We start from the raw sequence: 44,042 nt of genomic DNA, 5'->3' as shown, positions 1-44,042 counted from the left end.
GCTTATGCCCAACGTATGTTCATGAACCTATTTAATTCGTCGACGCTCTCTCTGTACGCATAGATGGGAATTTCTCCAAGCCCAATAGCTTTTGCAACAGCATAGCGATGATGCCCGCCTTGGAAAATGACTTCACTATTTTCAACAGGCTTTATGACTGGTGGCGTGATTGGTTTACCCTCAGATAAATATACAATCATTTTTGCCAACTTAGATTGACTGCCAACTTTCCAAAGTTCATCTCCATCTCTACGACTAAAATGGCACAAATATCTATCAAACTCTTTTAGAGGCATATGCCCTAAAACTAGTCCATTTGGGTAAAATTCATCAAATTCAGACTTACTTAAACCGTCAAAGCAATATCGCTGAGATTCAGGGCGATAATCCCAATTAATTGTTATTGTTGGCCATTCGTTCGGTTGTTTGCCGTAGAGCTTTTCCGATTTGGTATGCAATTCTTCACGTTCCGCCATCGAGCGCTTGTAATCTTCTGCACTCTCATACCCGAAGACTTGAGCTAATTCATCGTTCATTATTGAGACATTTCCTCTGATAAGCCTAACGCTAAATTAAGGTGTGAAGCACGCAACCACAACACTCAAATTGAACACCTTAATCACTAAATTTGACCCAAACCCAAATTGCCAAGCGTGCTGAATCACTCTTAAATGTTTGTTATGCGATGCCTCGAACCTTAAAATTTGAACGATAATAATCTGCGTCGATATGTAGTTTACTGTCAGGCAAAACCACCTTTAACTGCCCACATGTCCACGTTACTTTTCGTTTGTCACTATCAACTAAAGAGCTAATCAATGACATACCATTTGACTTACACTTATTACCGTTACCATCATAAAGACTACCGTTTCTAACATAGGCAAACCTCATGCTATCATCAGATCTAACTGCATAGAATATTGTGCCATGTGGAAAACGGATGTCCTCATTATATGACGCTCCGTAAGTGGTAGTAACCCAATCTGAGTCTAACTTCGGGTATGAGATATCCATAGTTCCTCCTTGTCGCATAACAGCTATATAGCACGCATGCGCGTTTTAGTCCTCGGAGTAGTATAAACGCGCACCGCTATCTGTTTGAATTAGCTGGATATAAAATAGTTTAGTCTTAATATTCCTTGCAGCTAAACGCGCATGCGCGGTTTCCAAACCTACTATCTACCCGCTGCATTTTTTAACTTTATGAAGTTGATGCTATTTTCTAAAATGTTACAGAAATAACGCGCAAACTTAGCTACAAATTCCCAGCATTTTTCCTGGAACGGCAATAATACTGTATAGAAAATCAGTTCTGAGGCGCTTACCATGAGCGCTTCAAGCCCTGCAACCAAGCGCCTTAAAACTAAGTGCCTTAAAACCAAGGACCCTAAAACCCAAGCTCTACAAAAAGCGTTAAGTAAAGCCATAGCTACCGCACGGGCGCGACATCATGCTGTTCGTCCCTGAATACCGTTACAAACGGAAAAGTATCGTTGTCGCAGAGCTTTCGCTTAAGAAAAAGCTAAAGCTAAGCATTTGAATTGGTTATACAATACCCAGCACTTAATTTGAAAACAATTAGCCAAAGGTCAAGTTTTTAGCAAAGGTTATAAAACCCTGATTTTGTGGGGGTTGACAACATAATTCGCCATGAAAACAACTGTGCCCGGCAAATCATATGAGCAATATTCCAATTGATTGCCTCGCTTAAATTGCCGGTTTCAGTGCTTGATGGCCGGGGGAACTATTTAGGAGCCTTGGTGTGGCCGGGGGACTTGCTTAATGGCGGGGGGCAGTTGTTATCGCCGGTCAATATGGCGAAATCCGCTTGGGTTTGTGTGCTCGTTGAAAACGGCTACCGGGATAGGCATGAACGGGAACTGGCATGGGGAGGGCGATTAAAGCTGCTGCCAGAGCAGCTTTTCTATGTTAACCTTGCGTTGTTTAAGGAGTTTATTGTCGTTTTGCCTCTGGCAAATAGTAAAATTTCAACTTGTATTCAGGGATGAAAAATGCAAATACGTTTGGCTACTGAAATGGATTTGGAACAGCTGGTCCTGCTGTTTGACGAGTATCGGCAGGAACTGGGGCAGGGCTCGGATCTGAGTCGTTGCCGTGAATTTTTACGGGCCCGCTTACTGGAAAACGATTCGATGATCTTCATCGCCACCGAGGGTGATTATCCGGTGGCCTTCACTCAGGTCTTTCCTTCATTCTCCTCCTTGTTGCTAAAGCCTTTATGGTATCTGGATGATCTTTTCGTATTGCCCGATTACCGTGGTCAGGGCATTGCCAAAGAGCTGACTTGCCGAGCCCGAACTTTGGCGCAGGATGCCAAGGTGCTGGCGGTCAAGCGTGAATTTGGCGAGCTGTCTCAACAAGTCGAGACAGATGGCACAGAGCAAGGTCTGTATCACGCACTACTTTAATCTGCTGCCCCCTGTTTGCTACCATTAGCGGGTTTTAATTTCAGGGGATTTCAGATTGAAAACAGCAGTACAACAGACACCTGTGCTCGACAAGAGCGCCGTTACCAACCTCTTGGCGCTGGCTATTATGCTTACCGGCTATGGCATGCACTCTGATGTGTTATTCAACATCGGCCTGTTTGCCGTATCCGGCGCCATTACCAACTGGCTGGCGGTGCATATGTTGTTTGAAAAAGTACCGGGTCTCTATGGTTCAGGGGTGATCCCGGCTCGTTTCGAACAGTTCAAGCAAGCTATCAGCGAGTTGATGATGGAGCAGTTCTTCTCTGAGGCCAACATAGACCGTTTCCTGTCGACCCGCTCCGACAAACAGAGCCTGGATCTGTCCGGCGTTATCGGCAAGGTGGACTTGGCTCCAGCCTTCGATGCCTTGGTGGCCACGGTTGCCCAATCTTCATTGGGTGGTATGTTATCCATGTTTGGCGGTGAAGAAGCGCTCACCCCACTCAAGCAACCCTTTATCGAAAAGATGCAGCAATCTCTGGCAGATATTGCCAAGAGCGATGATTTTTACGAGCTGCTCAAGGGCGAACTGGAACAGCCCGGGGTGATGGCAGATATGCGTAGCCAAATTCAGGATATTGTCGAGCAGCGGCTGGCCGAGTTAACGCCGCAGTTGGTCAAGGAGATGGTGCAGCAGATGATCAAGACCCACCTTGGCTGGTTGGTTGTCTGGGGCGGTGTCTTTGGCGGTCTGATAGGGCTGGCCAGTGTAACGCTGCAGCGCTTGCTATAACTATGACAAGCCTGCTTGAGCGATAGCCCCGGTCCAAGTTTCAGCCGCCCAAAGTATTAAGTACTTAAGTATCACAGCAATCAAGTCGCCCAAGCGGCGGGAGGAAAGCCATGGCGTTACATCATAGGATTAATTATCTTGAACTTCCCGCCCGGGAGCTGGAAGCCACCAAGGCGTTTTTTCAGGCGGTGTTTGGTTGGGGCTTTGTTGACTATGGCCCGGACTACAGCTGCTTTACCCAGGCCGGGATCGATGGCGGTTTTTTTCGCTCATCACTGAGCTTTGATACCCTCAACGGCAGCCCCTTGTTGGTGATTTACTCAAATGATCTGAACGCCAGCCTGGAGGCCGTCAAGACTCATGGCGGTGAGATCTGCAAAGATATTTTCAGTTTTCCCGGTGGCCGGCGCTTTCATTTTCGTTGCCCGAGCCAAAATGAGTATGCCGTCTGGTCTGAATAAACCCAGATGCTTCTGCCTTTAACAAGGAAGGATTATGCCTCACTGTATTATTGAGTATTCGGCGCCCCTGGCGCAGCAGTTGTCGATTGCCAAGCTGGTTCAGGCGGTGCACCAAGGTGCCATCGACTCAGGCTTGTTCACACCATCTGCCATCAAGAGTAGGGCGCATGCCTGTGAACATTTCTTGGTTGGGGAGGACAGCGCTCAAAGCTTTATCCATGTTCGTTTGGCCATTATGCCGGGACGCACCGATGAGCAAAAGCAAGCCCTGACCCAAAGCGTATTTGCCGCACTGGAGCCAATAGCGGCCAAAGTTGACAGTGTATCGCTTGAGGTTACTGAGCTGCATCAGCCAAGCTACCTTAAACGCGGCAGCTAGGAAGCCAATATGTCCGGGCAACCAAAGCGCAGTAACAGGGTGGACTCTCCCTGTATTCGTCACTGCTGCCTGGACCTGCAGGATGTTTGCCTGGGATGTTTCAGGACGCTGGAAGAAATTCTTGCCTGGCATCAGGCAACTGACAGCGAGCGGCAGGCTATTCTCGAGCGCTGCCGGCAACGGCAAGTTGAGCGTGACCAAGCAACGGCCGGGCTTAGAGTGATGAGAACAAGGCGCAAGTGAACAAGCTCAAAGCAAATAAAGCGGCTCAGAAGCGAATTTAAGTTTTGATGCCCGCTAATGAATAAAGGCGCCATTCGGCGCCTTTGTTGTTTTTACTTAATCTCAATAAGATGCGGTGTGCACAGAGCGCACCGCTCGGCCGGAAGGATCTATGATGCCTGACAGGCTCTCATCCCAGGCCAACGCTTCCGGGGTAGAGCAGGCAACCGATTTACCACCCGGTACAGTCAGTGCTGCCGACTCCAGCGGGAAGTGCTCTTCAAAGAAACAGCGATAGAAGTAGGCCTCCTTGGTTTCCGGCGTGTTGTGCGGGAAGCGGAAACGGGCGTTGGCCAGCTCTTTATCCTCCACCTGGGCGGCGGCATGTTCTTTCAGGCCGTCAATCCAGGAGTAACCCACACCGTCACTGAACTGCTCTTTCTGGCGCCAGGCGACTTCGGCCGGGAGCTTATGCTCGAAGGCTTCACGCAGGATATGCTTTTCAATCCGGCCATCTCGCGACATCTTGGCTTCCGGGTTCAGGCGCATGGCCACGTCCATAAACTCCTTGTCGAGGAAAGGTACCCGGGCTTCCAGGCCCCAGGCTGCCATGGCCTTGTTGGCCCGCAGGCAGTCGTACAGGTGCAGCTTGTCGAGTTTACGCACCAGTTCCTCATGGAAGGCGCGGGCGTTTGGTGCCTTGTGGAAATAGAGGTAACCGCCGAACAGTTCATCGGCTCCTTCGCCCGAGAGCACCATCTTGATCCCCATAGCCTTGATCTTGCGCGCCATCAAATACATGGGGGTTGCAGCGCGTATGGTGGTGACATCATAGGTTTCCAGGTGATAAATCACCTCCTTGATGGCATCCAGGCCTTCTTGGAAGGTGAAGTGCAGCTCATGGTGTATGGTGCCTATGGCATCGGCGACCTTTTGTGCCGCCGCCAGATCCGGCGCCCCTTTCAGGCCCACGGCAAAGGAGTGCAGCTGTGGCCACCAGGCATCGGAGGCATCGTTGTCTTCAATACGGCGTTTGGCAAAAGTTTGGGTTATGGCGGAAATCACCGAGGAGTCCAGCCCGCCAGATAGCAAAACGCCATAGGGCACATCTGACATCAACTGGCGCTTTACCGCGGCTTCCAACGCTTCGCGCAGCTCTTCGCTAGAGGCGCTGTTTTGGGCTACCGCTTCATAGTCGCGCCAGTCACGCTGATAGTATTGCACCGGCGCGTCATCTTCACTGAAGAGGTAATGCCCGGGGCTGAATACTTCCACAGTTTTACATACGGGAACCAGTGCCTTCATCTCAGAGGCGACATAGAAGTTGCCACTGGTATCGCGGCCGGTGTAAAGCGGGATGATCCCCATGTGATCCCGGCCTACGAGGTAGCAGTCCTTGGCCTTGTCGTAGAGGACGAAGGCAAAAATACCGTTGAGCTTATCGAGAAAGTCGCAGCCATATTCCTGATACAACGCCAGGATCACTTCGCAATCCGAGTTGGTCTGGTAGCTGTACTTGTCGCCGAGCTCGGCCTTGAGTTCTTTGTGGTTGTAGATTTCACCGTTGACTGCCAATACCAACTGGCCATCTTCAGATAACAGCGGCTGGGCGCCGTGTTCGATATCGACAATGGCCAGCCGCTCATGGGCGAGAATCGCTCTTGGAGTGGTATGAATACCCGACCAGTCCGGTCCGCGGTGGCGCATCAGTTTGGACATCTCCAGCGCAGTGCTTCTCAGAGCGGCGGCGTCAGACTGGATATCGAGAATGGCAAAAATTGAACACATGGTAAGACTCCAAACTTGGTGTTTCTTCAGCAATGGCTTCACTTTGCCTGTAGAATTCTCAAAAGCCAAGCGTTATTTTTGAATATAAATCATAAAAATGGCTGAATTTGCAAATTATGATGCGCTTTGTGACCTGTTTTTTTGAGGGTTAAACAATTTAATCGCCTAATTGGTGAAAGATCTGCATTTTAGCTCGCTGTAACAGCGTGCAAATTGGCACTTTCCCAAAGCCGCTGCTTTTATCGGCGATTGATTTATCTGCCCGGAAAACAACGCAAAAAGGCGCCGGAGGCGCCTTTGGGGATGGGGAAATGTGTCTGGTTAAATCGCCGGAGCAACGCCGGTTTCCGGCCGCAGGCTATAAAACTCTGTGCCCTTGAAATAACCCGGGCGGTCGGCAGAATCCGCCAAGCCTTTAGCGGCCTTGTAGTACACGGCGAGATCTTCCAGCGCACCGGAGAGATCCCAGTTGGCATGATACTCATCACAGAGGTTGTGATAGCAGCCTTTCATCTGCTGCTTCATTGCTGCTTTGTAGTCAGCGGTGGCCTGATCCACAGGTTCGCTGCCGCCACCGGCAAATACCGCAGGTACGCCATACTGGGCAAAACTGAAGTGATCCGAGCGGAAGAAACCGCCGGACTCGGGGTGTTTCTCTGCTGTGGCATAGCGGCCCTGAGTCTTGAGCGCGGCTTCCAGATAACGCTCCAGCTCAGACTTGCCTTTGCCCACTATGGTGAAGTCTTTAGTGCGGCCATAGATATTGGTGCTGTCGAGATTAATCACCCCTATGGTGTTTTCCAAAGGGTACGCCGGTTGGGCGGCATAGAAACGTGATCCCAGCAGACCTTGCTCTTCGCCTGTGGTGGCGATAAAAGTCAGCGAACGCTTGAGGCGCTTGCCAGCCTTGGCGTCGGCGGCAAACTCACGGGCGATGGCCAGCATGCCGGCGATGCCGGAGGCGTTGTCCATGGCGCCATTGAATACCCTGTCGCCTTCGGCCGAACTGCTCATGCCCAAATGATCCCAGTGGCCGGTAAACAGAATATGCTCATTGGCGCGGCTGCTGCCCGGCAGAGTGGCAACCACATTGTAGCTGTCGCCATACTCGGCCTTGTTATCGAAACCTATGCTGGCGGTTTGCCCCAGCGTCAGTTGCAGTGGACCGTGGGCTGCGCGGCTGATGGCGCTGTCCAGTTCAAGCCCGGCCTTGGCAAACACTTTTTTGGCGGCATCCAGGGTTATCCAGCCTTCTACTGCCACTCGCTCGTTGCCGGAATCCGAGGCCAGATCCTGTTGTGGGCCGGTCCAGCTGTTTTCCACCACAGACCAGGGATAAGCGGCAGGAGCCGTGTCGTGAATGATAATGGCGCCCAATGCGCCCTGACGGCTGGCTTCTTCATACTTGTAGGTCCAGCGGCCGTAATAGGTCATTGCCTTACCGTTGAATTTACCGAGATCCGGGCGGGCAAAGCCCGGGTCATTCACCAGAATAAGGGCGATTTTGCCCTTCATGTCCAGGCCCTGGTAGTCGTTCCAGTCGTACTCGGGGGCGTTGATACCGTAACCGACAAACACCAGCGGCGCGTTGGTGATATCGACGCGTTTAACATCATGGCGACTGCCGAGCACCAGATCTTGGGGATATTGAAAATCGATACCGGCCAGCTGTATTGCCTGGGTTTCACTGGCGGTATAGCTCACCATGGGCACTTTTTGCAAAAAGCTGCCGTTGGAACCGGGCTCAAGCCCCATATCGGCAAAGGCCTGGCTGAGATAGTCCAGAGTCAGCTGCTCGCCGCGGGTTGTCGGCGCCCGGCCTTCAAATTCATCCGAGGCCAGGGTTTGGATGTCCTGGCGAAACTCTTGTTCATTGAAGCTGACAACGCGGATGGGGTCGTCGGCAGTATTGTTTTGGCTGCAGGCACTCAAGAGTGCCAGGGTACACAGGGGGATCATCAAGCGCATAACGGATCCTGTTGTTGCTTTTATTGTCAGGTATGGAGTGGCAAAGGCTTTGCCCTTGCCCGTGCGCTATCATGGACGAAAAAACGCCCCCGATACAAGCGGAGGCGGTAAAAGGAATGTTACCAATGGTTTCAGATCACATCTATGTCGGCGGCGCAGGCAAAGACATGGTTGGGTCGGAAGGGCTCTTTCTCTATGTCTTCCAGCTTGCTGACCCCACTGGTGACCAGTATGGTTTCCAGTCCGGCCTGAAAACCGGCCAGAATATCGGTACGCATGTTATCGCCGATAATCACGGTATTTTCTGAATGACCATCTATATGGTTCAGGGCCGAGCGGATGATCCAACTGCTGGGTTTACCCACGTAGAAGGGCTTGCGACCGCTTATTCTCTCAATAGGCGCACAGAGAGCGCCACAGGCGGGACTATAAGCCGGGCCATGGGTATCCGGGTTGGTGGCAATAAAACGGGCGCCGGCGGCAACAAAGCGGGCGGCCTTGTGGATCATGTCCCAATTGTAGGAGCGGGTTTCGCCGACGATAACAAAGTCGGGGTTGATATCGGTAATGGTAAAGCCGGCCTTGTAAAGCTCGTGGGTGAGGGCACCTTCACCTATGACAAACGCCTTGCTGCCTTCCTGGTGCTTGAGAAAGTCGGCGGTCGCCATGGCCGAGGTATAGAAGCACTCTTCGGGAATATGCAGCCCGGCGGCGCCGAGGCGGTTTTGCAGATCTTTGCCCGTTTGTACCGGATAGTTGGTCAAGATAACCAAGGGGTTTCCCTGTTCCAGTACCCGGGCGATAAACTTGTCACTGCCGGGGATTAACTTGTTGTCGTGCATCAGCACGCCGTCTATATCGCAGATAATATTCTTCATGCGCGTCTCGTTCTGTCCTGATAACTGCCCCTATCTAACGCCATTGGTCATAAAATTACAATTGGCCGCTGTAAAAAGCCGGTAACGGAGCGTCATATCCGGGTAAATTAAGGGAAGAAGCAAGCTTGCGCCACAGCCGTAATAGCCATTGTTGTAATGAAAAAAGGAGCCGTATGGCTCCTTTTTGCTGAATTAATCAATCTAAGTTTACTCAGAGATCAGTCCGGGGCGTAGCCGTTGGGGCCAATGGCTTCATCGTCGAGCCAGGCCTTACCGTCAACCATCTTCAGCCGACCCTGGCAGAACCAGCGCACCACTATCGGGTAGATGGCGTGTTCCTGCTCGTGCACCCTGGCCGCCAGAGTTTCCACTGTGTCATCGGCAAACACAGGTACCTTGGCCTGCAAAATCACCGGGCCACTGTCCAGTGCCGGGATAACGAAATGAACACTGGCGCCATGTTCGCTGTCACCGGCTTCGATGGCGCGCTTGTGGGTATCCAATCCAGGATACTTGGGCAGCAGTGACGGGTGGATATTGAGCATCTTGCCCTGGTAACGGCTGACCAGCTCATCACTGAGAATACGCATAAAGCCGGCCAATACGATGAGGTCGGGCTGATATCTGTCGATAGCCGCCTGCAGTCTGGCATCGTATTGGGCGCGGGACTCTTCTTTGCGGGCGATGACGCAACTGGTGTCTATTTCGGCATGATGGGCCCGGATCAGACCATAGGCATCGGCCTTGTTGCTGATCACCCCGACCACGCGCCCTGGCATCTTGCTATCACAGCTGTCGATAACAGCCTGCAAATTACTGCCATTGCCCGAAATCATTACCAATATGCGACAACTCTCCTGCATTAAAGGATCTCCACTTGCTCTTCTTGTTGATTACGATTGGCGATAGTGCCTATCTGCCAGGCGTTTTCACCTTTGGCCTTGAGTAGCTCAATGGCGGCGGCGGCTTCGGCCTGAGGCAGGGCAACTATCATACCGACACCACAGTTAAAGGTGCGGTACATTTCATGTTCTGTGATATTACCGGCTTGCTTGAGCCAGTTGAATACGCTGGGCCACTGCCAGGACTCGCCCTGGATAACGGCCTTGGCGCCTTCTGGCAGTACCCTTGGAATGTTTTCCCAGAAACCGCCGCCTGTGATGTGTACCATGGCGTGAACCGGGTGTTTTTCCAGCAGTTCCAGCAAAGGTTTGACATAGATGCGGGTCGGTTCCAGCAGGTGATCGATAAGCGGCTTGCCGTCCAGATCTTGCTGTGGGTCGGCCTGGCTGACTTCCAGGACTTTACGGATCAGTGAGTAACCGTTGGAATGAGGACCACTGGAGCCCAGGGCTATCAGTGCATCACCGGCCTGTACCTTGCTGCCGTCGATGATGGCTTCTTTCTCCACCACACCGACACAAAAACCGGCCAGATCATAGTCAGCGCCTTCGTACATGCCGGGCATTTCGGCAGTTTCACCACCGATCAGGGCACAACCGGATTGGAAGCAGCCTTCGCCGATACCTGTGACCACATCGGTCGCCACATTGACGTCCAGCTTGCCGGTAGCATAGTAGTCGAGGAAAAACAGCGGCTCGGCGCCTTGTACCAGCAGGTCGTTGACACACATGGCCACCAGGTCGATACCGACAGTGTCATGCTTTTTGAAGTCAATGGCCAGGCGCAGCTTGGTGCCCACGCCATCGGTACCGGAAACCAGCACAGGGTGCTTGTATTTGGTTGGCAGTTCACACAGGGCGCCAAAACCACCCAGGTTGCCCATGACTTCAGGACGGTGAGTGCGTTTGACTACGGACTTGATGTTATTGACGAGTGCGTTGCCTGCATCGATATCGACACCGGCGTCTTTATAGCTCAGTGGGGTAGGGGTACTCACTTGATCCTCTCGGGTACATCGTTATGGATTTTATGCGGCGCTATTCTAGCAGTTTGCCGGGGGGGTCGAAAGCCAAGATTGCACTTTATTCATAGGGATATAAGTCACGATTTACCAGATTTATAAAACTTTCTGTTTTACCGCCGGAACAAATCAACTAAAATCTCAGAAATTTGCCCAAATCCGGCTGGTTTGTGCTCTGCACGCCGGGAGCCGCCAGTCTGATTGCTCGTCCCGCCCGCAAGATCAGGAGAAAAAGAATGAAAGTTGTCGAGGTTAAACACCCGCTGGTACGCCACAAAATCGGTTTGATGCGCGAAGCTGAGATCAGCACCAAGCGTTTTCGTGAGCTCGCCGCCGAGGTTGGCAGCCTGTTAACCTACGAGGCAACCGCAGGTTTGGAAACCGAAACTGTGACCATTGAGGGCTGGAACGGTCCCGTTGAAGTGGAGCAGATTAAAGGCAAGAAGGTGACTGTAGTGCCTATTCTGCGTGCCGGTCTTGGCATGATGGACGGCGTGCTGGAGAACATTCCCAGTGCCCGCATTTCTGTCGTCGGTGTTTACCGTGATGAAGAAACCCTGGAGCCTGTGCCTTATTTCGAGAAGCTCGCCAGTGATATGGAAGAGCGCTTGGCACTGGTAGTTGACCCTATGCTGGCGACCGGCGGCTCCATGATTTGCACCATAGACTTGCTGAAAAAGCGTGGTTGTAAGCATATCAAGGCGCTGGTGTTGGTTGCGGCTCCTGAAGGCGTCAAGGCACTGGAAGAGGCGCATCCTGATATCGAACTCTACACGGCGTCTGTCGATAAGTGCCTGAACGATAAGGGCTATATCCTGCCTGGTCTGGGTGATGCCGGTGACAAGATCTTCGGTACCAAATAAGTCCCTTTAGTGAGCACAACTCTTTATTGTTTTTAATAAAAGAGTGAGCATAAGAAAGGCGCCCTCGGGCGCCTTTTTGCTTATTTCGACCTTACTTATTCCTTCTGCTCTTAGGCGGTTTTCATGGTGATAACCGCGGCGATAACCACGGCTATGCCGACCCAGCCTATGGGCTTGAGTCTTTGTTTGAACAGCAAGGCGCCGCCGATAGCCGTTCCCAAAATGCCTATGGCGCCCCAGGAGGCGTAGGCGATCGCCAAGTCTATCTCTTTCACTGCCTGTGCCAGCAGAGTAAAAGCGCTCAGCACCAGCAGGATTGCCAGTGCGCCCCATAATTTACGCTTGAACCCATTGGAGCGGGTGAGCGCCATATTGGCGGCAATATCAATCAAGGCGGCCAGCACCACATAGCCAAAGGAGAGCGTCAGAAACTGGTTCATGTTCGCCTCCGTTACAGGTTACCGGCGGTGCTGTTTGCTCCCAAGCCGGTATCCTGAACTTTGGTTTTATCACCTTCATGGCTCTCCCCCAGAGTCACCAACACTATACCCAGGATGGCCAAGGCCAGTCCGGCAAGCTCCTGCGGGTTGAGCCTGGAGTCAAACAGCAGCATGGATACCAGGGTGATCAGGGCTATGCCCAAACCTTCCCAAACCGCATAAGCCACGCCTATGGCAATCTTCTTCGCCGCCAGTGATAAAAAGAAGTAGGACACACCAATCAAGAGGTACATCAACAGGTAGCCCCAGATTGAGCCTTCGGGTCCCAGCAGGTTCATGGTACTGGTACCCGCCACTTCGGCGGAAATCGCAAACAATAGAAATACGCGTGCAAGGATCATAATTCACCTTCTACATGAAATTAAAAATATGCATAACGGAGAATTGCGCATTACACCCGGAACTATCTGGCCAGATAAGTGATGAAAAACGGAGTAACAACAAAATTAAGTAGCAATTCCAAACTTACGCCACTAGGTTAACCGGTCAATTTTTGGGTTGGTAGGTAATTGAGATATTCAATTTTGAATATCTGTTTCAGTCTGGACAGACGCTTGCGATGGCCGAAAGGTGTCTTGCATTACCTTGTGAAGATGCCGGTGCAGCGGGTGATTACGGTAGGTCTGCAAAAAGCCGCCGGACACCACGAAGTGGCTGAACTCCCGATTGACCTGGGGCATGGGGAAGGAGGCCAGCTCCGGCATCAACCTGGCAGTGCCTTGACTGGCGTACATGATGGCGTCGGTTTCCAGCAACATCTGGCAGGCGACCCTAAGATTGTAGGACTTGAGCAGCACATGGGGCTGATAACCCATACGCTGATACTCTGACTCCACAGTGCATTGCGGATTGTAGGAGGCCGGTGCAGGCAGGGAGACTATCGGCAGCGTGGACACTGTCTGCCAATCATTTTCATCGCCGAGCAGCGGATGATTTTTGCGTGCCAGGATCACCCGTTTCTCGGTGAACAGCGGCCGCATATAGATATCCTTGGACAGCTCGGTTTCCTGATCCAAAATACAATAGTCATGTATGCCTTCGAGCATCTCATCATGGCTGTAACCGTTCCAGCTGGAAAAGGTGAAGCTGGCTTTGGGAAAGGCCCGGTGACAGCTTTGCAGCAATCTTTGTCCCTGTTCATCCATCAGGTAAGGATCTGTCACTATGGCTATTTGCCCTGTATAGGTGTCGGCGCTGAAGTCTTCGAACTCCAGCAGGACTTTCTCGATAGGGGCCAGAATATTGTCAAACTCTTCTGCCAGGCGCAGCGCCATGGGAGAGGGCTCTACACCATGGGGTTTACGGACAAACAGGGGATCCTGGAAGGTTTGCTTCAGGCGCATTACACCCCGGCTGGCGCTGGGCTGAGAGATCCCAAGTTGCATGGCGGCCAACTTGATACTGCGATTGTCGACAACCGCCTTAAGTAGGCGCATCAGATTGAGATCCAGAGTATCCAGTTCATGAGCCATTTATCTATCACCCCTGTTTGCGGCTGGCGCCACTGTATAAGAGCGCGCGGCACAAGATAAAACATCAAAGTTTGCCATGGCTTCTGTGTTGCTCACGGCAATGATTGCAGGTGACTCGAGAGTAACACAGCTTAACGCTCTAAGCCCCTGTGGGGTTACATCGGCTGACTTTGGCGCTTGGCTAATGTCCCGCTCAGAGCAACGCCTTGATTACTCAGTCTCTTTACTGAGTTCTTCTACTGGCTTTCGGGCCTGCTTGAGACCTTGCCACAGCAGCAAGCCGCCGAGTATCAGCACCAAAATAACCACGGGCCCACCGACCGTATAATCGTTTAAGGCGATCATCGGCGGCAACTGGGCCGTGTCTCTGTATGATGCATCGGACACTATGATCAGAAGCGCTAAACCTGCTGCCGCCAACAAGGCGATACCGCTGGAGCGGCACCAGTTACGGCGGCGGTTGAGAAAACCGGCGAGGGTGAGGCTGACAGCCGCCAGCAAGGCACCGAAGATAACCATAAAGTATTTTGCCGGTTGTTGCTCCGGCAGGCTCTGGAAGGCACCAAAAATACAGACATAAGTTGAAAAAGCGCCGACCAGCAGTAACAGGTAAGCAAGCAATATACGCAGCAGTGACATACGGGTCCTTGTTGTCTTTGGGAAAGGTGGCGATTAAAACATAAAAAAAAGCCCACTTGAAACAAGCGGGCCGCAAAAATTAAATCATTGCAATCAACAAATTGAAGGAAGGAAGTCAAGCATAAGAACCAGGGAAAACTGCCATGAAAACTACACAACAGTTTTGAAGTTCTTGGTTTTCATATTTACCGGGGTAAATACTTCCTGAAAACGAGGCACATTTTAGTGACAGAATGTGTCAGCAACAAGCGAGAAAAACTACGTCATGAGATAAGTAAAACTAATGTCACAAAGGTGATGCAGGTCACGTAAATGCACTTGTAGCCCGTGTTTCGCTTCTTTACTCAATGTGGATGCATAAATCTGCAATTTATATAATTAATCCTTGTTGCCGTTTTATTAACATTTGTCATTGTTCAATCCTTGCACAGATTGTCATTTGACGATTGTGTCGGTTTTTTTTGCTTGTATAGTACTTTGCAAGTCGCTGCGTTTGCATTTTTTGCTAAAACGCCGCTGTACGCCTCTTTATTTAGTCGGACAGGAAGTTTCCATGACAATAACTACAAAATTGGCTCGCCCTATGCTGTTGGCTGTAGGCTTGAGCCTGGCGCTCGGCGCCTGCCAGAGCACAGATACCCCAAATGGCCAGAGCTCGCTGGCTGCCGTTAAGTCCCAGTATCCGGCGACCCGCGCCGAAGTGCTGGTTGAAAACATTCACGGTGTTCAGGTTGCCGATCCTTATCGCCACCTGGAAGAAAGCACTCCGGAAACCGAAGCCTGGGTCAAGGCTCAGCAAGCTTTTGGACAGGAATATCTGTCGGCTATCCCCAACAAGCAGGCGGTAGTCGACAGGATCACCACCCTGTGGAACTACGAAAAAATCTCCGCCCCCTTTGAAAAGGGTGACAATACCTTCTATTACCGCAACGACGGCCTGCAGGCCCAGTCAGTGCTTTATGTCAAAGACAAGCAGGGGAATGAGAAGGTGTTGCTGGATCCCAACGCTTTCTCTGACAAGGGCACAGTTGCCCTGTCCGGCGTGTCAGTGAGTGACGATGGCAAGGTGCTGGCCTATGGTGTCTCCGAGTCCGGCTCCGACTGGCAACAGTGGCAGTTTATGGATATTGCCAGCGGCAAGCTGCTCAGCGACAAACTGGAGTGGATCAAATTCTCCTCTGCCGTGTGGGATCATGCCAACGAAGGCGTATTCTATGCCCGCTATGATGCCCCGGCCGGCGGAGACAAGATGGCCGATGTCAACTTCAACCAAAAGGTTTACTACCATAAGCTGGGCACAGATCAGAGCCAGGACAAGCTGGTTTATGAAAGGCCACAAAACAAGGACTGGGGCTTTGGAATCGGTGTCTCTGAAGACGGCGACTATCTGCTGCTGTCTATCTCCCAGGGAACCGACAGCCGCAACCGCTTCTTCTATAAGTCACTCAAAGATCCCAAAGCGGAAGTGGTCGAGCTGATTTCCGACTTGGAAGCCGAGTACAGCTTTATCGGCAACGACAAGTCAGTGTTCTATTTCAAGACAGATCTCGATGCCCCCAACGGCAAAGTGATTGCCATAGATTTGCGCCGTCCGGCCAAAAAAGACTGGAAGACAGTGATCCCTGAGACAAAGGATCCTATCGCCAGTGTTGGTATCATCAATGATCATCTGGTGGTGAGCTCACTGCATGATGTGCTGGGACAGCTGTCCATCTACTCCATGGGTGGCGTCAAGCGCCAGGACGTGACTTTGCCGGGCAAAGGCAAGATTGCCGGCCCATACGGCAAGCGCAGCAAAGACTACTTCTATTACACCTTCAACAGCTATGTGCAGCCGCAGACCACCTATAAGTTTGACTTCAAGACAGGTGAGTCCGAGCTGTACCAGAGCCCTAAAATCGCCTTCAATCCGGATGATTATGTATCCGAGCAGGTGTTCTACACCAGCAAGGACGGTACCAAGGTGCCCATGATGCTGTCATACAAGAAAGGGCTGAAGAAAGACGGCACCAACCCGACACTCCTGTATGCCTATGGTGGTTTTGCCATCTCCATGACCCCAAGATTCAGCCCGGCCAATATCGCCTGGCTGGATATGGGCGGCATCTATGCTGTGCCCAGCCTGCGTGGCGGCGCCGAATATGGTGAGAGCTGGCACCAGGCCGGTATGTTCGACAAGAAGCAAAATGTGTTTGACGACTATTTTGCCGCTGCCGAATACCTGCTGGACCAGGGCTATACCAACAAGAGCAAGCTTGGCGCCTATGGCCGCAGTAACGGTGGTTTGTTGATGGGCGCCGCCGTGACCCAAAGACCGGATCTGTTTGCCGCCGTGCTGCCCGCCGTTGGGGTACTGGATATGCTCAGATTCCACAAGTTCACCATAGGCTGGGCCTGGACCAGTGAATACGGCAGTGCCGACAATGCCGAGCAGTTCCCGGCGTTGCTGGCTTACTCTCCATATCACAACGTCAAGTCTCAGGCTTATCCTGCGACCATGGTGATGACAGCCGATCATGACGACAGGGTGGTGCCGCTGCACAGCTTCAAGTTTGCCGCCATGATGCAGGCCAAGCAGCAGGGGGATCAGCCGGTTATCATGCGTATCGAGTCCAATGCCGGTCACGGCGCCGGTAAACCCACAGCGATGAAGATAGATGAAGCGGCGGATATCTTCACCTTCCTGTGGCACAACTTTGGCTTGACCCTGCCGAGCAAAATCGACGGTTAAGCTTAAGTTAAGCCTTGAAAAAATAAACTGGGGCCTGCGGGCCCCTTTGCTTTTTCCGCCATTCACAAGCGGATTGTGGATAAGGTATAGTAGGCCTCACTTTTGGCGCATTAAAAGCAAGTGGAAGCATGTTTCGTTGGCCTATCACTGTCTATTATGAAGACACAGACGCGGGTGGGGTGGTTTACCATTCCAACTATTTGAAATTTTTTGAAAGAGCCCGAAGTGAGTGGCTCAGGTCTATGTCGGTGAGCCAAACCGCCCTGTTGCAGCAGGATATCGCCTTTGTGGTACGCCACGCCGAGCTGGATTTCTGCAAGGCGGCACGATTTGAGCAGAACCTTTGGGTGGAAACCCGTGTCTCAGAAGTGAAGCGGGCATCTTTGGTGTTTGAACAGCGCCTGGTAGATGCCGAGGGTGAGTGTTATTGCGCAGCCAGTATTCTGGTTGCCTGTATTTCGCTCGAGCGCATGCGGCCATTGGCCATTCCCCAACACATATTGCAGGAGTTTAAAAAAGGTGGAAGCTGAGATTTCGTTTATTGGATTGTTCATGCAGGCCAGTCTGTTGGTAAAACTGGTGATGCTCACCTTATTGTCTCTGTCTATCGCGTCCTGGGCTGTGATAATCCAGAGGCGCAAACTCCTGAAAGCGGCCAGGCAAAATGCCGAACGCTTCGAAGAGAAGTTTTGGTCCGGTGTGGATCTCAATCGTTTGTACCAGGAGCTGTCGGCGCGCCAGGAAAGTAACTCAGGGCTTGAGTCCATGTTCGTATCCGGCTTTAAGGAATACGCCCGCCTGTCGAAACTGAACGGCCGGGTGCCAGAAGCCATTATGGATGGCAGCTACCGCGCTATGAGAATCTCTCTCTCCAAAGAGTTGGATAAGCTGGAAACCCATCTGCCGCTCTTGGCAACCATAGGCTCCACCAGTCCCTATATCGGCCTGTTTGGTACAGTTTGGGGGATCATGAACTCCTTTATCGCCTTGGGCGCGGTGGAAAATGCCACTCTGGCCATGGTGGCACCGGGTATTGCCGAAGCGCTTATCGCTACCGCCATGGGCTTGTTCGCCGCGATTCCAGCGGTTATCGCCTACAACAGATTCTCCACTCAGGTGGAAAAGGTCGAGTCTTCCTACGCCAACTTTATGGAAGAGTTCTCCGGCATATTGCACCGTCAGGCATACAGCGATAAGGAAGCCGTATGATGCAGGGATATCAGCGCAAGCGGCGTCGCCCCGTCGCTGAAATCAATGTGGTGCCCTATATCGACGTGATGTTGGTGCTGCTGATCATCTTTATGGTGACGGCGCCGATTGTGACTCAAGGGGTGAAAGTGGACTTGCCTCAGGGTAAGGCCGAGCCGCTGCCCGCCGACAGCAAGCCGCCTGTGGTGGCCTCCATCAATGCCGAGGGTGAGTATTTTCTCGACTTGGGTGGCTCACCCAATAATGAGGTGCTGGATCTGGAAGAGATCAGCACCCGGGTTAGCGCCATCATCAAGATGGAGCCGGATCGCCCCGTGGTGGTCAAGGGCGATCGCGCCATTCCCTACGAGCGGGTAATCCAACTGATGGTGTCGCTGCAAAATGCCGGCGTGCCTTCTGTCGGTTTGATGACAGATTCGCCAGAGGAGAAGTAAGTGGCTGGGAAATCTGATTTTACTGTCCCCTTTATCATCTCAGCTGTGCTGCATATCGGGGTTATTGCAATTCTGGCCATGGGCGTGGACTTTCAGGACAAACCCAAATTGCCGACACCACAGGCTCCGTCTGCGCCTGTGCAGGCAGTGGTGGTCGATCAGCAGAAAGTGGATGACTATGTCCAGAAGCTGAAACAGGACAAGGCCGCCGCCGAGCGCCGTGAGCGCGAGCGGCAGCAGGAACTGGATCGCAAGGCCAATGAAGCCAAAAAGGCCCGTGAGCAGGAGCAGGAACGGATCCGCAAGTTGGAGGTCGAGCGCAAGCAAAAAGAGCTGGAGACCCAGAAGGCTGCCGATGCTGCCAAGGCTGCCAAGCTGAAAGAGCAGCAGGAGAAAGAAAAGGCCCAGAAAGCGGAAGCCGAGCGTAAGGCCAAGGAGCAACAGCGTAAGGAAGCCGAAGAGGCTGCTCTTAAGGCAGAGCAGAAACGCAAGGCCGAGGAAGCCGCCGCTAAAAAAGCGGAAGAGGAGCGAAAACGCAAAGAAGCTGAGCGTAAGGCCAAAGAGGAAGCCGAGCGTAAACGCAAGGCCGAGGAAGAGGCCCGTCGCCGTCAGGAGCAGGAGTTGGCCGATGCGCTGGCCGCCGAACAAGCCGCCTTGTCTGCTACCCGTAATCGTCAGGTCATGAGTGAAGTCGACCGTTACCGGGCGATGATCACCGCCACTATTCAGCGCAATCTGGTGGTGGATGAGTCGATGCGGGGTAAAGTCTGTAAGGTCAAGGTGCGTCTGGCCAAAGACGGCTTTGTCACCAACAGCCAGATCATCGAAGGGGATCCTGTGGTATGTCGCGCCGCCAAGGCCGCCATCAACAAGGCCGGGCGTTTGCCGGTTTCCCAGGAGCCTGATGTGTATCAGCTGATGAAAGAGATTAATTTAGAAGTCAGACCGGAATTCAACTAAGGGAGCCTCATGAAACGAATTGCCAAGAGTCTTATCTGTTTGCTGGCTGTGCTGGTGCTGCCGGCAAGGGCGGCACTGGATATAGTGATCACCGAAGGGGTGGACGCCGCGCGTCCCATCGCCGTGGTGCCATTTGTCTGGCAGGGCACTGGACCGGCCCCAGAGTCGATTTCGGATGTAGTGATGTCCGATTTGACCCGCAGTGGTACCTTCAAACCACTGGATGAATTGTCACTGGGTCAGCGCGCCATCAGCAAGATGGACGAGTTCAATGCCGCAGCCTGGAAAAATGTTTCTGCCGAAGCCGTGGTGATGGGCTATGTGAAACCCTATGGCGCCGGTAAGTATCTGGTGAGCTTTGATTTTGTGGACTTGGTGAAGGCGCAGATGCAGTCCGGTGGCCCTCAGCCCCGCAGCGAGCTGCTGCTGGATAGCCGCGAAACCGTTATCAGCGAAGCACAGTTCCGCCAGTATGGTCACAGGATCAGCGATATAGTCTACGAGAAGCTGACCGGGATCCGCGGCGCCTTTTTGACTCGCATCGCCTATGTGGTGGTTAATCACCAGGAGAAGAATCCCTACCGCCTGATGATTGCCGACTACGACGGCTACAATGAACAAATGCTGCTGCGTTCGCCTGAGCCTTTGATGTCTCCTGCCTGGTCTCCGGACGGACGCAAGCTGGCCTATGTCAGTTTCGAAAACAAAAAGGCCGAAGTATTCGTCCAGGATATCTATAGCCAAAGCCGTACCAAGGTTACCAGCTTCCCCGGCATCAACGGCTCGCCGAGCTTCTCGCCCGATGGCAGCAAGCTGGCTGTGACTCTGTCCCGTGACGGTCAACCTGAGGTCTACGTAGTAGAGATAGCCACGGGCGCGCTCAAGCGGATCACCAACCACTATGCCATTGATACCGAAGCCACTTGGTTCCCCGATGGCAAGTCGCTGCTGTTCACCTCCGAGCGGGGTGGCAGGCCCCAGCTATATCAGGTAGAGTTGGCCTCAGGCAAGGTGACCCGCCTGACATTCGAAGGCGAGTGGAACCTGGGGGGTACTGTGACCCCTGATGGCCGCAGTATGATTTTCGTCAACAGAACCAACGGCAAATACAATATTGCCCGTATGGATCTGCAGACGCGTTTTATGCAGGTGTTGACCTCAACCCGGCTCGATGAATCACCCAGCGTTGCCCCTAATGGCACCATGGTGATTTATGGCACCACTTATAACGGCAAGCAGGTGCTGGCAGCGGTATCTGTCGATGGCCGTTTCAAGGCGCGGTTGCCAGTGGGGCAGGGCGAGGTGAAATCACCCGCTTGGTCACCGTTTCTATAACTTATATTTCAGAAGGATAACATGATGGATCTCAACAAGTTGTTTAAGGCAATCGTAATCGCTGCGCCATTACTGGCTCTGGGTGCCTGTAGCTCAACTTCAGAATCAGAAACGGACGCCAGCGGTTCGACAACTTCCGGTAGCGAGTACGGCAATGGTGCCGGCGGCGTGGAAATCGGTGGCGCCAATCCGGTGCTGAGCCCGGAAGAGCAGCAGCGCCTCAAGTTCCAGGAACTGCGTAAAGAACACATCATCTACTTTGATTTTGACCGCAGTGAAGTGCAAACAGAATTTGCTGAAATTCTGGAAGCCCACGGTACTTATCTGGTTGAACATCCTAACGTACGCGTGTTGATCGAAGGCCACGCCGACGAGCGTGGTACTCCGGAGTACAACATAGCTCTGGGTGAGCGCCGCGCCAAGGCTGTAGCCAAGTACCTGCAGGGTATGGGCGTACTGCCAAGCCAGATGAGCATTGTCAGCTATGGTGAAGAGAAGCCTCTGGATATGAGCCACACAGACGAAGGTTTTGCCAAGAACCGTCGCGCTGTGCTGGTGTACTGATCCCGGCATTAGAGGGACATTGAAGAATGAAGAAAGCCGTTATCATCACGGCCATGCTTCTGGGAACTGGGGTCGCTTATGCGGCCCCAGCGCCCGTTGAAGACATTGGCGGCGGTTCCAGTGAGGATCGCATCGCCCGCCTTGAGCGGATCATCAAGGCCCGTCAGCAAGCCGAGTTTGAGACCATGCGCAGAATGGATACTCTGCAGCAGGAGGTGCTGGAACTCAGAGGCCTGACCGAACAACAGAACTATCAGATAAACCAGATGTTGCAGCGCCAGCGCCAGCTCTATGACGAAATCGCCAACCTGCAAAGCAAGCCTGCGGCGCCCGCCGTCAGCCAAACCCCATCAAATGTGGTGGCCAGTTCGTCTTTGTCCGAGACCGACAGCTATCAAAGGGCGGTCGATCTGGTACTGAAAGAGCGCCAGTACGACGCAGCAATTCCGGCATTTCGTGACTTTATCAAGCAGTACCCCAATTCGGGCTTCGCCGATAACGCCAACTATTGGCTCGGGCAACTGCTCTATAATAAGAATGAATTTGCCGAAGCCAAAACCGCTTTTGCCAATGTGGTCGATAACTTCAAAGAATCGGGTAAGCGGGCCGACAGTCTGGTTAAACTTGGGCTGATTGCCGAAAAAACAGGCGATAAAACGGCAGCAAAGAACTACTATCAGCAAGTGGTGAAACAGTACGCAAACAGCGCTGCAGCAAGGATTGCACAGCAGCAATTGGCGGCAATTAAACCATGATTTAACTAAAAAACATCCGCCCAGTTTGTTTTTCATGCAAACAACAAAAAATCGGGAATTTACACTTGCATGAGAATCACAAAGCGGTATTATAGGCGCCCTCAGCACGGCATGGCCTGCTGAGGCGAAACCTGAATGGGTCGTTAGCTCAGTCGGTAGAGCAGTTGGCTTTTAACCAATTGGTCGAAGGTTCGAATCCTTCACGACCCACCAACTTCATGTTTCGTAAACCTTTTAGTGGGTCGTTAGCTCAGTCGGTAGAGCAGTTGGCTTTTAACCAATTGGTCGAAGGTTCGAATCCTTCACGACCCACCACTGATTTATTGCGGTCTGCCTCGGCAGTCAATGTCGGGTCGTTAGCTCAGTCGGTAGAGCAGTTGGCTTTTAACCAATTGGTCGAAGGTTCGAATCCTTCACGACCCACCATCGCAATCCAAATCAAACAATCTGGCAGTATATCCGTGGGTCGTTAGCTCAGTCGGTAGAGCAGTTGGCTTTTAACCAATTGGTCGAAGGTTCGAATCCTTCACGACCCACCACTTGCTTGAGAATAGGGTGACACCCAGATGGGTCGTTAGCTCAGTCGGTAGAGCAGTTGGCTTTTAACCAATTGGTCGAAGGTTCGAATCCTTCACGACCCACCATTTCTCAGCATGCTGCAAAAGGTAGATCTTCCTGCGGGTCGTTAGCTCAGTCGGTAGAGCAGTTGGCTTTTAACCAATTGGTCGAAGGTTCGAATCCTTCACGACCCACCATCAGGAAAGATAGACCACAACATTCAGTGGGTCGTTAGCTCAGTCGGTAGAGCAGTTGGCTTTTAACCAATTGGTCGAAGGTTCGAATCCTTCACGACCCACCACTGAATGCTCAATCTGTATGGGTCGTTAGCTCAGTCGGTAGAGCAGTTGGCTTTTAACCAATTGGTCGAAGGTTCGAATCCTTCACGACCCACCATCCAGAACTCCGCTTGAAAACGCCAAGCTCGCCAATATCCAGCTTCAGTCGATTTGCTTTAATATCCAAGCTAATTTAGCCAATACTTTTCTACTTTTGTCTCATAGACCTATTGCCAATGTTTCAATTCTGTTAAACATCGGATAGTGCTTCTTGCTTTCTCAATCTGTCTTGGCAGTTGTGTTTTTTGCCGGATGGGTTGGCATAACAACAAGGAGACAATCCAAGATGAAACAAGCAAGACTCACCGGGGTGTGCGCTGCAACCCTTCTGGCTCTGGGTGGTTTGGGGACGGCTCAGGCATCGGTATTGGAAAAGACTGACGTGCAGTTTGGCGGCTATCTCAAGGCCGATATCATGTTCAGCGATTACAGTAATGGCGCGCCCGACTCCAACAACGTCTCACGCCAGTTCTATGTGCCAGGCGCCATCTATGGGGTAGATGGCAACGGCAATCAGGTGACCGACTTCCAGGCGCGGGAAACCCGTTTTAACTTCAAGACGGTAACAGATCTCGACGGCCACACTCTCACCGGCTTTATTGAGCTGGACTTCATGACTCATACCGATGGTGATGAGCGGGTATCCAACAGCTATTCACCGCGCATTCGTCACGCCTTTATCAGCTATGACAACTGGACCATAGGCCAGACCTGGACCACCTTTATGAACCCGGGGGCACTGCCGGAAAACCTCGACTTTGTCGGTGCCACCGAAGGTACGCCCTTTGCCCGTCAGGCGCAGCTGAGATACAGCAATGGGGGCTTTCAAATCGCCATCGAAAACCCGGAAACCACTATTACTCCCTATGGCGGTGGCAGCCGGATCACCAGTGGCAATGGGGTGATGCCGGATCTTATCGCCCGTTATAACTTCAAGACCTCTGGCGGCGCCAGTTTCTCTGTGATGGGGATGCTGAGGCAGCTCGAGCTTGAGACCCGTATCGCCAATCAGGATATAGACAGCACTGAGCTCGGCTATGGCGCCAGCGTGGCCGGGATCATTCCTGTGGGCCGTGATGATATCCGTTTCACCGCCACCTATGGCGAAGGCCTGGGCCGCTATGTGGCGCTGAACTTTGCCAATGGCGCGGTACTGGACAACAACAACGACCTGCAGGCGATAGAATCCTACTCAGGCTTTGTGTCTTATCGTCATTGGTGGAACGAGCAGTGGCGCTCAAGCTTTACCTTGTCTGCTTTCAGCGCCGATAACGATGTGTCTCTGACCGGAGGCACTGCCAATAAGGAATCCTATTCAGGTTATATTAACTTGCTTTACTCGCCGGTGAAGGCACTGACCTTTGGGGTAGAGTATATGTATGCCAAGAACGAGCGGGAAAATGGCACAGATGGTGAGCTTAACCGGGTCACCTTCTCGGCCAAATACGTGCTTTAACCCTTGTTGCGACCGGGAGCTGTGACTCCCTACTTGTGACTCCCTATTTATACTCTTAGCCAAGCCACCTCAGGGTGGCTTGCTTTTTTACTCTGGCCCTAAATATCAGGCAATTGTGAAATCTGCCTCAAAGGTTTAGGGGCTGTAATGAATGACATGGTTCCCCTTCATTGCAAATTCCGGTCATAGAGGTTCATCAACGCCAGAAGCAGGCAATGGCCCATTATGTTGGTTATCGTTGCGCTGAGCTTGCCAAACACTAATTCGCTATTCATGCCATTGATAACATGTGAGAAGTCATTCTTCACATGTTAATGCTTCGGGGTCAACTGGAGAGGTACCTGAAATGTATGAGCGGCTTACGTCGGTAACCCGTTTAAGCCGATTCTGGGGCAAGCTGAAAGTAAAAAAATGCCCCTCCAGGAGGGGCAATAGGAGGAAGTAAGCTTTTACTCTGTACGGTTGAGTCGCGACTCAATCAGAGTATCAATCACGGCTGGGTCGGCCAGAGTTGATGCATCTCCAAGGTTGGTTATCTCGTTGGCGGCAATCTTGCGCAGGAAGCGGCGCATGATCTTGCCGGAGCGGGTCTTGGGCAGACCACCGGCAAACTGGATAAGATCAGGGGTCGCCAGGGCGCCAATCTCTTTGCGCACCCATTGTCTCAGCTGTTGTCTCAGCTCTTCGGTGGCTTCTATGCCCTTGGTCAGCGTGACATAGGCGTAGATCCCCTGGCCCTTGATGTCATGGGGGTAACCCACAACCGCAGCCTCGGCCACCAGATCGTGCGCCACCAGTGCGCTTTCAATCTCGGCGGTACCCAGACGATGACCGGAGACGTTAATCACGTCATCGACCCGACCTGTGATCCAGTAGTAGCCGTCTTCGTCACGGCGGGCACCGTCACCGGTGAAATACATGCCGCGGAAGGTTTTGAAGTAGGTCAGGGCAAAGCGTTCATGATCACCGTAAACCGTGCGCATCTGTCCCGGCCAGGAATCCAGCATCACCAGGTTGCCCTCGGTAGCGCCTTCCAGAATATTGCCCATGTTGTCTACCAGCGCAGGTTGCACCCCGAAGAAGGGACGGGTGGCCGAGCCTGGCTTGGTATCCGTGGCACCGGGCAGCGGACTGATAAGAATGCCGCCGGTTTCGGTTTGCCACCAGGTATCGACAATCGGGCAATGCTCATGACCTATGACCTCGTGATACCAGCGCCAGGCCTCAGGGTTGATGGGTTCGCCCACAGAGCCCATGATCCGCAGCGAGCTGCCGTCAAACTGGTCAAACTGCTCCTTGCCTTCGGCCATCAGGGCGCGGATAAGCGTGGGGGCCGTGTAGAGTATGTTGACCTGATGGCGGTCAATCATCTCGCCCAGGCGGGCAGGGCTTGGGTAGTTGGGCACACCTTCGTGAATAAGCACTGTGGCGCCATTGGCCAGCGGGCCGTAAATCATATAGCTGTGGCCGGTGATCCAGCCCACGTCTGCGGTGCACCAGTAGACTTCGCCCTGCTTGTAGTCGAACACATATTCGTGGGTCATGGAGGCGTACACCATGTAGCCGCCCGTGGTGTGCAGTACACCCTTGGGGTTACCGGTAGAGCCTGAGGTGTAGAGCAGGAACAAGGGATCCTCGGCGCCCATCTCTTCCACTTCGCAATGCTCGGAAGCGGTTTCGGTCAGCGATTCCCACCAGACATCACGACCATCGACCCAGTTGATATCATTGCCGGTGCGTTTGAGCACTATCACCTTCTCAACCGTGGTGACATCCGGATGGGCCAGCGCCTCGTCGATATTGCGCTTGAGTGGGATGGCCCGGCCACCACGCAGACCTTCGTCTGCGGTCAAAATTACCTTGGAGCGGCCATCTATGATACGTGAAGCGATGGAATCCGGGGAAAAACCACCGAATACCACGGAATGCACGGCGCCGATGCGGGCGCAGGCCAGCATGGCGATGGCGGCTTCCGGCACCATGGGCATATACATGGTGACCACGTCACCGCGGCGCACGCCCTGGCTCTTGAGGGCGTTGGCAAATTTGCACACTTCTGTGTGCAGCTGGCTGTAGCTCAGGGTGCGTTGATCTCTGGCATCATCGCCTTCCCAGATGATGGCGGTTTGGTCGCCGAGTTTTTCCAGATGGCGGTCGAGGCAGTTGGCCGAGGCGTTCAGTGTGCCGTCGTAGAACCAGTTGATGGACAGGTTGTGATCGTCAAATGAGGTTTTCTTGACCTTGGTATAGGGCTTGATCCAGTCGATACGTTTTCCATGTTCACGCCAGAAACCTTCGGGGTTAACCACGGACTCCTGGTACATTTTCTTATATTTTTCATCATTTACCAGTGCATTGGCCGCAATTGCTGCGGGCACTTTATAAAGAGACTGAGTGCTCATTTGGCTTCCCTTTGTTTTTGTCATGCGTGAGCCAAAGTATGGGATGCTTGCCGGTGCCGTCTCTATTAGACATTGGTCTAGTTCTGAAAAAATGTTATTTATTAACCGGTTATTGCGTTTAAAACGAACAGCTTGAAGTGCTTGAGCCGGCGCCGTTTTTTAGCATTGAAAGCCGCCTGAAAACGCCGGGTTTCTGCCTCTGCAAAGTAAGGGAACATGAACGCAGGCTAAGGCAGCGGTTCATCAAAGCCATTGGCTGGTGTAATCTAGCCGGGATAACAACAGTCGCCGACGGATACGGCGACAATAAAGAGAACCCTATGAATCTGACCCTTTTTGTGGCGGTGATCGCCGTCTGTTATGTTTGTTTGCTGTTTCTGCTTGCCTGGGGCGCGGAGCGTTGGTTCAGTGGTGTCACCCGCAGGTTGCAGAAATGGATCTACGCCCTCAGCCTGGCGGTGTATTGCTCTTCCTGGAGTTTTCTCGGCACGGTTGGCCAGTCGGCCAATGACTTTTGGTCCTATCTGCATATCTTTATCGGCCCCATCATCATTTTTACCCTGGGCTTTGGCATGCTGCGCAAAATGGTGGTGGTGTCCAAGGCGCAAAATATCACCTCGGTGGCCGACTTTATCGCCGCCCGCTACGGCAAGTCGCAGCCGCTGGCGGTGATCATCACTCTCATTGCCCTGTTCGGCATCATGCCCTATATCGCGCTGCAGCTGAAAGCCATGGTATTCAGCCTAAGCCTGTTCCAAAGCCCGGATGATCCGCTCGATGGCGCCAAAGTCGCGCTTATCATCGCCGTGCTGCTGGCCATCTTTGCCATCCTCTTCGGCACCCGCAAACTGGATGCCACCGAGCATAACCCGGGGATGATGCTGGCTATCGCCTTTGAATCCTTGGTGAAACTGGCCGCCTTTGTGTTGGTGGGCGGCATAGTGGTCTTCGGGGTATTCGGCGGCTTTGGCGACCTCTGGAGCCAGGCCAGCGCCAAGGGCGTAATAGTCAATCCCAATCTAAGGCTCGAAGCGCTGATGCCCGAGCTGATAGTCGGCATGGCGGCTTTTCTCTGTATGCCGCGCCAGTTCCACGTCATGGTGGTCGAGGCAGAAGGCGAGCAGACACTGTCCAAGGCGCGCTGGTTGTTCCCTCTCTATATCGGCCTGTTCGGCTTGTTTGTCGGGCCGCTGGCACTGGCGGGCAAGGTGCTGCTCGGCGACAGTGTCTCTGCCGATACCTATGTGATCAATCTGCCGCTGGCGCTGGACGCACCTTGGCTGGCGATAGTGGCGCTGCTGGGAACCCTCTCGGCCGCCACCGGTATGGTGATAGTGGCTGTGGTGACCATCAGTGTGATGATAAGCAACGAGTGGCTGGTGCCGGTACTCTTGCGTACCGGGCAGATCCGTCGCAAGAACTTCAGCCAGTTTTCCCAGCAACTGCTCTATGCCAGACGTCTCTCCATCGCGCTGATCCTGGCTTTCGGGTATTTCAGTTACCTGAGCTTTGAGAGCAGTGATTCCCTGTCCAACCTGGGCATGCTGTCTTTCGGCGCCTTTGCCCAGTTGGCACCGGCCTTGGTGGGCGGGCTCTACTGGAAACATGGCAATCGCGCCGGGGTGTTTCTCGGCATGGCGGCGGGCTTTGGTCTATGGGGCTTTTTGCTGCTCAAGGGCTCGGGCGCCTGGGAAGGCGTGCTGGCAGGTCAATTTGAACTGTTAAAGGCGCTTAAGCCCAATGTCAACGATACCCTGTTGGCACTCGGCGCCAACCTGATTGGCTATATCGGCGGCTCTATCTGGCTGCGCGCCGGCTTGGTGGAGCGTATTCAGGCCAGCGCCTTTGTCACCCCGGGTGAACTCAAAAACACAGGCAATCGCAAGACAGGCCCCATCAGTCAGCAGGACTTGCTTATCCTGGCTAGCCGCTTTGTCAGCCCGACCCGGGCCTATGAGAGTTTCTCGCGCTTTTCTGCCGATGCGGTGCGCAGCGACAGCTGGCACAAGACCGCATCACCCGAGCTTATTGCCCATACCGAGCACATGCTGGCCGGGGTGCTGGGGGCTTCCAGCGCCTCTTTGGTGATGGACTCAGTGTTGCAGGGGCGGGATCTGGCCCTCGATGAAGTCTTCAGCCTGGTGGATGAGGCCTCATCGAAGATTATTCTCAGTCAGGACATGCTGCGCGCCGCCATAGAACACGCCTACGAGGGTATGAGCGTGGTGGACAAAGATCTCAACCTGGTGGCCTGGAACTACCGCTATGTAGAGCTTTACGACTATCCGGAGGATTTCCTGCAACCGGGAATGCCCATCAGCGAGGTGATACGTTTCAATGCCTCCCGCGGCTACTGCGGCCCGGGGGATGTGAATGAGCATGTCGAGCGCCGGGTACAGCATATGCGTAACGGCACCGCCCACAGCTCAGAGCGGCGCAGGCGCGATGGCAAGGTGATCAAGATTCAAGGCAATCCCATGCCGGACGGCGGTTTTGTGATGACCTTTACCGACATTACCCAATATCGTGAGCAGCAACAGGCGCTGGAGCAGGTCAACGAAACCCTGGAGGCCAGAGTCAAGGAGCGCACCTATGAGCTGGCGCTGCTCAACAGCAAGCTGCTCGAAGCCAAGGCCCAGGAGGAGATGGCCAACGCTTCCAAGAGCCGTTTTCTGGCGGCGGTGGGGCATGACTTAATGCAGCCGCTCAATGCGGCCAGGCTGTTTACCGCCTCTTTGAGTCAGTATCCAGGGCTGGACAGGGAAGGGCGACTGACCCTCTCCCATGTCAACAGCTCACTGAAAACCGCCGGTGAACTGCTGACCGATCTTTTGGATATCTCCAAGCTGGATTCCGGCATGGTGGAGGTAAAACGGCGCGACTTTGCCATCTCCGAAGTGCTCAACGCCCTGGCGGTGGAGTTTGAGGCAATGGCCAAAGACTGCCAGATCCGCTTTGCCATGATGCCCTGCAGCCTGACGGTCAATTCAGACCCTTCACTGCTGCGGCGGGTGCTGCAGAACTTTCTCACCAACGCCTATCGCTATGCCAAGGGCGGGCGGGTGCTGATGGGCTGTCGCCGCCGCGGCAGTGAGCTTGAGGTGCAGGTGCTGGATACCGGCTGCGGCATTGAAGCCGGGCAGCTTAGGGAGATATTTCACGAGTTCAAGCGCCTGGATAACCCCCATTCCAACAGCGTCAACGGCCTGGGGCTTGGGCTGGCGATAGCCGACAGAATAAGCAAGGTGCTGGAGCATGATATCCGTGTATCTTCGGTACAGGGCAAGGGCTCTGTATTTGCCATTCGGGTGCCGCTTGGGGCCACTGTCAGCGTGCCGCAACCCAAGGCCATCTCTGCTGTGTTGCAGCCGCTCGCCGGGGTCAAGGTGCTGTGTATCGACAACGAAGAGGCTATCCTCGCCGGGCTCGAAAGCCTGTTGAGCCGCTGGCAGTGCGAGGTGATCTGCGCCCGGGATCTGAGTGATGCCAGGATCAAGCTGGGGCTCAAAGGGGTGGCGCCGGATATCATGCTGGCGGATTATCATCTGGATAAGGGCCAAAACGGCGTCGATGCCATGGATGAGCTCAGGGCGCTGTATGGGCAACATCTGCCCGGCATTTTGATCACCGCCAATACCCGTAAGGATCTGGTGGAGGATGTCGAGCGCCGCGGTTACCACTATATGGCCAAGATGATTAAACCGGCGGCGCTCAGGGCCTTGATCTCCAGCCTGGTGAAGAAGGCGTAATTTAAAAGCTCAGTGAAATAGCCTTTGGAAACAGGGCCTGATTTATCGGCGATAGATCAGGCCCTGTATTTTAGCGGGTGACTTCTGTCTGTGTCTGCGTCAGTGTCTGTGCTTGCGCCAGAACCCCGGCGTATCCGGCCGCTCGCCAAGGGCGATAAGCCAGGCCGTAGCTCAAGGTCGCCATGGTCCAACCGATAAGGGCGCTGGCGATATCGTGGGATAAAAAGTGGGCGCCGCGAAACTCCTGACACAGACTGAACACGGCGCCTATCAGCAATACCGCGCCGAGTAACTTAAAGCGCCATTTCGGCTTCAAGACCAACGCCAGATAATAAAGTCCCACCCAGGCAAAGGCGCCGCTGGAGTGGCCGCCGGGGAAACACTGGCCCAATTCAGTGTCAACGCTCAGGCTCATGGGGAAGGGCAGATAAGGCTGCTGGCCACCAAATAAACTGAGATCCCAGGGGCAGGCAACATTGGTCATGCTCTTGCCGATACGCACCAGAAGCACGGTTGCCAGGGCGCTTATAAACAACATCAGCAAGGGCCGGCGCCAGCGCTTCATTGAGGCTTTGAAATTGCTCAATACCAGGGTCGACAGCAACACAACTGCCGCCAGCACCACCAGATCCCGTCCTCCTGTGTGCAGCAGTTTGTCTGCAACAAAGGCATGGCGCCAGGGCCAGGCTGTGTTGGTGCCCTCAAATGCCAACATCCACTGTGCCAGCAGCAGGTCGGCATTGCTGATGTGCAGCAAGATAAGCACACCAAGCCCTACCGATAACGGCAACAGCAGATGATGTTTGAACCAGTGTTGAAAACTCAGCGGGTGGCTTGCAATGGGCATTGTGATTCCTGTGACATAGTGCGAGTTGAGACAGAGTCGCAGCTGAGATCTGCGAAATAAAAAGCCTGAAAAAGCGGGCGTTGAACTCATGGCGTTGAACTCATGGCCCGGTTGGTGGATAGGCATTATTCTGGCCGGCTCAGATTAAGGTCTGCTTAAGGCCGGGTTTTTTGTCTCAATCGCCCGGAATAGCGTATTGCAATGAGTTGAAACAAAACCTTTTTTGCGTATTTTTTTACCACTGGTTATGTTACAGGGGTAGCTCTGCTATGGCGCTGGTTAAGTTGCGGTTTTGGCGGGGGATCCCCACAGGTTTGCTGGTATTCAAATACAAGGAACAGGAATGAAGCTCAATAAACTCTTTTGGCTGACGGCCCTTGCGCTAGGCAGCCCCAATTTGCTGGCTGCCGAGGCCAAACTCCTGCGGGAGCCGGATCTTCGCGGTGATACTCTGGTGTTTTCCTACGCCAAGGATATCTGGAAAGTGTCGCTCAAGGGCGGCGAGGCGGTGCGCCTCACCAGTTTCCAGGGGCAGGAGATGCAACCCAAGCTGTCGCCGGACGGCAAATGGGTGGCCTTTACCGGCGACTATGAGGGCAATCAGGATATCTACCTGCTGCCGATTGCCGGTGGCGAGCCCAAACGCCTGACCTTCCACCCGGATGTGGATCAACTGGTGGGCTGGAGCCCGGACAGCAAGTCGGTATTGCTGCGATCCGGCAGGGCCAATGCCCCGAGGGGCTGGCAGCAGCTGTTTACCCTGTCCATCGAGGGCGGCAATCCCAAGCCTTTACCCATGAACCGCGCCTTTGACGGCAGTTTCTCTGCCGATGGCAAGCAGCTGGTTTACCGCCGCGCCGGTCTTTGGGACCCGGGTTGGCGTAACTACCGCGGCGGCCAGAATCAGCCGCTCAGGTTGATTTCGCTCGATAGCCTGGAGGAAAAAGATCTGCCCTGGGACAACACCCAGGATCTCGAGCCCCAGTGGCACGGCGACTATATCTATTTCCTCTCCAACCGCTCTCAGGTCACCAATATCTTTCGGGTAGCGGTCAAGGGCGGCGAGCCGGAACAGGTGACTCATTACCGGGATGCCGATGTCAAAGGCTTTACCCTGGATAACGACACTCTGGTATACGAATACCGCGGTGAGCTGGTGAAAAAATCGCTGGCCAACACCAATTCCAACGACAAGGATGAGGCACTGGCCATCAGCCTGCATGCCGATTTCCCCTGGGTGCGGCCACGCTTTGAAGAGGTTGAAAAGCAGATAGAGTCGGCAGCCATTTCGCCTACCGGTAAGCGCGCCTTGTTTGTGGCCCGCGGCGATGTATTTACTGTGCCCGTGGAGCACGGCGATGCCAGAAATCTTACTGAAAGCTCAGACAGCCGCGAAGTAGGCGCTGCCTGGTCCAACGGCGGCAAACAGTTGGCCTGGTTCTCCGACAAGAGCGGCGAATATCGACTGGTGATAGCCGATCAACTCGGCAAGCCGCAGCAAGAGATCAAACTGGCCGAAAAGGGCTTCTATAGCGGGCTTATCTGGTCGCCCGATGATAAACAGCTGGTGTTCAGCGATCAGCGCCAGCAACTCTGGCTGGCAGACTTGTCCAAAGGCAAGGCGCAGGTTATCGACAGCCAGCCAGTAGTGAACCCCGACTGGGAAATGGCCCCCAGCTGGTCGCCTGACAGCCGTTATCTGGCTTACAGCAAGCAGGATGACAGCTTCTTCCGCAGCCTCTACCTGTTCGATACCCGCAATAATCAGAGTAACAGAATTACCCAGGGCATGGCCGATGTGCGTTACCCAGTGTGGGACAGCGCCGGCGACAAGCTCTATTTTGCCGCCAGTACCGACTATGGCCCTCACGCCGCCTGGTTGGATATGACCTCGGTTGCCTTCACCCCGACTTACGGCCTCTATACCATGCTGCTCAATACCCGCACCGAGGCGCCCATGCTGCCAAGAAGCGACGAGGAAGAGGGCAGCGGTACTGAAGAGGAAGCCAAAGGCTCAGATGCGCCGCCTGCGGTGCGAATCGATCTTAACGGTATAGCGCAGCGGGTGCTGCCTCTGGGTGAGAGCGGTAAAATCCACAGCCTGAGCGCCGGTAAGCCAGGTGAGCTGTTCTATATGCAGGATTTGGATGAAACCACAGAGCTTCGCAAGTACAGCACTGAGGAACGTAAGGCCGATACCCTGGCCGGTGATGTGGATGAGTATCATCTGAGCCACGACGGCGAGAGCCTGCTGGTGAAAATCGGCGACAACTGGCAGCAATTTGCCGGCGCCGGGCCCATGGGGGACGATGCCAAGACGCTCAACGTCAAGCTGACGGCCCGTATCGATCCCAAGGCAGAATGGCAGCAAATCTTCCGCGAAGCCTGGCGCTTCCAGCGCGATTACTTCTATGTCAGTAATTTGCACGGCGCCGATTGGGACGCGGTATACAAGGAGTTCCAGCCACTGGTCGCCCATGTGCGCCACGGCGCCGACATGACCTATCTGCTCGATAACATGGGCGCCGAAACCTCTGTGGGCCACTCCTTTACCAATGATGGCGATCTGCCGGAAATTGCCGACAACCGCACCGGTCTGCTCGGCGCCGATATTGAGGCGACCGACAAGGGTTACCGCTTCAGCCGCATCTATCGCGGCGAAAACTGGTATCCGGCGGACCAAGGCAGTGCGCCGCTGGCTCTCTATCCCCAGGTCAAGGCGGGCCAGTATCTGCTGGCAGTTAACGGCAAACCGCTGGATAACAAGGCCAACTTCTATCAGGCCTTCCAGGGGACTCTCGGCAAACAGACCCGTCTCAGCATCAGCCCGGATGGCAGTGACAAAAAAGCCTTTGAGGTGACTGTGGTGCCAACGGCCAGCGAACAGGCATTGAGACGGAACGCCTGGGTCGAGGATAACCGCAAACGGGTGGATGAAGCGTCCGGCGGCAAACTGGCTTATGTCTGGGTTCCGGACACGGGTGAGAACGGTTTCAGTTACTTCAACCGCTACTTCTTCGCCCAGAATCAGCGCCAGGGCGTGATCATAGATGAGCGCTTCAACCACGGCGGTTACATTGCCGAGTACATCATAGATGTGCTGCGCCGAGAGCGTAACGGCTACTTCAATAACCAGATGGCCGGTGATCACCCCATGACCAGCCCGGGCAGCGGTATCTGGGGGCCCAAGGTAATGTTGATTAACGAAGTCTCCGGCTCGGGCGGCGACATGCTGCCTTATATGTTCCGCTATTACCAAGTGGGCAAGCTGGTGGGTAAACGCACCTGGGGTGGCTTGGTCGGCATCTGGGGTGTGCCTTCTTTGATGGATGGTGGCCATATCACGGCGCCGCGCAGCGGTTTCTTCAGTATCGACGGCCAGTGGCGGGTCGAGAACGAAGGGGTGGCCCCGGATGTGGAAGTCGAGCAGTGGACCAAGGACACAGCCAAAGGCATAGATCCTCAGCTGGAAAAGGCCATCGCTATTGCCTTGGATGAGCTGAAATCGGCCGCGCCGGTGAAGCTGCCGCAGCCTGCTGATCCTGTGCGGGTGCCTCAGGTGAAATGACTTTGATTAAATCGCTCTGATGAAATAGCTCAGGGGAAACTAGCCCAACAACTTGCGCCGCTTGCCTTAGTCTTACAGGCAAGCGGCGCTTTTTGTTGGAAAACTATCAAAATTCAGCCAATTATTTTGTAAAAAATAACCAAGACAGGCTTTTATGGCTTTTGTCAAAAACTTGACCTATGGCTAATTGTTTTCACAAACGGGGCTAGGTATTGTGTAACTATTTCAGGTGCTTATCTTTAGCCTTTACTTAAGCTGGACGCTGTTACATTTTTCTGTTTTCAGCGAAATTCAGGGACGAACAACATTCGTGCCCGTGCGGTAGCTATGAGGATTACTCAGCTTTTGTAGGACGCTTGCTCATCGAATAAAGATAGTAGCTATGATTAACTTGGCGCTTCAAATCAGTTGATCTAAAGGGCTTACGGTTCCGGCATAGTGCTGGCCAAGCACATGTGTGTATATTTGGGTTGTTTTCAGATCATTGTGCCCCAACAGCTCTTGGACGCTTCTGATGTCTCGGCCAGCCTGCAACAGATGAGTCGCGAAGGAATGCCTGAAGGTATGGCATGTGACCCTTTTCGCAATACCTGACTTGATTACTGCGGCGCTGAGGGCTTTCCGAATGACGCTTTGATGTAAATGGTGTCTACACATAGTCTGTGTGTAAGGGTGTTGGCTAATGGCCGTTGAGGGGAAAACAAACATCCATCCCGGACGTCTATATGCAGAGGGATACTTACGCTCCAGAGCGTAGGGTAAAGATGGGCCAATTCCTCTTTCGTTATCACGCGACTGTAAAGTATGAGCTTGTTCCATAAACACAGGTAATTGAGATGCACAGCGTTGGCTTAATATCGTCTGCCTGTCTTTACGTCCTTTACCGTCCCGTATGGTTAAGGCCAATTGAACGAGATCAATATCCTGGCTCCGTAACCTAAGGCATTCAGATACTCTGAGTCCACTGCCATAGAGTAATTCAATGATCAACCTGTCACGCCCGCACAACTGCTGAAGGATGAGCTTGATTTCATCCGGGTGCAATACTGTTGGGAGTTGTCGTTGCTTACTGGCGTAACGAAAACCTAAGTTGCTAAGTTCTTGATGCAAGTGCTTGTGATATAAGTAAACTAATGCATTCAACGCCATCTTTTGGGTATTGATTGCCACATTACGTTGGTTGGCAATGTAACTCAAAAACTGGCCAACTTCGTTCGTTCCCATAGTTTCTGGGTGGCGTTTATCGTGAAATAGAATAAAAGCCTTGATCCAATAGAGATAGGCTTTCTCAGTCTTAACACTGTAACCGCGCATCCGCATGGTTTCCCGAACAGAAGTTAAAAAAGGACTTGGACTGGTCATTGCGAGCACCTGGATACTGTTTTTTTATACAGTATTATTGAGATTTTGACAAAATGCCCAGAAATTTGGAGATAATTTTGCGCGTTATTTCTGCAACATCACAAAAAATAACTTAAAATTCATAAAGATATAAAACCATTTTGGTAGATAATAGGTTTGGAAACCGCGCATGCGCGTTTTGCTGCAAGGGATATTCGGGCTAAACTCTATTATATTTAACTAATACAAAGAGATAGCGATGCGCGTTTACACTCCTCCGATGACTAAAACGCGCATGCGCACTATACAGCTGTTATAAGAATTCAGTTGGTAAGGTAATAATATGTCCCACTATATAAAACAAATCGAAATTGAGAATTACAAATCTTGTAAAGGATTGACGGTTGCTTTGACTCCATATACACCATTAGTTGGTTACAATAATGTTGGAAAATCAAACATCCTTAGCGCATTAGAATGGCTAGTAAAGGAAAAACTGTTGAGTGAAGGCGATTATAATGATGTCAATTGAGGGCAACACGGACACCCATAATTAGCTGAGTAAAAGCTTTAGTCATGTCTGTGTTACAGAAAGGCAGATGTTTCCATTGAAAGAACTTTGTTTTTCAAGCCTTTGAGGGATGTTCGGTTATAGAAGTGAGTGCAAGAATTACGGGGCGGTTTTATTTAGTTCTATTTAACGTAAAGGCCTGTGCATATTTGCGAACTAACAGATGCTTATGCTGCAACACAGCCAGTGATTCCACACCAGACACTGGGTATCTCCTTCCAGGACGCACTGACACGGTGTCTAATATGAATAAATTTTCGAATGTCTAACGATAGGGATATCAAGGAATGGCCTTGCGGCATCGGGTTTCTTTGGAAATCACAAGTACAACGACAAGTGATCTACTATTCGCCGTCGCTATTTACGTTAAATTGGCCTGCAGTTCCATTTCGCTGTGAATCTTGTGAGAGCTCATAGCCTGCATTTTTTGCCAAAAGGGGCTGTTTAAAAAACGTTTTTCCTGCTGATAGTAATGAGCACGCATGGCCAGATAATGCTGGTAGCGCTGGATGAGCATTTGCTGATATTGCATCAGACCATGGTGAGTGTCATGACCTGATGTTTTGAATATACCCGCGATGATATCTGCACAGGTGACACCGTCGGCCATGGCTTTGATGATCCCGCCTGAGGTGATGGGATCGAATGTGCAGGCAGCGTCACCAATGGCAAGCCAGTTTTTGCCTGTGGCAGGGTTTAAACAAAATGAGGAGGCTGGATAGCGTTTAGGCTGGGGATCTTCGGGAGTGACTCCCTGCAGCAGCGCCTTGGTATTGGGAGAGTTAACCAGGATATCGAGCCAGTTGTTTGTCGCATGAAGCTTGAGTGTTTTAGCTGTTTGGGGATCCGTCGTTAAGCTTATCAGTACTCTGTCATTTGGCAGACGGGCCGCATACCACCAGCCATTTTCAACAGCTTCAAGGTGTGTTTGCTGTGACAAAGGATAGTGTTTATCTGTGATGATAAAGCGGCGTCCCAGGCTCACCAGGGCATGGTTTGATTGTTTTTTACTTCCCTGGGTTTGGGCGAAGCTGGCGCGTGCTCCGCTGGCATCAACAACGAACTTGGCATTGAGTTGATGTTCAGCGCCCTGTCTATCAAGCGTTAAATGATAGTGTTTGTCATTGATAAGCTTGCCAGTTTTAAATTGGCATTGGGTTAACAAGGTTACACCTGCACTTTGTGCCTGCTCGGCTAAAAAGCGATTAAATTTTTGGCGATTAAGGTGCCAGCCATGCCCATAGGGGCTGAGCAAGCTGTCGTTAAAGCCATTGCGATTATCTCCCCACCATGAGCGACTTCCATAGCAGGGTTGGTGTTGCTGCTTGACAAATGCTGACCAGATCTCGAGTTGATGAAACAGCTGTTTGGTTTGCGGGGGAATACTCTCACCGATGCGAAACTGCTGATAATCAGAAGACTCAATGATGACAATGTCATCTATCCCCTGTTGGATTAAGCGAATGGCGCAGCAGCAACCGGCTGGACCACCACCTATGATGGCAACTTGAGTAGCAATGGCTGAAGCTGAATAATTGTTCATAGGCTGTTTTATCTATCTATTGTGCTGCTCTGGCACTGCAGTTGATGCAGGCCAGAGCATTTTGAGATTACTTCTCTGGTGGATAGACAGGGTCGGTAACCGTATTGTCCCAAGGCATAACCAGGTTGCTGTCGTCTTGGCTAAAACCACTTTGGACTTCCAGGTAATAGTTAGGGTCTAAGTGCGCCGGGTATCCATCGATGGCGGCCCCTTGGATCACGACACCTATATTTTGCCAGTTGTTGAGGATCCCGTGGCGATCCTGATATCGACCGACATTAGAAGCGGGTGAGTTGTTTAATTTACCCTGAGCATCGAAGGTGAGTTGTTGTCCACTGGCACTGGTTCCTTGCCCCCTGACCGAGTAACGCTGTAATGGCAGGGTGTTATCATTGCGTTTGGCTACATCCTCATAGGTGTAAACGGCAACGGGTCTTTGGGCAGGCCAGGACCAAAACAGGCTGGTATTGATATTACCGCCGTAGATATTACTTTCTGTGATAACTCCACCCGGATTAGGCGCGGGGGTATGGGTGGCGCAGGAGTTATAATCCGTATGCCAGGGAATGGCCATGAATTTACATAAATCCCCCGGTTGTACAGGGTAGCTGCGCAGCGGAACATAACCGACACCCAGGAAGGGGCCGCCTTTAGTGGCGACGGCATAATTCAATGGCTGGCGATTGATTCTAAAGGGGCCAATATTCGGGTTTTGCCAGTCAGCGTTATACAGCTTAGTGTCCCGTACGATAAAGGTGAGATCGATACCCGGGCTAAAACGGCCACCCAAACAGTTCATTAGTACGGCTCTATCCAGGGCTTCACCCTCATTTAATGGGGTTGTCATGCTTGGAGCCGAGGTGGAACATAATCCCTTAGCCCATTGTTGCATAAGGAAGTATTGGCTGTTACTTAAGGTGAGAAAGCTCTTATTGGCATCCCCCAGAGAGAGGGGCATCATCGGGGAGCCGTCTTCAAGATGATTGTTCTCATCTGCGCTGGGTTTGCGCATAAAAGACATGATGTCAAACTGAGGCTTGTCTTTAGTGAGTTTATCGATTTGCCGATGACTTTTGATGGCACTGTCAGGCAGGTTAGTGTTCCACATTTGCATGGAGGCCGCCCTCAGTATGGGCTGAATGTCCTGGGCAAAGTCGGGAACATACTCAGGGTTGTAGGCATTATTTTGATATAAGCCTGGGTTGAGATTGAATGCTTCTACCCAGGTAGTGTAGATATCATCCCACAGGCTAACAACATTGAGTGTTTGCGGCGCATATGCCGGATCTGTGCTAACAACCCAGGCGCTGTTTTCCAGTGCCTGATAACTGCCATCATCAAAGACCAATACGGCGGTGACAGGGCCATCCGCAGTATCATCGAGCCAGTTGTTATTATCAACATCCATATCCAATTTTGCATTGGGATCGGCATTGCCCTGTTGATCAAAGCCACAGGCTTTACCAAAGCCGCCAAGCACCACCAGACGTCCGTTGGTTTCGGTTTGGATCTCTCCTAAATAGTCGATACGAGTGTTGGGATCATCATTGCCAGCCGTTGCTGGGTAAGATTGGGGATAGTCCGGTAGAGGGATAACTGCATTTGTGTGTTGGTCCCAGTAACTGGCCTGGATGTTTGGGTTGAATTGGGCCGCCTGTCTTTTATTCGTACTTATGGTGCGAGGACCGGCATCAATGACTAATTTTTGCAGACGTACAGTATCGGCCGGGTTGTCCGTTTGATTAAAACTGGGATTGCGCAGGGGCGGTGTCTTGCCATCTTGATAGAGAATGATCCCTAAATTAGCGCTCTCATCCATTTCCCAGCAGTTTGCTTTCTTATTGGCAAGATGCACTGTCCAGATGATATCGGTGACGCATTTACCATCGACCTTACTGCCAATGGTTACTTCCTGTGCTTGCGGCGCAGGATAACTTGGGTTGTTTTGCTGTGGATATTGATAAATTTTAAACCTTGCTCCTTGTCGTTTGAGACGCCCCTGGCTGTCACGAATGTCTGAGCTGCTAATGGGGGTGTTGTCTGTGCCTGCTTTAATGGGGAGTCCCCCTGTGAGTGTTTGTCCGGGTTGCGGCATTGCAGCTATGGTTTGTGGTTCGATGTAGTAGTCCATACTGTTGCCGACGCGGGCAAAGCCTATAGTTGGGTGAATGCGTAAACTGACGGTCATAATTAATTCCTTTTAACTGAGTGGCCGTTGAGGTAGTTCTTTAACAGTATGTGGCTGGTATTGACATTTTTTCCCGCCAGAGGCGCTGTTTTTTCCGGAGTATCTGTTACCGCCGTGGTGTTGTGACAGGAGAAACATTCATTGGCTGAGCGTTGATTTTGAGTGAAGGTTTCGATAGTGGAATTTGATAACCGCGTAGACCCAATCAGTAAGTTTGTTTCGGCGTCGGGATCCATGTTCGGACTCCAGTCTGGGGTAAGTTGGTCTTCTTTACTGAACCAGACGGCACCTATCTCAAGGTAGTTACGCCAGATAGAATCTTTAGGCATTAACTGATGCACGTTATCATTGAGACTGATAATGGCTTGAACATTTTCTTTGGCCTTCTTTGGATTTGGCAGATTATCAACCGTTCCTTGTGCGTATTGCAGACATGTCTGAGTCACTGCAGCCATGGTTTGGGTCTTGGTATCGAGCTTTAATATGGCATTCATGCCGGCGTTGTTGGTATTACAGTCTTTGGCTAAGGTGTTGGCTTTATAAAAGAGATAGTCCTTATCGGAAACAATTTTGTTGGGTGACTGCCCTTTGGCAAAGGTGGGAGCATTGTCTTTAAATTCGAATGTGGCCCAGATGGCTTCGGGGTGCTTATTGACGTATACCGCAATATGGAAACCCACCAAGGCAACTTGAGTCATCTCCTGTTGTGCATTCTCAGGGATCACCACCTGATCGTTATCGACGGTCAGCAGTTGTATCGGGGCTTTGGTGGTATATAAACCAGAGGTGTCTTCACCGGGCTGGACAATCTTCCAAGCGGCCTTGAGTGACATAGCGCCGTTGGGGAAATTGAGTTTATTATCAGCTTGTTGCATCCCACTTTGGGTATAGAGTTTGTGTTTGATGACAAAGTCACGGTAGATATCGTTGATCATCATGCTGGTATATAACGCCCGTCCATGTTGGTCGATTAAAATTCCATTTGAGCCCGCCTGGTTGACACCTCCCAGCAAATGGTTACCAGGCTGACTGTCAGGATAGATCCCGGTATCAGAATAGAAGGTTTCAAAGCGGAGTTTTCCTTCGTCTGCTTGTTCGGTTAACCAGATGAAGCTTTGCCAAGAGAATTGATGGAAGTCACATATGGTGGAATCATCAAAATTATCGGCAGCGATCTTGGGGTTGAATTTACCTTCAAACCATGACACATCTGCGGTACAGTTTGCGGTTGGCGAGTATTCATCGGCCCAGCCTGAGAAGCTGAAAAGGCTTAATGTGCTCATGCTCAACACCGTCAACATGAGCTTACTTAACATCCTTGTTTTGTTCATAAATCCTCTCAAATTTGTCTATTAACAGATAAAGCTAAGCTCATCCTTAGCTTAGTATGGTTTATTATCCCGTGTTTATATCATGAGCACGAGGGACATCTTTATCTTTTAATTTAAGATAAAGAGTATAGTTCAAATTGATAGGGGCGCAATTTATACCGGTGAAATTTGTAGAACTTAAGCCTGCTATTTTTTCTCTTTGAAAAGCAAGTAAATTTAGATGCTGATTTCAAATGTCTTACTGCAAGTGATTGATTTAAAACAGTTAAGCGAGTCGGTAGGGAAGTGATAAAGAAATCGATAGAAAGATGATAATCATGATAATCAAGACACCCATCGGATAACAAATAATGACAGTAATTAAGGCACCGACAATAATTAAGGCGCCCAATGCCAAATAATTAAGCTGCAATAATTAAGATGCAATAATTAAGATGCAATAATTAATGCAATAATTAAGACACCCATCAATAATTAAGACACCCATTGTAATGCAATAATTAAGACACCCATTGTAAATAACCGATTGTAAGTGTTGGGTGAGAAAAATCTCTAGTGATCTAGCTTGTAAAATACTGTGTTTCTATTGAAAGGAAATAGTGTTTCAGGCCATTTGAAGGCCATTCGACTATTGAAGTGAGTGCAAAATTCGAATTTCAGGCATTATTGAAATCGAACAAAGTTCGACTCAGTTGGTGGAGAAGACTAAGGGGATTTAGCTAAACAACTTCTGACAATTAGCGGCCCCTTGCCTTCGTCGTCGTTGCAGGTGAATACAGTAGTCTGTAAGAGATTCCAGTGTACCAACCGGCCCCTTGAATAGACGGCTAAAATCAGTCGTCAACTTGAGCCAGTTGCCGACGGGGATGTTTAAACGATTCAAAATGGTCGTAGTGCCAGCAGTAATCTGGCCGCGCTTGTCATGGCGGATAATACGCCCGGTATCATCGACCAGTTGCAGATAATCCTTGGCTTCAAAGTGCAATCCTTGTGGCATGTTCAGCCGTTCATTGCCGACAAAGGGTAACAGCTCAGGTGTGTTTTTGCCTTGCATCGCGGCCTGTATCCGCCGTTGAATACTGGTATAGTCTGAGTCTTCTGGGGTTTTGGCTATTCCCGCGCGGATAGGGTTCAAGTCAACATAAGCCATGCAGGCCAATACGGCTGCGTCATCCAATAGCGCCTGGGATTTGAAGCGGCCTTCCCAGAAGCGACCGCTGCATCCGTCTTCCCTATTGGCTTGTCTGGCAATAGGTTCATTGAGCGCCCGCATAAACCAACTGATATCCATCAAACGTTGGCGATAGACTTCAGTGGTTTGTTGCAGGGTGAGATATTCAATATCAGAAAGTGTTTCACCGCGCAGAAAACGCAGGGATAACAGGGTTCCACTGTAAAGCAGGTGCCAACGCTGTAAAACCTGCTCCAATGTCCATTCAGTGGCGGTTTTCAAGTCAACTCTGAGCACCAAGTGCAGATGATTGGACATGACTGCATAGGCACACAAGTCAATGGAAAAGACGGCCACCAGTTCCAATAGACGCGACTCAACCCAATCACGACGATGTTCATAACTCTTGCCGGAATAATCATCAACGCCACACAGAAAGGCGCGACGTACACAGCGGGAGATGCAGTGATAGAAGGGGGTGTCCTCAAGACTGACTTGAGCATATCTTGGCCTCGGCATGGCATCCTTTCCTTTTCAAAGGCTCCATTCAAGCCTAGACAAGGTGAGATAAACCTGCCAAGAATTATGGGTGTCGCCATTTTGAGCCATTTTGTTATTTCCTTTTCCCGGCAACGGACACGGCATCGCGAAAATGTAGCAGTATTCGGA

Annotated in this window: 36 protein-coding genes and 8 tRNA genes; 27 read left to right on the top strand and 17 right to left on the bottom strand. The window is 52.0% G+C overall.

Features of this window, described 5'->3' with window-relative positions:
• Positions 1-2 precede the first annotated feature (2 nt).
• Positions 3-536, bottom strand: a complete 534-nt coding sequence (locus ACF8D4_RS18790; RefSeq protein ID WP_011080376.1) for a hypothetical protein — start codon at positions 534-536, stop codon at positions 3-5.
• A 1,161-nt stretch (positions 537-1,697) separates the two neighbouring features.
• Here ACF8D4_RS18790 and ACF8D4_RS18785 point away from each other — a divergent pair.
• The 6 genes from ACF8D4_RS18785 to ACF8D4_RS18760 all read left to right on the top strand — a co-directional run bounded on the left by ACF8D4_RS18785 (position 1,698) and on the right by ACF8D4_RS18760 (position 4,311).
• On the top strand, positions 1,698-2,012 hold the full coding sequence (locus ACF8D4_RS18785) for a hypothetical protein (RefSeq protein ID WP_071237967.1): 315 nt from the start codon (positions 1,698-1,700) through the stop codon (positions 2,010-2,012).
• A gap of 3 nt (positions 2,013-2,015) precedes the next feature.
• Positions 2,016-2,432, top strand: coding sequence for a GNAT family N-acetyltransferase (locus ACF8D4_RS18780; protein ID WP_025011941.1), 417 nt, complete (start codon positions 2,016-2,018; stop codon positions 2,430-2,432).
• Positions 2,433-2,559: 127 nt separating this feature from the next.
• Positions 2,560-3,228 (top strand): hypothetical protein, encoded by a 669-nt coding sequence (locus ACF8D4_RS18775; RefSeq protein WP_044735846.1) that lies wholly within the window; start codon positions 2,560-2,562, stop codon positions 3,226-3,228.
• Between the two features lie 110 nt (positions 3,229-3,338).
• Positions 3,339-3,689, top strand: coding sequence for a VOC family protein (locus ACF8D4_RS18770; RefSeq protein WP_025011943.1), 351 nt, complete (start codon positions 3,339-3,341; stop codon positions 3,687-3,689).
• Between the two features lie 34 nt (positions 3,690-3,723).
• A complete protein-coding gene (locus ACF8D4_RS18765; protein WP_221058878.1) occupies positions 3,724-4,068 on the top strand; it encodes a 5-carboxymethyl-2-hydroxymuconate Delta-isomerase in 345 nt (114 codons plus the stop codon).
• A gap of 9 nt (positions 4,069-4,077) precedes the next feature.
• Positions 4,078-4,311 carry a DUF1289 domain-containing protein gene (locus tag ACF8D4_RS18760; RefSeq protein WP_208149668.1) on the top strand — a complete coding sequence of 78 codons (234 nt, stop codon included), beginning with the start codon at positions 4,078-4,080 and terminating at the stop codon, positions 4,309-4,311.
• Between the two features lie 102 nt (positions 4,312-4,413).
• Here the strand turns inward: ACF8D4_RS18760 and asnB are convergent, their stop codons facing one another.
• The 5 genes from asnB to purM form a co-directional block, all read right to left on the bottom strand.
• Positions 4,414-6,078: an asparagine synthase B gene (asnB, locus tag ACF8D4_RS18755; RefSeq protein ID WP_144128446.1), complete on the bottom strand. Its 1,665-nt coding sequence runs from the start codon at positions 6,076-6,078 to the stop codon at positions 4,414-4,416.
• Between the two features lie 321 nt (positions 6,079-6,399).
• Positions 6,400-8,046: a M28 family metallopeptidase gene (locus ACF8D4_RS18750; RefSeq protein WP_392466175.1), complete on the bottom strand. Its 1,647-nt coding sequence runs from the start codon at positions 8,044-8,046 to the stop codon at positions 6,400-6,402.
• Between the two features lie 131 nt (positions 8,047-8,177).
• On the bottom strand, positions 8,178-8,924 hold the full coding sequence (locus ACF8D4_RS18745) for an HAD-IIA family hydrolase (RefSeq protein ID WP_025889385.1): 747 nt from the start codon (positions 8,922-8,924) through the stop codon (positions 8,178-8,180).
• A 218-nt stretch (positions 8,925-9,142) separates the two neighbouring features.
• Positions 9,143-9,787: a phosphoribosylglycinamide formyltransferase gene (gene purN / locus ACF8D4_RS18740; protein WP_025011947.1), complete on the bottom strand. Its 645-nt coding sequence runs from the start codon at positions 9,785-9,787 to the stop codon at positions 9,143-9,145.
• Positions 9,787-10,824, bottom strand: a complete 1,038-nt coding sequence (gene purM / locus ACF8D4_RS18735; protein WP_109248715.1) for a phosphoribosylformylglycinamidine cyclo-ligase — start codon at positions 10,822-10,824, stop codon at positions 9,787-9,789. The genes purN and purM overlap by 1 nt, the downstream gene beginning before the upstream one ends.
• Positions 10,825-11,084: 260 nt before the next feature.
• On the opposite strand from purM, the gene upp reads away from it, so the two are divergent.
• A complete protein-coding gene (gene upp, locus ACF8D4_RS18730; RefSeq protein ID WP_028781646.1) occupies positions 11,085-11,711 on the top strand; it encodes a uracil phosphoribosyltransferase in 627 nt (208 codons plus the stop codon).
• A 110-nt stretch (positions 11,712-11,821) separates the two neighbouring features.
• Here the strand turns inward: upp and ACF8D4_RS18725 are convergent, their stop codons facing one another.
• The 4 genes from ACF8D4_RS18725 to ACF8D4_RS18710 all read right to left on the bottom strand — a co-directional run bounded on the left by ACF8D4_RS18725 (position 11,822) and on the right by ACF8D4_RS18710 (position 14,322).
• Complete coding sequence (locus tag ACF8D4_RS18725) at positions 11,822-12,151, bottom strand: SMR family transporter (protein WP_028781645.1); 330 nt, start codon at positions 12,149-12,151, stop codon at positions 11,822-11,824.
• Positions 12,152-12,162: 11 nt separating this feature from the next.
• Positions 12,163-12,552, bottom strand: coding sequence for an SMR family transporter (locus ACF8D4_RS18720; RefSeq protein ID WP_025011949.1), 390 nt, complete (start codon positions 12,550-12,552; stop codon positions 12,163-12,165).
• Between the two features lie 177 nt (positions 12,553-12,729).
• Entirely contained in the window at positions 12,730-13,683 is a 954-nt protein-coding gene (locus tag ACF8D4_RS18715) for a LysR family transcriptional regulator (RefSeq protein WP_071237973.1), read from the bottom strand.
• A gap of 210 nt (positions 13,684-13,893) precedes the next feature.
• The gene (locus tag ACF8D4_RS18710) at positions 13,894-14,322 is read right to left on the bottom strand and encodes a hypothetical protein (RefSeq protein ID WP_044734659.1); all 429 of its coding nucleotides are present in this window, start codon (positions 14,320-14,322) and stop codon (positions 13,894-13,896) included.
• Between the two features lie 553 nt (positions 14,323-14,875).
• On the opposite strand from ACF8D4_RS18710, the gene ACF8D4_RS18705 reads away from it, so the two are divergent.
• From ACF8D4_RS18705 to ACF8D4_RS18625, 17 genes are all read left to right on the top strand, one after another.
• Positions 14,876-17,053: a prolyl oligopeptidase family protein gene (locus ACF8D4_RS18705; protein WP_208193251.1), complete on the top strand. Its 2,178-nt coding sequence runs from the start codon at positions 14,876-14,878 to the stop codon at positions 17,051-17,053.
• 128 nt (positions 17,054-17,181) lie between these two features.
• Positions 17,182-17,583, top strand: coding sequence for a tol-pal system-associated acyl-CoA thioesterase (gene ybgC, locus ACF8D4_RS18700; RefSeq protein ID WP_025011952.1), 402 nt, complete (start codon positions 17,182-17,184; stop codon positions 17,581-17,583).
• Positions 17,573-18,262: a protein TolQ gene (gene tolQ / locus ACF8D4_RS18695; RefSeq protein ID WP_025011953.1), complete on the top strand. Its 690-nt coding sequence runs from the start codon at positions 17,573-17,575 to the stop codon at positions 18,260-18,262. The genes ybgC and tolQ overlap by 11 nt, the downstream gene beginning before the upstream one ends.
• Positions 18,259-18,696, top strand: a complete 438-nt coding sequence (gene tolR, locus ACF8D4_RS18690) for a protein TolR (protein ID WP_025011954.1) — start codon at positions 18,259-18,261, stop codon at positions 18,694-18,696. Before tolQ ends, tolR begins: the two co-directional genes overlap by 4 nt.
• A complete protein-coding gene (gene tolA / locus ACF8D4_RS18685; protein ID WP_167716628.1) occupies positions 18,697-19,656 on the top strand; it encodes a cell envelope integrity protein TolA in 960 nt (319 codons plus the stop codon).
• 9 nt (positions 19,657-19,665) lie between these two features.
• Positions 19,666-20,991: a Tol-Pal system beta propeller repeat protein TolB gene (gene tolB / locus ACF8D4_RS18680; RefSeq protein WP_392466169.1), complete on the top strand. Its 1,326-nt coding sequence runs from the start codon at positions 19,666-19,668 to the stop codon at positions 20,989-20,991.
• Between the two features lie 24 nt (positions 20,992-21,015).
• Positions 21,016-21,555, top strand: coding sequence for a peptidoglycan-associated lipoprotein Pal (gene pal / locus ACF8D4_RS18675; protein ID WP_025889363.1), 540 nt, complete (start codon positions 21,016-21,018; stop codon positions 21,553-21,555).
• A 26-nt stretch (positions 21,556-21,581) separates the two neighbouring features.
• Positions 21,582-22,310, top strand: a complete 729-nt coding sequence (gene ybgF, locus ACF8D4_RS18670; protein ID WP_025011957.1) for a tol-pal system protein YbgF — start codon at positions 21,582-21,584, stop codon at positions 22,308-22,310.
• 137 nt (positions 22,311-22,447) lie between these two features.
• Positions 22,448-22,523, top strand: a tRNA-Lys gene (locus ACF8D4_RS18665).
• Positions 22,524-22,549: 26 nt separating this feature from the next.
• Positions 22,550-22,625: transfer RNA gene (locus ACF8D4_RS18660), tRNA-Lys, on the top strand.
• 35 nt (positions 22,626-22,660) lie between these two features.
• A tRNA-Lys gene (locus ACF8D4_RS18655) sits at positions 22,661-22,736 on the top strand.
• Between the two features lie 37 nt (positions 22,737-22,773).
• Positions 22,774-22,849, top strand: a tRNA-Lys gene (locus tag ACF8D4_RS18650).
• Positions 22,850-22,878: 29 nt separating this feature from the next.
• A tRNA-Lys gene (locus ACF8D4_RS18645) sits at positions 22,879-22,954 on the top strand.
• A 35-nt stretch (positions 22,955-22,989) separates the two neighbouring features.
• Positions 22,990-23,065 (top strand) — tRNA-Lys (locus ACF8D4_RS18640).
• Between the two features lie 28 nt (positions 23,066-23,093).
• Positions 23,094-23,169 (top strand) — tRNA-Lys (locus tag ACF8D4_RS18635).
• A 19-nt stretch (positions 23,170-23,188) separates the two neighbouring features.
• Positions 23,189-23,264 (top strand) — tRNA-Lys (locus ACF8D4_RS18630).
• A 228-nt stretch (positions 23,265-23,492) separates the two neighbouring features.
• Positions 23,493-24,662, top strand: coding sequence for a DcaP family trimeric outer membrane transporter (locus ACF8D4_RS18625; protein WP_107111749.1), 1,170 nt, complete (start codon positions 23,493-23,495; stop codon positions 24,660-24,662).
• A gap of 449 nt (positions 24,663-25,111) precedes the next feature.
• On the opposite strand, the gene acs is transcribed toward ACF8D4_RS18625, so the two are convergent.
• Entirely contained in the window at positions 25,112-27,064 is a 1,953-nt protein-coding gene (gene acs / locus ACF8D4_RS18620) for an acetate--CoA ligase (protein ID WP_096141841.1), read from the bottom strand.
• A 320-nt stretch (positions 27,065-27,384) separates the two neighbouring features.
• On the opposite strand from acs, the gene ACF8D4_RS18615 reads away from it, so the two are divergent.
• Positions 27,385-30,813 (top strand): PAS domain-containing hybrid sensor histidine kinase/response regulator, encoded by a 3,429-nt coding sequence (locus ACF8D4_RS18615; RefSeq protein WP_107004930.1) that lies wholly within the window; start codon positions 27,385-27,387, stop codon positions 30,811-30,813.
• A gap of 70 nt (positions 30,814-30,883) precedes the next feature.
• Here the strand turns inward: ACF8D4_RS18615 and ACF8D4_RS18610 are convergent, their stop codons facing one another.
• A complete protein-coding gene (locus tag ACF8D4_RS18610; RefSeq protein WP_392466165.1) occupies positions 30,884-31,660 on the bottom strand; it encodes a phosphatase PAP2 family protein in 777 nt (258 codons plus the stop codon).
• A gap of 343 nt (positions 31,661-32,003) precedes the next feature.
• Between ACF8D4_RS18610 and ACF8D4_RS18605 the strand changes: the two genes are divergently transcribed.
• On the top strand, positions 32,004-35,228 hold the full coding sequence (locus ACF8D4_RS18605; RefSeq protein ID WP_392466163.1) for a S41 family peptidase: 3,225 nt from the start codon (positions 32,004-32,006) through the stop codon (positions 35,226-35,228).
• Positions 35,229-35,627: 399 nt separating this feature from the next.
• On the opposite strand, the gene ACF8D4_RS18600 is transcribed toward ACF8D4_RS18605, so the two are convergent.
• Positions 35,628-36,590, bottom strand: coding sequence for an integron integrase (locus tag ACF8D4_RS18600; protein ID WP_301560646.1), 963 nt, complete (start codon positions 36,588-36,590; stop codon positions 35,628-35,630).
• 322 nt (positions 36,591-36,912) lie between these two features.
• Between ACF8D4_RS18600 and ACF8D4_RS18595 the strand changes: the two genes are divergently transcribed.
• Positions 36,913-37,101 (top strand): AAA family ATPase, encoded by a 189-nt coding sequence (locus ACF8D4_RS18595; protein WP_392466161.1) that lies wholly within the window; start codon positions 36,913-36,915, stop codon positions 37,099-37,101.
• Positions 37,102-37,501: 400 nt separating this feature from the next.
• On the opposite strand, the gene ACF8D4_RS18590 is transcribed toward ACF8D4_RS18595, so the two are convergent.
• The 4 genes from ACF8D4_RS18590 to ACF8D4_RS18575 all read right to left on the bottom strand — a co-directional run bounded on the left by ACF8D4_RS18590 (position 37,502) and on the right by ACF8D4_RS18575 (position 43,892).
• A complete protein-coding gene (locus ACF8D4_RS18590) occupies positions 37,502-38,683 on the bottom strand; it encodes an NAD(P)/FAD-dependent oxidoreductase (RefSeq protein WP_101059341.1) in 1,182 nt (393 codons plus the stop codon).
• Positions 38,684-38,750: 67 nt separating this feature from the next.
• Complete coding sequence (locus ACF8D4_RS18585) at positions 38,751-40,871, bottom strand: LodA/GoxA family CTQ-dependent oxidase (protein WP_144135042.1); 2,121 nt, start codon at positions 40,869-40,871, stop codon at positions 38,751-38,753.
• Between the two features lie 2 nt (positions 40,872-40,873).
• Complete coding sequence (locus ACF8D4_RS18580; RefSeq protein WP_208158719.1) at positions 40,874-42,154, bottom strand: hypothetical protein; 1,281 nt, start codon at positions 42,152-42,154, stop codon at positions 40,874-40,876.
• A gap of 763 nt (positions 42,155-42,917) precedes the next feature.
• Positions 42,918-43,892: a transposase gene (locus tag ACF8D4_RS18575; protein ID WP_107111868.1), complete on the bottom strand. Its 975-nt coding sequence runs from the start codon at positions 43,890-43,892 to the stop codon at positions 42,918-42,920.
• Positions 43,893-44,042 lie beyond the last annotated feature (150 nt).

This window comes from Shewanella sp. YQ_9, from assembly GCF_043103185.1.
In the GTDB taxonomy this organism is placed as follows: Bacteria; Pseudomonadota; Gammaproteobacteria; order Enterobacterales; family Shewanellaceae; genus Shewanella; species Shewanella algae.
The sequence above is the reverse complement of the archived record's forward strand: the minus strand, read 5'-3'. Positions and strand labels throughout refer to the sequence as shown.

What these genes read in the sequence shown, in the direction of transcription:
- ACF8D4_RS18790 (WP_011080376.1), bottom strand. Translation starts at nt 536, where the DNA reads ATGAACGATGAATTAGCTCAAGTCTTCGGGTATGAGAGTGCAGAAGAT.
- ACF8D4_RS18780 (WP_025011941.1), top strand. Translation starts at nt 2,016, where the DNA reads ATGCAAATACGTTTGGCTACTGAAATGGATTTGGAACAGCTGGTCCTG.
- ACF8D4_RS18775 (WP_044735846.1), top strand. Translation starts at nt 2,560, where the DNA reads ATGCTTACCGGCTATGGCATGCACTCTGATGTGTTATTCAACATCGGC.
- ACF8D4_RS18770 (WP_025011943.1), top strand. Translation starts at nt 3,339, where the DNA reads ATGGCGTTACATCATAGGATTAATTATCTTGAACTTCCCGCCCGGGAG.
- ACF8D4_RS18765 (WP_221058878.1), top strand. Translation starts at nt 3,724, where the DNA reads ATGCCTCACTGTATTATTGAGTATTCGGCGCCCCTGGCGCAGCAGTTG.
- ACF8D4_RS18760 (WP_208149668.1), top strand. Translation starts at nt 4,078, where the DNA reads ATGTCCGGGCAACCAAAGCGCAGTAACAGGGTGGACTCTCCCTGTATT.
- asnB (WP_144128446.1), bottom strand. Translation starts at nt 6,078, where the DNA reads ATGTGTTCAATTTTTGCCATTCTCGATATCCAGTCTGACGCCGCCGCT.
- ACF8D4_RS18750 (WP_392466175.1), bottom strand. Translation starts at nt 8,046, where the DNA reads ATGCGCTTGATGATCCCCCTGTGTACCCTGGCACTCTTGAGTGCCTGC.
- ACF8D4_RS18745 (WP_025889385.1), bottom strand. Translation starts at nt 8,924, where the DNA reads ATGAAGAATATTATCTGCGATATAGACGGCGTGCTGATGCACGACAAC.
- purN (WP_025011947.1), bottom strand. Translation starts at nt 9,787, where the DNA reads ATGCAGGAGAGTTGTCGCATATTGGTAATGATTTCGGGCAATGGCAGT.
- upp (WP_028781646.1), top strand. Translation starts at nt 11,085, where the DNA reads ATGAAAGTTGTCGAGGTTAAACACCCGCTGGTACGCCACAAAATCGGT.
- ACF8D4_RS18725 (WP_028781645.1), bottom strand. Translation starts at nt 12,151, where the DNA reads ATGAACCAGTTTCTGACGCTCTCCTTTGGCTATGTGGTGCTGGCCGCC.
- ACF8D4_RS18720 (WP_025011949.1), bottom strand. Translation starts at nt 12,552, where the DNA reads ATGATCCTTGCACGCGTATTTCTATTGTTTGCGATTTCCGCCGAAGTG.
- ACF8D4_RS18715 (WP_071237973.1), bottom strand. Translation starts at nt 13,683, where the DNA reads ATGGCTCATGAACTGGATACTCTGGATCTCAATCTGATGCGCCTACTT.
- ACF8D4_RS18710 (WP_044734659.1), bottom strand. Translation starts at nt 14,322, where the DNA reads ATGTCACTGCTGCGTATATTGCTTGCTTACCTGTTACTGCTGGTCGGC.
- ACF8D4_RS18705 (WP_208193251.1), top strand. Translation starts at nt 14,876, where the DNA reads ATGACAATAACTACAAAATTGGCTCGCCCTATGCTGTTGGCTGTAGGC.
- ybgC (WP_025011952.1), top strand. Translation starts at nt 17,182, where the DNA reads ATGTTTCGTTGGCCTATCACTGTCTATTATGAAGACACAGACGCGGGT.
- tolR (WP_025011954.1), top strand. Translation starts at nt 18,259, where the DNA reads ATGATGCAGGGATATCAGCGCAAGCGGCGTCGCCCCGTCGCTGAAATC.
- tolB (WP_392466169.1), top strand. Translation starts at nt 19,666, where the DNA reads ATGAAACGAATTGCCAAGAGTCTTATCTGTTTGCTGGCTGTGCTGGTG.
- pal (WP_025889363.1), top strand. Translation starts at nt 21,016, where the DNA reads ATGGATCTCAACAAGTTGTTTAAGGCAATCGTAATCGCTGCGCCATTA.
- ybgF (WP_025011957.1), top strand. Translation starts at nt 21,582, where the DNA reads ATGAAGAAAGCCGTTATCATCACGGCCATGCTTCTGGGAACTGGGGTC.
- ACF8D4_RS18625 (WP_107111749.1), top strand. Translation starts at nt 23,493, where the DNA reads ATGAAACAAGCAAGACTCACCGGGGTGTGCGCTGCAACCCTTCTGGCT.
- acs (WP_096141841.1), bottom strand. Translation starts at nt 27,064, where the DNA reads ATGAGCACTCAGTCTCTTTATAAAGTGCCCGCAGCAATTGCGGCCAAT.
- ACF8D4_RS18615 (WP_107004930.1), top strand. Translation starts at nt 27,385, where the DNA reads ATGAATCTGACCCTTTTTGTGGCGGTGATCGCCGTCTGTTATGTTTGT.
- ACF8D4_RS18610 (WP_392466165.1), bottom strand. Translation starts at nt 31,660, where the DNA reads ATGCCCATTGCAAGCCACCCGCTGAGTTTTCAACACTGGTTCAAACAT.
- ACF8D4_RS18605 (WP_392466163.1), top strand. Translation starts at nt 32,004, where the DNA reads ATGAAGCTCAATAAACTCTTTTGGCTGACGGCCCTTGCGCTAGGCAGC.
- ACF8D4_RS18600 (WP_301560646.1), bottom strand. Translation starts at nt 36,590, where the DNA reads ATGACCAGTCCAAGTCCTTTTTTAACTTCTGTTCGGGAAACCATGCGG.
- ACF8D4_RS18595 (WP_392466161.1), top strand. Translation starts at nt 36,913, where the DNA reads ATGTCCCACTATATAAAACAAATCGAAATTGAGAATTACAAATCTTGT.
- ACF8D4_RS18590 (WP_101059341.1), bottom strand. Translation starts at nt 38,683, where the DNA reads ATGAACAATTATTCAGCTTCAGCCATTGCTACTCAAGTTGCCATCATA.
- ACF8D4_RS18585 (WP_144135042.1), bottom strand. Translation starts at nt 40,871, where the DNA reads ATGACCGTCAGTTTACGCATTCACCCAACTATAGGCTTTGCCCGCGTC.
- ACF8D4_RS18580 (WP_208158719.1), bottom strand. Translation starts at nt 42,154, where the DNA reads ATGAGCACATTAAGCCTTTTCAGCTTCTCAGGCTGGGCCGATGAATAC.
- ACF8D4_RS18575 (WP_107111868.1), bottom strand. Translation starts at nt 43,892, where the DNA reads ATGCCGAGGCCAAGATATGCTCAAGTCAGTCTTGAGGACACCCCCTTC.